Annotated in this window: 38 protein-coding genes and 1 pseudogene; 22 read left to right on the forward strand and 17 right to left on the reverse strand. The window is 68.6% G+C overall.

Features of this window, described 5'->3' with window-relative positions; translation table 11 throughout:
• Positions 1 to 607: 607 nt before the first annotated feature.
• From CEK68_RS11130 to hemH, 3 genes are all read right to left on the reverse strand, one after another.
• Positions 608 to 2,803, reverse strand: a complete 2,196-nt coding sequence (locus CEK68_RS11130) for a methyl-accepting chemotaxis protein (protein ID WP_152239403.1) — start codon at positions 2,801 to 2,803, stop codon at positions 608 to 610.
• A gap of 227 nt (positions 2,804 to 3,030) precedes the next feature.
• On the reverse strand, positions 3,031 to 3,873 hold the full coding sequence (locus tag CEK68_RS11135; protein ID WP_152239404.1) for an alpha/beta hydrolase: 843 nt from the start codon (positions 3,871 to 3,873) through the stop codon (positions 3,031 to 3,033).
• A complete protein-coding gene (hemH, locus tag CEK68_RS11140; protein ID WP_017917087.1) occupies positions 3,870 to 4,829 on the reverse strand; it encodes a ferrochelatase in 960 nt (319 codons plus the stop codon). Before hemH ends, CEK68_RS11135 begins: the two co-directional genes overlap by 4 nt.
• Before the next feature lie 167 nt (positions 4,830 to 4,996).
• Between hemH and CEK68_RS11145 the strand changes: the two genes are divergently transcribed.
• The 4 genes from CEK68_RS11145 to tatC all read left to right on the forward strand — a co-directional run bounded on the left by CEK68_RS11145 (position 4,997) and on the right by tatC (position 7,544).
• Complete coding sequence (locus tag CEK68_RS11145; RefSeq protein ID WP_148828608.1) at positions 4,997 to 5,896, forward strand: YSC84-related protein; 900 nt, start codon at positions 4,997 to 4,999, stop codon at positions 5,894 to 5,896.
• Between the two features lie 125 nt (positions 5,897 to 6,021).
• On the forward strand, positions 6,022 to 6,252 hold the full coding sequence (gene tatA / locus CEK68_RS11150; protein ID WP_010340619.1) for a Sec-independent protein translocase subunit TatA: 231 nt from the start codon (positions 6,022 to 6,024) through the stop codon (positions 6,250 to 6,252).
• A gap of 15 nt (positions 6,253 to 6,267) precedes the next feature.
• Positions 6,268 to 6,807 carry a Sec-independent protein translocase protein TatB gene (gene tatB, locus CEK68_RS11155; RefSeq protein ID WP_152239405.1) on the forward strand — a complete coding sequence of 180 codons (540 nt, stop codon included), beginning with the start codon at positions 6,268 to 6,270 and terminating at the stop codon, positions 6,805 to 6,807.
• Positions 6,804 to 7,544, forward strand: a complete 741-nt coding sequence (gene tatC, locus CEK68_RS11160; RefSeq protein ID WP_017907961.1) for a twin-arginine translocase subunit TatC — start codon at positions 6,804 to 6,806, stop codon at positions 7,542 to 7,544. Before tatB ends, tatC begins: the two co-directional genes overlap by 4 nt.
• Positions 7,545 to 7,691: 147 nt before the next feature.
• On the opposite strand, the gene CEK68_RS11165 is transcribed toward tatC, so the two are convergent.
• The 3 genes from CEK68_RS11165 to CEK68_RS11175 all read right to left on the reverse strand — a co-directional run bounded on the left by CEK68_RS11165 (position 7,692) and on the right by CEK68_RS11175 (position 11,334).
• A complete protein-coding gene (locus tag CEK68_RS11165) occupies positions 7,692 to 8,591 on the reverse strand; it encodes a BPSS1780 family membrane protein (RefSeq protein WP_152239406.1) in 900 nt (299 codons plus the stop codon).
• A gap of 48 nt (positions 8,592 to 8,639) precedes the next feature.
• Positions 8,640 to 9,410 (reverse strand): glutamine amidotransferase, encoded by a 771-nt coding sequence (locus CEK68_RS11170; RefSeq protein WP_152239407.1) that lies wholly within the window; start codon positions 9,408 to 9,410, stop codon positions 8,640 to 8,642.
• 103 nt (positions 9,411 to 9,513) lie between these two features.
• Complete coding sequence (locus tag CEK68_RS11175; RefSeq protein WP_152239408.1) at positions 9,514 to 11,334, reverse strand: GspE/PulE family protein; 1,821 nt, start codon at positions 11,332 to 11,334, stop codon at positions 9,514 to 9,516.
• A 75-nt stretch (positions 11,335 to 11,409) separates the two neighbouring features.
• On the opposite strand from CEK68_RS11175, the gene glyQ reads away from it, so the two are divergent.
• The 3 genes from glyQ to glyS are packed head-to-tail and all read left to right on the forward strand — an operon-like array spanning position 11,410 to position 14,799.
• Positions 11,410 to 12,318, forward strand: coding sequence for a glycine--tRNA ligase subunit alpha (gene glyQ, locus CEK68_RS11180; protein ID WP_150409983.1), 909 nt, complete (start codon positions 11,410 to 11,412; stop codon positions 12,316 to 12,318).
• A gap of 10 nt (positions 12,319 to 12,328) precedes the next feature.
• Positions 12,329 to 12,589 (forward strand): hypothetical protein, encoded by a 261-nt coding sequence (locus CEK68_RS11185; protein WP_017912106.1) that lies wholly within the window; start codon positions 12,329 to 12,331, stop codon positions 12,587 to 12,589.
• The gene (gene glyS, locus CEK68_RS11190; protein WP_152239409.1) at positions 12,586 to 14,799 is read left to right on the forward strand and encodes a glycine--tRNA ligase subunit beta; all 2,214 of its coding nucleotides are present in this window, start codon (positions 12,586 to 12,588) and stop codon (positions 14,797 to 14,799) included. Before CEK68_RS11185 ends, glyS begins: the two co-directional genes overlap by 4 nt.
• A gap of 638 nt (positions 14,800 to 15,437) precedes the next feature.
• Here the strand turns inward: glyS and rep are convergent.
• On the reverse strand, positions 15,438 to 17,414 hold the full coding sequence (gene rep, locus CEK68_RS11195; protein ID WP_152239410.1) for a DNA helicase Rep: 1,977 nt from the start codon (positions 17,412 to 17,414) through the stop codon (positions 15,438 to 15,440).
• Positions 17,415 to 17,546: 132 nt separating this feature from the next.
• Between rep and CEK68_RS11200 the strand changes: the two genes are divergently transcribed.
• The 3 genes from CEK68_RS11200 to CEK68_RS21240 all read left to right on the forward strand — a co-directional run bounded on the left by CEK68_RS11200 (position 17,547) and on the right by CEK68_RS21240 (position 19,099).
• Complete coding sequence (locus CEK68_RS11200; protein WP_017907968.1) at positions 17,547 to 18,167, forward strand: thymidine kinase; 621 nt, start codon at positions 17,547 to 17,549, stop codon at positions 18,165 to 18,167.
• A gap of 164 nt (positions 18,168 to 18,331) precedes the next feature.
• Positions 18,332 to 18,565 (forward strand): hypothetical protein, encoded by a 234-nt coding sequence (locus CEK68_RS21235; RefSeq protein ID WP_226977851.1) that lies wholly within the window; start codon positions 18,332 to 18,334, stop codon positions 18,563 to 18,565.
• A 51-nt stretch (positions 18,566 to 18,616) separates the two neighbouring features.
• Positions 18,617 to 19,099, forward strand: coding sequence for a hypothetical protein (locus CEK68_RS21240; protein WP_226977852.1), 483 nt, complete (start codon positions 18,617 to 18,619; stop codon positions 19,097 to 19,099).
• Between the two features lie 204 nt (positions 19,100 to 19,303).
• Here CEK68_RS21240 and CEK68_RS11210 read toward each other — a convergent pair whose 3' ends face one another.
• Positions 19,304 to 20,908 carry a glucan biosynthesis protein D gene (locus tag CEK68_RS11210; RefSeq protein ID WP_152239411.1) on the reverse strand — a complete coding sequence of 535 codons (1,605 nt, stop codon included), beginning with the start codon at positions 20,906 to 20,908 and terminating at the stop codon, positions 19,304 to 19,306.
• Positions 20,909 to 21,311: 403 nt separating this feature from the next.
• Entirely contained in the window at positions 21,312 to 22,124 is an 813-nt protein-coding gene (gene mutM / locus CEK68_RS11215) for a bifunctional DNA-formamidopyrimidine glycosylase/DNA-(apurinic or apyrimidinic site) lyase (protein ID WP_152239412.1), read from the reverse strand.
• A gap of 173 nt (positions 22,125 to 22,297) precedes the next feature.
• Between mutM and CEK68_RS11220 the strand changes: the two genes are divergently transcribed.
• Together CEK68_RS11220 and CEK68_RS11225 are read left to right on the forward strand one after the other, a co-directional pair.
• Positions 22,298 to 23,311: a cytoplasmic protein gene (locus tag CEK68_RS11220; protein WP_193314174.1), complete on the forward strand. Its 1,014-nt coding sequence runs from the start codon at positions 22,298 to 22,300 to the stop codon at positions 23,309 to 23,311.
• 7 nt (positions 23,312 to 23,318) lie between these two features.
• Positions 23,319 to 23,621 carry a hypothetical protein gene (locus tag CEK68_RS11225; protein ID WP_152239414.1) on the forward strand — a complete coding sequence of 101 codons (303 nt, stop codon included), beginning with the start codon at positions 23,319 to 23,321 and terminating at the stop codon, positions 23,619 to 23,621.
• Here the strand turns inward: CEK68_RS11225 and CEK68_RS11230 are convergent.
• On the reverse strand, positions 23,587 to 23,883 hold the full coding sequence (locus CEK68_RS11230) for an EF-hand domain-containing protein (RefSeq protein ID WP_226977853.1): 297 nt from the start codon (positions 23,881 to 23,883) through the stop codon (positions 23,587 to 23,589). The genes CEK68_RS11225 and CEK68_RS11230 overlap by 35 nt on opposite strands.
• A gap of 107 nt (positions 23,884 to 23,990) precedes the next feature.
• Positions 23,991 to 25,187 carry a fatty acid desaturase gene (locus CEK68_RS11235; RefSeq protein ID WP_017907974.1) on the reverse strand — a complete coding sequence of 399 codons (1,197 nt, stop codon included), beginning with the start codon at positions 25,185 to 25,187 and terminating at the stop codon, positions 23,991 to 23,993.
• Between the two features lie 135 nt (positions 25,188 to 25,322).
• On the opposite strand from CEK68_RS11235, the gene CEK68_RS11240 reads away from it, so the two are divergent.
• Complete coding sequence (locus CEK68_RS11240) at positions 25,323 to 26,165, forward strand: ATP-binding cassette domain-containing protein (protein ID WP_152239416.1); 843 nt, start codon at positions 25,323 to 25,325, stop codon at positions 26,163 to 26,165.
• Positions 26,166 to 26,287: 122 nt separating this feature from the next.
• On the opposite strand, the gene CEK68_RS11245 is transcribed toward CEK68_RS11240, so the two are convergent.
• Positions 26,288 to 26,740 carry a helix-turn-helix domain-containing protein gene (locus CEK68_RS11245; RefSeq protein WP_152239417.1) on the reverse strand — a complete coding sequence of 151 codons (453 nt, stop codon included), beginning with the start codon at positions 26,738 to 26,740 and terminating at the stop codon, positions 26,288 to 26,290.
• 137 nt (positions 26,741 to 26,877) lie between these two features.
• Here CEK68_RS11245 and CEK68_RS11250 point away from each other — a divergent pair, with 137 nt between their 5' ends.
• Positions 26,878 to 27,783, forward strand: a complete 906-nt coding sequence (locus tag CEK68_RS11250) for an NAD(P)H-binding protein (protein WP_152239418.1) — start codon at positions 26,878 to 26,880, stop codon at positions 27,781 to 27,783.
• Between the two features lie 22 nt (positions 27,784 to 27,805).
• On the opposite strand, the gene mnmE is transcribed toward CEK68_RS11250, so the two are convergent.
• From mnmE to rpmH, 5 genes are all read right to left on the reverse strand, one after another.
• Complete coding sequence (gene mnmE / locus CEK68_RS11255) at positions 27,806 to 29,149, reverse strand: tRNA uridine-5-carboxymethylaminomethyl(34) synthesis GTPase MnmE (RefSeq protein ID WP_152239419.1); 1,344 nt, start codon at positions 29,147 to 29,149, stop codon at positions 27,806 to 27,808.
• A 32-nt stretch (positions 29,150 to 29,181) separates the two neighbouring features.
• The gene (locus tag CEK68_RS11260; RefSeq protein WP_152239420.1) at positions 29,182 to 31,923 is read right to left on the reverse strand and encodes a tetratricopeptide repeat protein; all 2,742 of its coding nucleotides are present in this window, start codon (positions 31,921 to 31,923) and stop codon (positions 29,182 to 29,184) included.
• Between the two features lie 101 nt (positions 31,924 to 32,024).
• Positions 32,025 to 33,755, reverse strand: coding sequence for a membrane protein insertase YidC (gene yidC / locus CEK68_RS11265; protein WP_152239421.1), 1,731 nt, complete (start codon positions 33,753 to 33,755; stop codon positions 32,025 to 32,027).
• 18 nt (positions 33,756 to 33,773) lie between these two features.
• A complete protein-coding gene (gene rnpA, locus CEK68_RS11270) occupies positions 33,774 to 34,211 on the reverse strand; it encodes a ribonuclease P protein component (protein ID WP_026143608.1) in 438 nt (145 codons plus the stop codon).
• Positions 34,212 to 34,249: 38 nt separating this feature from the next.
• The gene (rpmH, locus tag CEK68_RS11275) at positions 34,250 to 34,390 is read right to left on the reverse strand and encodes a 50S ribosomal protein L34 (protein WP_003469983.1); all 141 of its coding nucleotides are present in this window, start codon (positions 34,388 to 34,390) and stop codon (positions 34,250 to 34,252) included.
• A gap of 261 nt (positions 34,391 to 34,651) precedes the next feature.
• Here rpmH and dnaA point away from each other — a divergent pair, with 261 nt between their 5' ends.
• From dnaA to CEK68_RS11315, 8 genes and pseudogenes are all read left to right on the forward strand, one after another.
• A complete protein-coding gene (dnaA, locus tag CEK68_RS11280; protein ID WP_026144198.1) occupies positions 34,652 to 35,992 on the forward strand; it encodes a chromosomal replication initiator protein DnaA in 1,341 nt (446 codons plus the stop codon).
• A gap of 276 nt (positions 35,993 to 36,268) precedes the next feature.
• Positions 36,269 to 37,369 (forward strand): DNA polymerase III subunit beta, encoded by a 1,101-nt coding sequence (dnaN, locus tag CEK68_RS11285; protein ID WP_010340416.1) that lies wholly within the window; start codon positions 36,269 to 36,271, stop codon positions 37,367 to 37,369.
• A gap of 479 nt (positions 37,370 to 37,848) precedes the next feature.
• Positions 37,849 to 38,949: a DNA replication/repair protein RecF gene (gene recF / locus CEK68_RS11290; RefSeq protein WP_152239422.1), complete on the forward strand. Its 1,101-nt coding sequence runs from the start codon at positions 37,849 to 37,851 to the stop codon at positions 38,947 to 38,949.
• A 112-nt stretch (positions 38,950 to 39,061) separates the two neighbouring features.
• Positions 39,062 to 41,524, forward strand: coding sequence for a DNA topoisomerase (ATP-hydrolyzing) subunit B (gene gyrB / locus CEK68_RS11295; protein ID WP_017915838.1), 2,463 nt, complete (start codon positions 39,062 to 39,064; stop codon positions 41,522 to 41,524).
• Between the two features lie 78 nt (positions 41,525 to 41,602).
• A complete protein-coding gene (locus tag CEK68_RS11300) occupies positions 41,603 to 42,448 on the forward strand; it encodes a type II CAAX endopeptidase family protein (RefSeq protein WP_152239423.1) in 846 nt (281 codons plus the stop codon).
• A gap of 68 nt (positions 42,449 to 42,516) precedes the next feature.
• On the forward strand, positions 42,517 to 43,323 hold the full coding sequence (locus CEK68_RS11305) for a M48 family metallopeptidase (RefSeq protein ID WP_152239424.1): 807 nt from the start codon (positions 42,517 to 42,519) through the stop codon (positions 43,321 to 43,323).
• Positions 43,324 to 43,482: 159 nt separating this feature from the next.
• A complete protein-coding gene (locus CEK68_RS11310; RefSeq protein WP_017907988.1) occupies positions 43,483 to 44,676 on the forward strand; it encodes a tetratricopeptide repeat protein in 1,194 nt (397 codons plus the stop codon).
• A 152-nt stretch (positions 44,677 to 44,828) separates the two neighbouring features.
• A pseudogene (locus CEK68_RS11315) lies at positions 44,829 to 45,082 on the forward strand (energy transducer TonB); the annotation flags it as partial.

Raw genomic sequence — 45,082 nt, forward strand, 5'->3', positions numbered from 1 at the left:
CATGACAGTTGACTCCTACGGGACACGCTGCGCCCGATCGGATCCGGCGAAGGCACGTTCTTCGAAGGTCAAGGAAGCCGCTGCAGGCATGGCAACAGCCACCATGGCGTCGGACGGGAACGAGCGAGAGAGAATGCTGCGGCGCCGCACGTCATCGCGCAGGCGAGGCTGCAGAGGCATGAAGGGAAGATGGGTTCGGGGCGTGCCGCTGCGGGCGCATTGCGGTGGGTTGGCCCAGCGCTGCGGAAGCAGAACTCCATGCAGCGCCCGGTAGGCCCCCTCTCCTCCCGCCTACCGCAGATCAGGCGCGACCTCCGGCGCCAGCGAGGCGGTACGGTCCGAGCGGCGCTACGCCGGCATGTCAGGACGCCGGGATCGAGCCGCGAACACAGGACGTATCGCGTCTACGCCTGTTGACGGCAGGCGCGGGCGCAACTTAAGCGAAAATTCTTTTACACACAAGCTTCACGTTCAGTGTGTGGGGCGCACCCCGACAGCGCTGTCCGCAGGGCCCCGACGCCCGCGGATTTGGCGTGGCGATGGAACACCACCGGTCACTGCCCGCGCTGCGTACGCAGTGCCCGATCCTGCCGCTGACGCCTTCGCATCAAGCACTGCGCGCGTAATCGAAGCCAACCGGCGCAGGCTGGATTGCCAGTTCTGGCGGCTCGTCCTCCGTACGCAGCGCCAGCGGTGCCGTACCGGCCAGCCGGAACACCGCCACCGCCTCGCTCAGGCTGCCGGCCTGCTGCTCCAACGCGCGCGACGCGGCCGTGGCCTGCTCCACCAACGCCAGGTTCTGCTGGGTGCTGCGGTCCATCTGCGCCATCGCCTGTCCGACTTCGTCGATGCCGGCGGCCTGCTCCTGCGAGGCCGCCGCAATGCCCGCCATGAGTGCATTGACCTCGTCCACCGAGGCCAGCACGCGCCCCATGGTGCGGCCGGCGTCGTGCACCTGTGCCGAGGCCACCGCAACCTGGTCCACCGAGGCCTCGATCAGGCGCTTGATCTCCTTGGCCGCATCGGCCGAGCGCTGCGCCAGCGCGCGCACCTCGCTGGCGACCACCGCGAAGCCGCGGCCCTGCTCGCCGGCACGCGCGGCCTCCACCGCGGCATTGAGCGCCAGGATATTGGTCTGGAAGGCGATGCCGTCGATCACCGCGATGATCTCGCCGATCTTGCGCGAGGCCGCTTCCACGCCCTGCATCGCACCGACCGCCGCGTCGATCGAAGCGCCACCCTGGCCGGCCACGGTCGCCGCGGCGTCGGCCAGCTGGTTGGCATGGTGCGCATGGGTGGCGTTCTGGCGCACGGTGTCGGTCAGGCGCGCCGCCGCACGGGCGGTGCGCTCCAGCGTGCCGGCCTGTTCGGCGCTGCGCTGCGACAGGTCCTGGTGGCCGCCGGCGATGGCGCCGGCTTCGGCATCGATCGCTGCGGCCGCGTGCTGGATGCCGGCCACGATCGCTGCGAGCTGGTCGGCACTGGCGTTGGCGTCGTCGCGCATGTCGGCGAACACGCCATGGAAGTCTCCATGCATGCGCACGCCGAGGTCGCCGCTGGCGATGGCGCGCAACAGCCCGGACAACTCGCCCAGGTTGCCGTCCACCGTCGCCATCAGTTGGTTGAGGCTCTCGAGCATGATGCGGAAATCGTGCTGGTGCGCGCCGAGATCGGCACGCGCGCTGAAGTCGCCGGCCGCGGCGGCCTCGGCCAGATGCCAGATGTCGCGGCTGAGCGTGCCGAGGTTGGCCTTGATCGCATCCATCGCCTCGGAGATCGCGGCCTGCTCGCCGGGCAGGCGCGGCATGTCCTCGCTGAGATCACCGATGGCGTAACGCCGCATCAGCGCCACCATCGACTGCGCGGTGCCCACATGCAGGTCGACCAGCGCATTGGCGTCGCGCAGCAATTGGCCGTAGTCGCCCGGGAAGGCGGCCGCATCGCCGCGGCAGGCGATGGCGCCGTCGGCATGCCGTTGCGCCATCCGCCGCTGCTCGGCCAGCACCGCGCGCAGTTGGGTCTGCATGGTCTGCATGCTGCGCAGCAGCTCGGCGGCCTCGTCGTTGCCCTGTGCCGGCAACACCGCGTCGAGTTGGCCGGCGGCGATCGCCGCGGCCACGCGGGTGCCTTCGCGCAGCGGCCGCACCAGGCTCTGGGTGATGCACCAGCCCAGCCACGCACTGACCGCCAGCAGCAGGCCGCCGCCGAGCAGCAGCAGCCAGCGCGCGCGGGCCATGGTGGTCACCGCCTGCGCATAGGAGCCGTCGCTGAGCGTGCGCAGGTGCGCGGCGTTGCGCTGGATCGCCTGCTGCCACTGCGCCAGCAGCGGCTGCAAGGTGTACAGGTGCAAGGTCTGCGCATCCAGGTTCTGGTTGTCGGCAGCCATCGCCAGCACCTGCGACTGGAACGGCTGCACCTGCACATAGGCCTTGTCGATCGCCGCGCGCAGCTGCGCGCCGGTGCGGTCGGCCGGGTCCAGGCGCAGCGCGAACAGCTTGCGACGTGCCTGCGCGTAGTCGTGCTGGGCCTGGCCGATCGCGCGCACCACCGCCTGCTTCTCGTCGGGGTTGGTCAGGATGACGTCGTTGAGCAGGCCGATCTCCAGCCGCGCCTGCGCCGCGACCATGGCGTTGGACAGGCGGATCTTCTCCATCTTGTCCAGGGCGATGTCGTCGAGCTGCTGCCGCGCCAGCGCCATCGACGCGAGGCTGGCCACGATCAGGGCGCCGCAGATCAACAGCAGGGCAGCGAAGGCGAAGGTCAGGCGTGGGCCGACCCGGTAGCGGCGAAGGAGGCGGATCATGGAGGCGCGGCGTCAGAGCGAAAGGTGCGCGCTACGCTGTGCGCCGAAGTTTTCCGAACCGCGACGGCACGGCGACAACATGTCGAACTGTGACGCCGCGAAAGGAACAATTGCGGCGGCCTGCGCAGCACCGGCGCCCACTGCGTCGCAGTGTGCGTGCGCGATGCCCGGATGCGATGGTCGCGGCGGCGCAGACGCATGGCGACGCGGTCAGCGCCGCGTCTGCGTCAGAGGAAGCCGTGCAGCAACGCGGCCACCGCCGCCGGTTGTTCCATGTGCAGGTGGTGGGTGCCGGGCAGCGTGTGCACGCGGCCGTCACGCAGGCACGCCGCGCGCGTCAGGCGCAGCGACTCGGGCAGGATGTCCTGCGCCGGATCGGCGAACACCACCGCGGTCGGGCACTCGATGCCGGCCAGCAGCGCCTGCATCTGCGGCTCGGTCGGGCGGAGCGCGGTGGGCAGGGTCAGCCGGCGGTCGCTGCGCCACACGTAGCCGCCGTCCACCGCCCGCACGCCGCGTTCCACCAGCAGCCGCGCCGCCGGCTCGCTGAGCTGGTTGGCCAGCATGCGCGCCCGCACCGGCGCGGCCAGATCGGGAAACACGCGCAACGGCGTGGCGGTGGCACGGCGGGTACTGGCGACGCTGTTGCGCAGCCGTTCCACCGCGCCCGCCTCGCTCTCGGCCAGGCCGCCCAGCATCTCGATCGCCACGAACTTCTCGATGCGTTGCGGCGCCGCGGCGGCCAGCAGGCTGGCGATGGCCGCGCCCATCGAATGGCCGATCAGCACGAAGCGCTCCCAGCCCAGCGCATCGGCCGCGTCCAGCACCGGGTGCAGGGCGCTGGCCAGCAGGTATTCGGCACCATCGGGCAGGTCGCTGCTGTGGCCATGGCCGGGCAGGTCCAGCATCACCAGGTCCAGCTGCGGCAGGTGCCGGCTCAGCGGCACGAAGCTGGCGGCGTTGTCGAGCCAGCCGTGCAAGGCCAGCGCCTTGGGGCCCTGCGGGTCGCCGCTGCGCAGTCCGGCCAGCGCGCCCACCCGCGACGGGCAGGCAAAAGCACGCAAACTCATGCCGCGCGGGCCGCCAGCTGCGCCAGCGCGCGCGCGTGCGCCGGGGCGTCGTTGAGACAGGGGATGTAGCGCACCTGCATGCCGCGTTCGGCGCAGGTCTCGACGAAGCCCATCGCCACTTCTTCCAGGGTTTCCAGGCAGTCGGTGGCGAAGCCGGGACAGAGTACGTCCACCTGCTTGACCCCCTGCCCGGCAAGCTCCCACAGCCGCGGCTCGGCATACGGGCGCAGCCAGCGCTCGGCGCCGAAGCGCGACTGGTAGCCGAGCTCCCACTGCCCGGCCTCCAGGCCCAGCGCAGCGGCGATCGCCTGCGCACTGGCTTCGCAGCGCTGCGGGTAGGGATCGCCGTTGTTGGCCACGCGCTGCGGCAGGCCATGGAAGGAGAAGAACAGGCGCTCGCCGCGGCCATGCTGCGCCCAGTGCGCACGCACGCTGTCGGCCACCGCCGCGACCCAGGCCGGGTCGGTCGGGTAGTCCTCGATCAGGTGCACCGGCAGCTGCGGATGGCGCGCCTGCCAGGCCTGCACCACATCCTCGATCGAGGCGGTGGTGGTGGTCGAATACTGCGGGTACAGCGGCAGCACCACGATCCGGCGCACGCCGGCATCGCGCAGCGCGTCCAGGGCCGGCGCCAGCGCCGGCGCGCCGTAGCGCATCGCCCAGGCCACGCGATGCCCGGGCAGTTCGCGCTGCATGCCCTCGGCCAGGCGGCGGGTATACACCGCCAGCGGCGAGCCGTCCGCCAGCCACACCTGGGCGTACTTCTCCGCCGACTTGGGCGAACGCCGCGGCAGGATCACCCAGTGCAGCAGCGGCCACCAGAACAGCCGCGGGATCGCGACCACGCGCTTGTCGCCAAGGAACTCGGCCAGATAACGGGCGACCGCAGGCGCGGTGGGCGCCTCGGGCGTGCCTAGATTCACCACCAGGATGGCGGTCTCGGGTGCGTCGGACATGCGCGCATTGTGGCAGAGCGCGCGCGTTGCGGCGTGTCGATCTGTTCGATCGCGGCGATCGACGGCGCCTGCATGCGGTGCCGGCACCACTCATTGCCGATTCATTGCCCTGTGACTAAGTTCAAGGACTTGCAGTATCTTGCTGCGGACCTATTTCGGAGCCCGCCATGCCCCTCCTGCCGCGCCTCGCCCTGTTGTTGAGCACCCTGTTGTTCGTCGGCCACGCCGTGGCCGGACCGGAAGAGGACGAGCGCGCCCGCAACGCGCTGCGCGTGCTGACCGACATCCAGAAGATTCCCGAGCAGGCCATCCCCGACAAGCTGCTCGACGAGGGTCGCGCCATCGTGGTGATCCCGGATACGCTCAAGGCCGGCCTGGTGATCGGCGGGCGTCGCGGCCACGGCCTGATGTCGGTCAAGCGCCCCGACGGCACCTGGTCCAACCCGGTGTTCGTCAAGCTCACCGGCGGCAGCATCGGCTTCCAGGTCGGTGTGCAGTCCTCCGACGTGGTGCTGGTGTTCCGCAACGACCGCAGCCTGGACAACATCGTCAACGGCAAGTTCACCCTCGGCGCCGATGCCGGCGTCGCCGCCGGCCCGGTCGGGCGCAACGCCGCTGCCGCCACCGACGGCCAGCTCAAGGCCGAGATCTGGTCGTGGTCGCGCGCGCGCGGCCTGTTCGCCGGCGTCGCCCTGGATGGCGCCGCGCTGCAGATCGACGATGCCGCCGACCTCAACGCCTACGGCAGCAACACCACCCCGCGGATGATCTTCGAAGGCCGCACCACCAACCGGCCGTCCAACGACATCGTCGCCTTCCGCGACAAGCTCGAGGAAGCCACCTACGCCGCGCGGCAGAGCCGTGGCACCGACAGCAACGGCAGCCCGGGCGCCGCCCCGGCACCGGCGGCCATGCCGGCGCCGCAGGCCACGCCGGAACCGACCGCCGCGCCCGACGCTGCTGCCAGCACCGTGCCCCTGCAGGGCCAGGCGCAACCGGCGCAGCAGGGCTTCCAGCCGGTGTCCGACGGCGAGATCCGCACCGAGAAGCTCGACGGCGATCGCTGAGCGCCGTTCCCAACGCCACCTGTCCATCGCGCCGTGCAGCCCTCCCTGCACGGCCGGGAAAGGTAACGCGGCGCGGCGCGGTGCGTTATCCTGCGGGTTCCTTACGACTTTTCTGCGAGCGGATCATGGGCAGTCTTAGCATCTGGCACTGGCTGGTGGTGCTGGTGATCGTGCTGCTGGTGTTCGGCACCAAGCGGCTGACGAGCGGCGCCAAGGATCTGGGCAACGCGGTCAAGGAATTCAAGAAAGGCATGCGCGACGACGACAAGCCCGCCGGCCAGCTCGGCGACGAGACGCGCAGCAGCAGCGAGCCGTCCCGCCAGACCCAGGCCGAACGCGACCGCGACGCGCACTGACGGGACCCCGCCGGCGTGTTCGATATCGGATTCAGCGAACTGCTGGTGATCGCGGTGGTGGCCCTGGTGGTGCTCGGTCCCGAGCGCCTGCCCAAGGCGGCGCGCTTCGCCGGATTGTGGGTGCGCCGCGCCCGCGCGCAGTGGGACTCGGTGAAGCAGGAACTGGAACGCGAACTGGAAGCCGAGGAACTCAAGCGCAGCCTGCACGACGTGCAGCGCTCGCTGCGCCAGGCCGAGACCCAGTTTCGCGATGGCAGCGAGGAACTGCAGCGGCAGACCGAGGCGCTGCGCCGCGACATCGATCCGAACCCACCGGTGCCGCCTGCCGACAGCGCGCCGTCGACCGTGCCGCCAGCGACAGCCGCCGCAATCGACGCCCCGACTGCGCACACTCCCGAGACGGCCACGCCCCTGCCCACGCACTCTGCCGCGACGGTGCCCGCCGCTTCCGTGGTGCCGGCCGCCGCGCGCGGTGCCGCCGCACCGCATCCGGCGTCCACCGCCACGGCGCATACCGGCCAGCCGCCCTCCATTGATCCGGAGGCGCCGCGATGAACGTGGAAGCCGAGAGCAGCCTGATCGAACACCTGATCGAACTGCGCGCGCGGCTGATGCGCGCGCTGATCGGCCTGGGCGTGGTGGTGGTAGCGCTGCTGCCCTTCTCCAAGCGCCTGTACTCCTGGCTGGCCGAGCCGATGCTGGCGCAGTTGCCGGTGGGCCAGAGCGTCATTGCCACGCACCCGGCCGGCGCGGTCATCGCGCCGCTGAAGCTGGCGTTCTTCCTGGCCCTGTTCGTGTCCGCCCCCTGGCTGCTGTACCAGGCCTGGGCCTTCGTCGCCCCCGGCCTGTACCAGCGCGAGAAGCGCCTGGCGCTGCCGCTGCTGGCCTCGGCAGTGCTGCTGTTCTACCTCGGCTGCGGCTTCGCCTACTTCCTGGTCCTGCCGGCGGTGTTCCACTTCCTCACCACGTTCAAGCCGGACGTGATCCAGCTCACCCCCGATGCCGGCGCCTACCTGGACTTCGTGCTGGCGATCTTCTTCGCCTTCGGCGCCAGCTTCGAACTGCCGGTGGCGCTGGTGATCCTGGCCCTGCTCGGCTGGGTGACCCCGCAGCAACTGCGCGAGGGCCGCGGCTACGCGGTGGTCGGCATCTTCGTGCTGGCCGCCGTGCTGACCCCGCCGGACGTGGTCTCGCAACTGATGCTGGCGATCCCGATGTGCCTGCTGTACGAGCTGGGCATCATTGCGGCAGCGGCGGTGACCAAGAAGCCGGGAATCGAGGCACGGGAATAGGGAATCGGAACAGCGGTTCGCTGCATACCCACCATTACCACGCGGCTTGACGACAATCTGCCGCACACAGCAAAACGGCCCCGAGGGGCCGTTTTGCTGTTGCTGTGGCTCTTACGATTCCCGACTCCCGATTCCCCAATCCCGGCGCTACGCCACAAAGACGTTGGAGGGCGGCGGCGGCACCGCCGGCGCCGCATCGCCGGCGTGCACGAACATCTGCTTCCAGGCCGCGTACACGATCCCGGCCAGGACCGGCATCAGCAGCGCCATCAGCAGCAACTGCGCGACCAGCGCGGCCGCGGCGGTGCCGACGAGGAGCTGCAGCACCAGCATCACCACGGTCAGCGCGAAATAGAACGCGAACATGGCCAGGAAGGCGAGGACGAAGAACACCAGCATCGCCGGCAGGTTGTGCAGGCAGGCGCGCAGGCCGTGCCCGATGGCGGCGATACCGTTGCGGCCGTCGAACATCACCTGCGGCGCGAACAGGAACAGGGTCAGCGCCACCGCCACGAACCCGACCGCCACCAGCATCAGCCACAGCAGGATGCGCAGCGCCGGCAGGGTCGCGACCAGTTGCTCCACCTGCAGCGGATCCGGCTGCGCGCCGGACTGGCCCAGCTCGTTGAGCTTGTTCATCACCGTGGTCAGCTGCATCCACCCGTCCGGACCGATCACCACCACCGCCAGCAGCGCCAGCGCCAGCCCGACCACCACCTGCGGCAGCAACGCCACCAGCAGGTTCGGCGTGCGACCGCCGTGCAGGCCCTGCAGCAGGTGCGCCGGCTCGGCGCTGCGGCCCTGGTCGACCTCGCGCACGGCCCACACCAGCCCGCCGAACAGCAATGGCCCGGCCAGCCCCATCAGCAGTTGCGCCAGCATGCCCAGGGTCGGGTTGAGCACGCCCAGGAACAGGGCGATCAGCGCCGCCAGGCCCCAGATCAGTCCGAGCCGGCCCAACGCCCACGGCGCCCGCCGCAGCAGGGACATGCCGGCCAACAGCCATTCCGCGCCGGCCGAGGCCGGCAGCTTGCGAATCTCGATCATTGCCAATCCGAAGTGGGGGACGCCGTACAGCGGCGGCGACTGCACAGATTATCGCGGTTTTGCCTGGCCGCTGCTGTGCTGCCCGCGTGCGTGCTGAACGAAGCGCCGCAACAGTTTGCGTGCCAGCGGTGCGGCGCTGACCTCGCGGGCGATGGTACGGGCGCAGCGTCCGGCGCTGCGTAGACAGTCCGCGCGCGCCTGCACGTAGCCGCGCATGTGGTGGGTGGCGAACTCCGGATGGAACTGCAGGCCCCAGGTCGCCTCGCCCCAGCGGAACGCGTGGCACTGGTCCTGCGCCGAGTGCGCCAGCACCGTGGCGCCGGACGGCGCGCGCAGCACCGTCTGCAGATGCGTGGCATGCGCGGGGAAGCGAGGCGGCAGGCCGGCGAACAGCGGATCCTCGGCGGCGGGCGGGTGCAGTTCGATGTCCACCGTGCCCGATTCGCGCCCGGCCGGGTTGTAGGCGACCTCCCCGCCCAGCGCGTGCGCCAGCAACTGGTGGCCGTAGCAGATGCCCAGCAGCGGCGTGCCGTCCTCGGCGGCTTCGCGCAACCAGGCCGCCGAGCGTTCGCTCCACTCGGCCCGATCGGTGACGAACGCCGCCGAGCCGGTGACGATCACTCCGGCGAAGTCGCCCCGCACCGGCAACGCCTCGCCGGCGACGACGTTCGTCACCACCGTCTCGCGCTCGGCCAGGCCGGCGGCGACGCGGATCCAGTGCGGGAAGCGTCCGTAGCGCCGCATCGTCGCCACCGGTTCACCGGTTTCGAGGATCAGAAAGGGCGCAGCACGGCGACGGACGGGAGAAGCGAACGGCATGGTGGGATTCTAGACGCCGTCGCCGTGGATTGTTCAAGGCCGCGCGGCGGTGGCGGCATAGCCATATAACTGGCGATCATGAGGCGGGGAAGCGCCCCGCGCTTCACTCCCGCGGCGGCAGCACCGACAGCACTTCTTCGATGGTGGTCAGGCCGGCGGCCACCTTTTCCAGGCCGGCGCGGCGCAGCGTGCGCACACCCTCGTCCTGGGCGGCGCGGCTGAAGCCGGCCAGGTCCATGTCGGCGCGGATCAGGGTGCGCAGGCGCGGGGTCACCGGCAAAAGTTCGTACAGGCCCATGCGGCCCAGGTAGCCGGTGCGACGGCATTCCAGGCAGCCGACCGGGGCGTAGGGTTGCAGCGCCTCGGGCAAGGCCTCGCCCGGTTCGCGCAGCGCGTCCCATTCGTGCGCTTCCAGGGTGTGCGGGCGCTTGCAGTGGCCGCACAGGGTGCGCACCAGGCGCTGCGCCAGCACGCCGTTGAGGGTGGAGGCGACCAGGTAATGCGGCACGCCCAGATCGAGCAGGCGGGTGATCGCCGAAGGCGCATCGTTGGTGTGCAGGGTCGACAGCACCAGGTGGCCGGTCAGCGAGGCCTGCACCGCCATCTGCGCGGTTTCCAGGTCGCGGATTTCGCCGATCATGATGATGTCCGGGTCCTGCCGCAGCAGGGTGCGCACGCCGCTGGCGAAGTCCAGGTCGATGTTGGCCTGCACCTGCATCTGGTTGAACTCGGTGGCGATCATTTCGATCGGGTCCTCCACGCTGCACACGTTCACGTCCGGCGTGGCCAGGCGCTTGAGCGTGGAGTACAGCGTGGTGGTCTTGCCCGAGCCGGTGGGGCCGGTGACCAGCACGATGCCGTGCGGGCGCTCCACCAGCGCGTTCCAGCCGGCCGCTTCCTGCGGGCTGAAACCGAGCTGGTCCACGCTCTTGAACGCGGCATCCGGGTCGAAGATGCGCATGACGCACTTCTCGCCGAAGGCGGTGGGCATGGTCGACAGGCGCATCTCGGTCTCGCGCCCGCCCGGCGAGCGGGTCTTGATGCGCCCGTCCTGCGGACGCCGCCGCTCGGCCAGGTCCATGCGCCCGAGCACCTTGATGCGGCTGACGATGGCGGTCATCACCGCCGGCGGCACTTCCAGCACCTTGTGCAGCACGCCGTCGATGCGGAAGCGCATGCGTCCGGCCTCGCGCCGCGGCTCCAGGTGGATGTCGCTGGCGCGCTGCTCGTAGGCGTACTGCAGCAGCCAGTCGACGATGTGCACGATGTGGTGGTCGTCGGCGTTGACGTCGCCGCCGCGGCCCAGTTCCACCAGTTGCTCGAAGCTGGGCAGGCCGCTGCTCTGTTCGGTGCGCCCGTCCTTGGCGCCGCGCACCGAGCGGGTCACGCCGAAGAACTCCATCGTGTAGCGATGCAGGTCCAGCGGGTTGACCACCACCACCTCGATGCGGCGCCGCGCCAGGTGCTGCACGTCGCCGAGCCAGTCCAGCGCCAGCGGTTCGCTGGTCGCCACCAGCAGACGCTCGGGCTGCAGGGCAAGCGGCAGGATCCGGTGGCGGCGCGCATAGGCGTGCGAGACCACGCCGGTGACCGCGGCCACGTCGACCCGGGTCGGATCGATGCGCAGGTAACGCAGGCCGCAGCGCTGCGCCAGCCACTCGGTCAGCCGTTCCAGGCTCAGTTCGCTGCCGGGCGGGCGGGTGGCGGCCAGTTTCAGGTTGGACAGCAGCACCAGCGGATGCACGTCGCTGACGGTGCGTGCGGTCTGTGCCGAGAACTGCACGCGGCCGCGTTCGGCCGGTGCGACCAGGCCGTCGGCGAGCAGCGCCGCAGCCACGCGTTCGAAGCTCAGCCGGCCCGGCGGCAACGCCACGGTGGGCTCGGCGGGCGACGACGCGGGCGGCGCGGCAGGGCGCGAATCCATGGTCCAGGTCCGGTACGCGGAAGTCCCCGCGAGTCGGTCGCTATACTAGCGCACCCCTCAACCGGCCCCTGCGAGATGTCCGTTTCCCGGTCCGTTCCGATCACGTTCCAGGGTCTGATCCAGACCCTCAACCAGTTCTGGGCGCAGCACGGCTGCGTGCTGATCCAACCGTTGGACCTGGAAGTGGGCGCCGGCACCTTCCATCCGGCCACCTTCCTGCGCGCGCTCGGGCCGGAGCCGTGGAACGCGGCCTACGTGCAACCGAGCCGGCGCCCCACCGACGGCCGCTACGGCGAGAACCCGAACCGCCTGCAGCGCTACTACCAGTACCAGGTGGCGATGAAGCCGAACCCGGACAACATCCAGCAGCTGTACCTGGATTCGCTCAAGGCACTGGGCATCGATCCGCTGGTGCACGACCTGCGCTTCGTCGAGGACAACTGGGAATCGCCGACGCTCGGCGCCTGGGGCCTGGGCTGGGAGGTGTGGCTCAATGGCATGGAAGTCACCCAGTTCACCTACTTCCAGCAGGCCGGCGGCCTGGAGTGCAAGCCGGTGCTGGGCGAGATCACCTACGGTCTCGAGCGGCTGTGCATGTACCTGCAGAACTGCGACAACGTCTACGACCTGGTGTGGACCTACGGCCCCGATGGCAGCCCGGTCACCTACGGCGACGTCTACCACCAGAACGAGGTGGAGCAGAGCGCGTACAACTTCGAGCACGCCAATGTGGCCGAACTGTTCCACCGTTTCGACGCGTGCGAGCAGGAAGCGCAGGCGCTGGTCGAGGTCGGCCTGCCACTGCCGGCGTACGAGCAGGTGACCAAGGCCAGCCACGCCTTCAACCTGCTCGATGCGCGTCGCGCGATCTCGGTGACCGAGCGCCAGCGCTACATCCTGCGCGTGCGCGCGCTGGCGCAGGCGGTGGCCAAGGCCTACTACGCGCAGCGCGAGAAGCTGGGCTTCCCAGGCGTGAAGCGCTGAGGCGCGGCCGATGCGACCTGATCGGGAACTGTTCGTGCTGCTCGGCCTGCTGTGGTCGGCGCCGGTGGCGTTCGGCTACTTCTGCGCGTGGTGGGCGCAGCAGCGCGGACGCAGCGCCTTCGGCTGGTTCCTGTTCGGCTGCTTCCTGCTGCCGGTGGCCGGATTGTGGCTGCTGGCGATCAACGGCGACGACCGCGATAGCCGCGGCAAGCCTAAAGACAAATCGATTGGGCGCGGCGACCTGCTGGCGACCCGGAAGGACGTGATATGAGCATGCACCCCCTGCTGATCGAACTGGGCACCGAGGAACTGCCGGTCAAGGCATTGCCGGGCCTGGCCCAGGCGCTGTTCGACGGCGTGATCGCCGGGCTGGAGAAGCGCGGCATCGCGGTCGAGCGCGGCGACGCCAAGCCGCTGTCCACGCCGCGCCGGCTGGCGGTGCTGCTGCCGGGCGTGGCGGTCGAGCAACCGGAGCAGCGCGCGGAAGTGCTCGGCCCCTACCTCAACATCGCGCTGGACGCGGACGGCCAGCCGACCAAGGCGCTGCAGGGGTTCGCCGCCAAGGCCGGGATCGACTGGACCGCGCTGGAGCGCACCAGCGACGCCAAGGGCGAGCGCTTCGTGCACCGCGCGGTGAACCCGGGCGCGCGCACCGCCACGCTGCTGCCGGAGATCCTGCGCGAGGCGATCGCGGCGATGCCGATCCCCAAGCCGATGCGCTGGGGCGATCACGACTACGGTTTCGCCCGGCCGGTGCAGTGGCTGGTGCTGCTGTTCGGCAGCGAGGTGGTGCCGATGCCGCTGTTCGGCGTGGAGGCCGGCCGCGACAGCCGCGGCCACCGCTTCCTGCACGACGCGCCTGTGCCGCTGGCGCAGCCGGGCGACTACGTGGCCGCACTGCAGGCCGCGCAGGTGCTGGTGGACCCGGACGTGCGCCGCGCGCGCATCGTTGCCGAGGTTGAACAGGCCGCGCGCGAAGCCGGCGGCAGCGCGCGCATCGCCGCCGACAACCTGGAGCAGGTGGTGAACCTGGTCGAATGGCCGTCGGCGGTGCTGTGCAGGTTCGAGCCGGCGTTCCTGGCGGTGCCGCAGGAAGCGCTGATCGAGACCATGGAGAGCAACCAGAAGTTCTTCCCGGTGCTGGACGACGGCGGCAAGCTCACCGAGCACTTCATCGGCATCGCCAACATCGTCTCGCGCGACGTCGCGGAAGTGGCCAAGGGCTACGAGCGGGTGATCCGCCCGCGCTTCGCCGATGCCAAGTTCTTCTTCGACGAAGACCTCAAGCAGGGCCTGGAGGCGATGGGCGCCGGCCTGGCCAGCGTCACCTACCAGGCCAAACTGGGCAGCATCGCCGACAAGGTACAGCGCGTGGCCGCGCTGGCCGAGGCGATCGCCGCGCAGGTCGGCGTGGACCCGGCGCAGGCGCGCCGCGCCGCCGAACTGAGCAAGAACGACCTGCAGTCGCGCATGGTCAACGAATTCCCGGAACTGCAGGGCATCGCGGGGCGCCACTACGCCGTCGCCGCCGGCGAGCCGAGCGAGATCGCCCTGGCCATCGACGAGGCCTACCAGCCGCGCTTCGCCGGCGACGACATCGCCCTGTCGCCGCTGGGCAAGGTGCTGGCGATCGCCGAACGCCTGGACACGCTGGCCGGCGGGTTCGCGGCCGGGCTGAAGCCCACCGGCAACAAGGATCCGTTCGCGCTGCGGCGCAATGCGCTGGGGTTGGCGCGGACGGTGATTGAGAGTGGGTTTGATTTCAGTCTAGTGATGCTACTGATTCGTGCGGTAGGAGCTGCTTACTCAACAATTGGCTTAGAAAACATCAAGCCTGCCGCGAATAAGTTCGTTTCGTCCGTACAAGAGCTGCATCAACAAGGATTTTCGATCGCATTACAAGACGAGATCGTTCGGACAGTCGCGGGTATTGAACCCAACGATAAAAACGAGGAAATGCATCAGACAATCTCTGACCTATACCTTTTCATCCTTGATCGTCTAAAGGGGTATTACAGCGATAAGGGTGTTCCTACGTCTCATTTTAATGCTGTAGCCGAGCTACAGCCTCGATCGCTGTACGACTTCGACCGCCGCATCGACGCGATCGGCACCTTCGCCGCGTTGCCGGAGGCCGAGGCGCTGGCCGCGGCCAACAAGCGCATCCGCAACATCCTGCGCAAGGCCGAGGGCGAGATTCCGGCGCAGGTCGACGCGGGCCTGCTGCGCGAGCCGGCCGAGCGCGCGCTGGCCGAGGCGGTGGAAGCGGCGATCGCCGAGACCGACGGCGCGCTGCGCCAGCACGACTACGTCACCGTGCTGAACTTCCTGGCACGGCTACGCCCGCAGGTGGACGCGTTCTTCGACGGGGTGATGGTCAACGCCGACGACCCGGCGCTGCGTCGCAACCGCCTGGCCCTGCTCAAGCGCCTGGGCGACCGCCTCGGCAGCGTCGCGGCGATCGAGCACCTGTCGGCGTAAGCAGCAGAAGCGTCGAACCAGAGACGGGCCGCCTTGCGCGGCCCGTTCTAGTTTTGCGGGTGGAACTCCTGCGGCAATGCGCGGCGCCAATGGCTTCGGCACACCGCAATGCGTCGGGACTGAAGTCCCTCCCACAGTGCAAGCTCCCTGCTGCCCGCACGCCCTGAAGGCGCGTTCGCTTGCGTCCTTCACAACAAGCGTGTGCAAGCGTCCGCGCTAAGCCCCTCTCCCGTCGGGAGAGGGGTTGGGGTGAGGGTGCGGCGCGAAGCGACCTGCGGAGTGTCAGTGCACGAGGCTGCGCCTGACCCTCATCCGCCCCTGCGGAGCACCTTCCCCCAAAAAGGGGGCCGTGGTCCCGAAGGGAGAAGGAACAGCTGACTAGCCCCTCTCCCTCCGGGAGAGGGGTTGGGGTGAGGGTACGGCGCGAAGCGACTCGCGGAGTGTGAGTGCACGAGGCTTCGCCCGGACCCTCATCCGCCCCTACGGGGCACCTTCCCCCAAAAGGGGGCCGTGGTCCCGGCGGGAGAAGGAATAGCCGACTAGCCCCTGCGCACATCCGCACGCCCCCTCCCAGCCACAGCGCTCACAACGTACCCCGCCATTACGAATCCCCAATCCCGACTCCCCAATCCCGGCCTTCAATCAAACAACGCCTGGATCGCCGCCAACCCTGCATTCGCGCGTTCCTTCTTGCGCGCTGCGTCGGCCACCGGGTCGGCGCCGTCGCGCTGCATTTCCTCGGCCGGGATCTCGTCGAAGAAGCGGCTGGGCTTGAGCCGGATATGCTCGCCGAACTTGCGGGTGAGCTTGCTGTAGCTCATCCACAGCTGCTCCTTGGCGCGGGTGATGCCGACGTACAGCAGGCGCCGCTCTTCCTGCAGGTTGCCCTCTTCCAGGCTGACCTCGTGCGGCAGCACGCCGTCCTCGCAGCCGACGATGAACACGTAGCGGAACTCCAGGCCCTTGGACGCGTGCATGGTCATCATCCGCACCTGGTTGCCGCCGTCGTCCTTGTCGTTGCGCGACAGCAGCGCCAGCTGCGCGGCCAGGTCGCCGACGGTGGCGCCGCGCGGTCCGCCCTCGAACCACTTGGCCAGTTCCTCCAGGTTGCCGCGGCGACGCTGGAAACTCGCTTCGTCCTTGCACTGGCTGCGCAACTCGCGGATCAGCCCCGACTGCTCGGCGAGCTGGCGCACCACGTCGGCCGAGGACAGCGTGGTCGAGGCCGTGCGCAGTTCGTGCAGGATGTCGACGAAGTCGCTCAGGCCGTTGGCCGCGCGCGGCGGCAACTGCTGCAGCGCGCCCACCGACTCGGCCGCGCGCGACATCGGCAGGTGCTTGGCCGAAGCCAGTTCGGCCAGCTTGGCCAGCGAGGTCGCGCCGACCTCGCGCTTGGGCGCCTGCACCGCACGCAGGAACGCCGCGTCGTCGTCGGGATTGACCAGCAGGCGCAGCCAGGACAGCACGTCCTTGACCTCCTGCCGCTCCAGGAACGCGGTGCCGCCGGTGATGTGGTACGGCACGCTGGCCATCTGCAGCGCCTTTTCCAGCGGCCGCGACTGGAAGTTGCCGCGGAACAGGATGCAGAAGTCGCTCCACGGCACCTGCTTGGCGGTGCCCAGGTAGGCGATCTCGGCGGCGACCTTCTCCGCCTCGTGCTCGCTGTCGCGACACTCCCACACGCGGATGCGCTCGCCGTCGGCCTGGTCGCTCCACAACGTCTTCAGGTGCTCGTGCGGATTGTGCGCGATCAACGCATTGGCCGCGCGCAGCACGCGGTTGGAGCAGCGGTAGTTCTGCTCCAGCTTGATGATCTGCAGGGCCGGATAGTCGCGGCCCATCTGCAACAGGTTCTCAGGATTGGCGCCGCGCCAGGCGTAGATGCTCTGGTCGTCGTCGCCCACGCAGGTGAAGTTGCCGCGCGGGCCGGCCAGCATCTTCAGCAACCGGTACTGCGCATCGTTGGTGTCCTGGCTCTCGTCCACCAGCAGATAGCCGATGCGCTCGCGCCAGGCCATCACGATGTCTTCGTTCTCCTCCAGCACCTGCACCGGCAGGCGGATCAGGTCGTCGAAGTCCACCGCGTTGAAGGTGCTCAGCCGCGCCTGATAGCGCTCGTACAGGCTGGCCGCCTCCTGCTCGCGGTTGCTGCGCGCCGCCGCCATCGCCTGCTCCGGCGACAGCCCGGCGTTCTTGGCGCGCGAGATCAGGTTCTTGGCGTCCTCGATGGCATCGGGCTTGGCGCCGGGCATCAGATCCTTGATCTGCGCGGCGGCATCGTCGGCGTCGAAGATCGAGAAGCCGCGCTTCAGGCCCACCGCCGCGTGTTCGATCTGCAGGAACTTCAGCCCCAGGGCGTGGAAGGTGCAGATGGTCAGGCCGTCGGCGGCCTCGCTGCGGATGCGCTTGGCCACGCGCTCGCGCATTTCCTTGGCCGACTTGTTGGTGAAGGTGATCGCGGCGATGCGCTTGGCCGGGTAACGGCCGCTGGCGATCAGGTGCGCGATCTTTTCCACGATCACGCGGGTCTTGCCGCTGCCGGCGCCGGCCAGCACCAGCAACGGACCCTCGCAATGCAGGACCGCGGCGCGTTGGGGAGGATTGAGACCGTGCATGAAGACTTCCCTTGGCCGCGCATTGTAACGGGCGCCGGCCGGCGCCGACGCCCCACCGCCGCGCCGGCGCTGAACCGGTTCGCGAACCGCCCGGCGGCCGGGGCGCGCGGCCGCCGCGCTAGAATCGGCGGCATGGCGAAACTGTATTTCTACTATTCGGCGATGAACGCCGGCAAGACCACCACGCTGCTGCAGTCGGCGCACAACTACCGCGAGCGCGGCATGCGCACGGCGATCCTGACGCCGCGGCTGGACCATCGCGCCGGCAGCGGCGTGGTCGCCTCGCGCATCGGCCTGCGCGCCGACGGCATGCCCTTCGTCGCCGACACCGATCTGCTGGCCACCCTCGAGGCCGACATCGCCAGCCACGGGCCACTGCATTGCGTGCTGGTGGACGAAGCGCAGTTCCTCAGCCGCGCGCAGGTCTGGCAACTCAGCGAAGTGGTCGACCGGCTGCGCATCCCGGTGCTGTGCTACGGCCTGCGCACCGATTTCCGCGGCGAGCTGTTCGAAGGCAGTCAGTACCTGCTGGCCTGGGCCGACGAACTGCAGGAGATCAAGACCATCTGCCACACCGGCAGCAAGGCGACAATGACCGTGCGCGTCGACGAGAACGGCCACGCGGTGCAGGACGGCCCGCAGGTGGAGATCGGCGGCAACGAGCGCTACGTGTCGGTCAGCCGCCCCGAGTTCAAGAAGATCATGCGCGGCGAAGGCCGCATCGATCCGCTGCAGATTGCGCTGCCGCTGTAACCCGGATGCAACGCGCGACGCACCGCGCTGGTGCGTCGCGCCACGATGCGATGAACCGTGGCTGACGTGTGCCGTACACGCGTCTGTTCCTATGCCATCAGTCTATGGAGCGCACCCAGCGGCATGCCTAGAATCGCGCCGATCGCACTCATGGGATGAGGAACATGCTTTCGTTGAAAGGATTTTTCGCCGGCAGCGGCACCGTCCTGGCCTGTACCCTGCTGCTCGCCCTGCCCGGCCCCGCCGCTGCGGCCCCGGGCGACCACACCTTCCAGGACATCCCGGCGCAGGTGCTCACCGACGGCTTCCTCGAGGCGCACCTGGACCTGTTCTATCGCCGCGCCGGCATCCGCGCCGACAAGAAGAAGGGCGAGTACGCCGAGGCCAGGAAGCAGTAACAGCTGGCCGCGCGCTACGCCGACAAGCCGTCGCAGGCGCGGTTGGGCGAGATGTACTGGGAAGGCCAGGGCGGCGCCGCCGACCATACGATGGGCTTCCTGTGGATGGCGCTGGCCGCCGAGCGCGGCTACGACCAGTTCGGCGCGCGCAAGATGGAGTACTGGAACCAGCTGACTCCGGACGAGCGCAAGCGCGCGGCCAAGCTCGACAAGTCGATGCTCGCCGACTACGGCGATCAGGTCGCCAAGCCGCGCCAGGAAGCGGTGCTGCGGCGCGAAGCGATGCGCAGCACCGGCGGCCTGCTCGGCCACTCCGGCGCGGCCGGCCCGCTGTCGATCAACGGCCCGCGCGGCGGCAGCATCGATCCGGAAGTGTTCTACGCCAAGCAGTTCTGGGAACCGAGCGCGTACTGGAAGCTGCAGGATCAGGTGTGGGACGGGCGCACCCCGGGCCGGGTCGACATCGGCGATGTCGAGGACATCAGCACTGAAGGTACGCCGACGCCGCCGCCGCAGGAGCCCGACAAGCACTGAACGCGGCGCCATTTCCGCGTCGGGACTGAAGTCGCTCCCACAACAGCCCAGTGCCGGGCCTGTGCGCTCCTGTGGGAGCGACTTCAGCCGCGACGCGCGATGCGCACCAAGCTCGCACACCCGGCTGCGTCGGGACTGAAACACCAGCGCAACCGCTCCATCCAACGAGCGCCCGATGCCGGCCGGCGCCGAGCGCTTCGCGGCTCAGTACAGCTTGCGCTCGGCCGCCGGCGGCGGCGTCCACTGGTACAGCCAGGTCTCGGTGAGCGGGCGCTCGCCGCTGCGCAGGTACAGGCGGATATCGATCTGCTCGGTGCCGTCGTCCGGCGGCACCACGTCGAACATCGCGCGGTAGCCGGAGATCTCGTGCAACGGCCGCGCCGAGACGATCTCGGTGCGGCCGCGGTTGAGCTGCAGCACCGCCTCGACCTTGGCGTCCTTCTCCTTGCCCAGCTTGGCCAGTTCGCCGCCGACGAAATCCACCGCGAAGCGCCACGAGAAGTAATGCCGCTTCTGCCCGACCACGCCGCCCAGGCCGGTGCGGGTGGCCACGCAGTGCGCCAGCGGCGAGGACGCCGGCGCCTGTGCGCCCCAGTACAGGCGGTAGCCGAACAGCAGCTCCTGTCCGGGCTGCGGCTTGTCCTGCGGATTCCAGAACGCGACGATGTTGTCGAAGGTCTCGTCGACGGTGGGGATCTCCACCAGTTGCACCGAGCCCTTGCCCCAGCCCTGCTTCGGCTCCACCCACAGGCACGGGCGCTTCTCGTAGAACACGCCGTCGTCCTGGTAATGATCGAAGTTGCGGTCGCGCTGCAGCAGGCCGAAACCGCGCGGGTTCTCGTCGACAAACATGTTGAAGCGCAGGTGCGGCGGATTGCACAGCGGCCGCCAGATCCACTCGCCGCCGCCGGTCCACATCGCCAGGCCGTCGGTGTCGTGGATCTCCGGGCGCCAGTCCCAATCCATGCGGCGGTCGTTCTCGCCCATCTGGTACATGCTGGTGCACGGCCCCAGGCCCAGGCGCTCGATGGTCTTGCGCGGATACAGCGCGCTGTCGATGTCCATCAGCAGCACGTCGCCATTGGTGATCGCGAAGCGGTAGGCACCGGCCACGCTGGGCGAATCCAGCAGCGCGTACACCACCACCGTGTCCGAGCCGGCCTTGGGCTGCTCCAGCCAGTAGGCGATGAAGTCCGGGAATTCCTCCGGGCCGCCGGTGCCGGTATCGATCGCCAACCCGCGCGCCGACTGGCCGTACTGGCCCTCCTTGCCGACCGCACGGAAGTAGCTGGCGCCGAGGAAGGCGGCGAAGTCGCGCTCGGTGTCCTGCTTGGTGTTGAGGCGGAAACCGGCAAAGCCCAGTTCCTTCGGCAGCGGCTTGCCCTTCAGCCCGCTGCTGCCGTAATCGAACGCCGCGCTGTCGTAGGCCAGTTCCTGCGCCTGCCCGTCGACCAGGTCGAACATGTGCACCGGCGTCTTGAAGTACAGGCCCAGGTGGAAGAACTTGGCCTGGAACTTCGGGCCCTGCTCGGCCGCCCACAACGCGTGATCCTGGCGGTAGCGGATCGACTGGTACTGGTCCCAGGTCAAGCCCTCCACCGGCGCCGGCAGCGCCCGCTTGTGGCTCTGGTACGGCGCGCTGGCCATGGCCCGCGCGTGGCCCTTGAGCCAGGCGTAGTCGAACGGCTGCGGCTTGCCCAGGCGGCGCAAGCCCACCGCAGGGGCCGCCTGGCCGAGCATCGGCATCGCCGGCAAGCCCATGGCGGCAAAGGCGGCGGCGGCGTTCTTGAGGAAATCGCGTCGTTGCATGGCCGGATCGAAACGGAAAAGGACGCCCATCATAGACAAGCGGCGCCGAAGGTGGCGGTGATGGATGGTGCCCGTGGGTGCGAGCCCCGAACGCAGACGTGCTGGAGGTGGGCGGGCGGGCCCCGGCCGAGACAGTTGCCGACCCGACCACATCGGCGTCGCTATGCCCGAGTGGGCAAGGCCTCTTCTGGAGCCGCTAACGGCGCGACAAGGCCCACCGAGAAGCCCAGTGACATGTGCGCTTGAGCAGGCCCGTTACCGGCAAGGCCCGTCGCGGCTGAATCGCGCTCGCGGTCGCGACGGCCCATCGTGCCGAGACGCTGCAAGAAGCGCGGTGCTGCCGGTGTCCCTGCGGACGCCGGACCGCCTTCGTCGGTGCATGCAGCGCGATCGCGTTCGTTGCTCAGCGCTGGCAATGGCCGCACCAGACGCTGGCGCGCTGGCCGATGCTGGCGTGGCGCAGCGTGCGTCCGCAACGCTTGCAGGCCTCGCCCTCGCGGCCGTAGACCGACAGCTCCTGCTCGAAGTAGCCCGGCGCCCCATCCGGGCTGATGAAATCGCGCAAGGTCGTGCCGCCGCGCTGGATCGCATAGCCCAGGATCGCCTTGGCTGCCTCGGCCAGGCGTGCGTAACGGGCACGCGAGACGTCGCCGGCCTCGCGCAGCGGACTGATGCCCGCCTGGAACAGGCTCTCGGCCGCGTAGATGTTGCCCACCCCGACCACGATGCGCTGATCCATCAGGAAGGTCTTGACCGGCGCAGTGCGGCCGCGGCTGAGCCGGAACAGATGATCGCCGTCGAACGCATCCGACAGCGGCTCCGGCCCCAACTCGGCGAGCAGCGGATGGGTCTCGCCCGGCGCCTGCCACAGCAGGCAGCCGAACCGGCGCGGGTCGTTGAAGCGCAGCACGCGCCCGTCTTCCAGGCTGATGTCGACGTGGTCGTGCGCCCGCGGCGGCGTGTCGCCCGGCAGCACGCGCAAGCTACCGGACATGCCCAGATGCAGCAGCGCACTGCCGACCGCGGTATCCAGCAACAAGTACTTCGCGCGCCGGCGAATGCCGTCGATGCGCTGCCCCGGCAGCCGCTCCGCCACGTCAGGCGGAATCGGCCAGCGCAAATCCGGCCGCCGCAGGATCACCCCATGGATGCGCCGCCCCGACAGATGCGGCTCCAGGCCGCGCCGGGTGGTTTCGACTTCGGGGAGTTCGGGCATGATGGTACGGTCGCGGAGAGTCGATAGCGGGATTCGGAAACTGTAACACCAGGGTGATGTCGCTCTCGTCTGTAAGCAGGGACGCGCTGATCTCGGTGCAGGTAGCCGGCAGCTCCATCGGACGTGAGCCACGCGCCCGTCAAGGAAGCGCAATTTTCAAGGAGATGAATCCAATGTCCCAGATGACGTATCGCCTGTTGTCGGCGCTGCTGTTTTTCGCTGCAGCGACGGTTTCTGCGCTCGCCTGTGCTGAAGAGATGGAGGAACGCACCGCAATTTTCGAAGGTGCAAGATCCGCCATGAAGAGTGGCGACATCGCGGCGCTCGAACGGCAAGCGGCGGTCTATCGAACGAAGCAGTCCAGGACCTCCAGTGGCGTCTGGAAATTGAGCCTGTTGCATAGCGGCGTCGGTCGCTATTTACGCACTGGGTCATACAGCGAGGCGGCGTGGGCGGAAAAGGAGAGCGTCGCCAAGCGTTGGATCGCGGCATATCCAAAGTCTCCCAGCGCACGAATCGCCTATGCAGCATGGCTCTCAAGTCGCGCCTGGAGCCATCGCGGCAATGGTTACGCCAATACGGTCCGTCCGCAGGACTGGGCGCCGTTCAAGGCCGGCATCGAAGCAACCCGGCATTATCTTGAAGACAACAAGCAGATCGCGTCGCTGGATCCTGAGTGGTACGTCGAGATGGAAGGCGTCGCCAAGGTACAGCAGTGGGACGATGACAGGTTCCAGGCGCTGATCGACGAGGCGATGGCGCGGTACCCCGCGTATTACGAGATCTATTTCCAGGCGATCGAGTTCTATTCGCCCAAATGGGGAGGCAACGCCACCGACATCGAACGCTTCGCCGCAATGGCGATGGAACGCACGCGGGCACGTGAGGGCAAGGGACTGTACGCACGCATCTATTGGTACGCCTCGCAATCGATCTATGACGAACGCTTGTTCACCGAATCGCTGGCGCGCTGGTCGACCATGCGCGCTGGCATCGACGACGTGCTCAAAGTCTATGCGGACGAATGGAATTTGCAGAATTTTGCCCGCTTCGCCTGCCTGGCGCGCGATCGGGAGAAAGCCCTGGAACTGATCGAACGCGTGCGCGGACCCACCTATACCGAGGTCTGGAAAGGGGAAGAGAATTTCCAGCGCTGCAAGGCCTGGGTCTTGGAGGGCGTCACCTGATGCGCGAATGTCTTTGGATCCCGGATCGCGAGGCGACGTCGCGCTGATGCGGATAAAAGCCATCACCATGCTGCCGTCCATGCACCGCAAGCTTGCGGCGATGTATTGCTTGCTCGCCTGGGTGATGGTCAGCCTTCAGATGCATGCGACCGCCATTGCCTTTCTTTCCGTCGCGCTGCTGCACCTGGTTTCTGCTCGCAGACTCGCCTCGGCGCCGGACACCGCAGCGCCAGCCCCGGAATCGGCGAGCACAGCGCCCGCCGGATCGGCGTCCCCTACTGCGGCGGCGCCGCCAGCTCCCGGGCGCTGAGGTAGCCGTCGCCGTTGGTGTCCTGCTTGCGGAAGCGGGCGGTCAGGGTGGCCAGGTGCTGTGCGCGGGTGATCGGCGGGCCGCGGCCGCCGGGCAGTTCGGCGGGGCTGAGCACGCCGTCGTGGTCGCGGTCGCGCGCGTCGAAGGCGTAGCTCATCCAGGCCAGGTATTCGTCCAGGCTGACGCGGCCGTCGCCGTCGCGGTCCATGCGCTGCAGGTAGCTGGTGGTGCTGTCGATCGCCTGCGCATGGGCACTGACCATGCCGCCGGCGAAGAGGACGCAGGCGATGCGCAGTGTCAGTCCGGCCATCGACGACGAACGCCGCGCGAGGCGGCGTTCGTGCGATTGGGTGCGCGGTGCGCCGCGGCTCATGCCAGGGCGTAGCCCTTCAGTCGTGCGGCGTAGGCCTGCAGCGCGGCGATGCCGCTGGCTTCGGCGTCATGGCACCAGGCCTGCAGGTGCTTGAGGCGTTCGCTGGCGTCATGGGTGCGCGCTTCCAGCAGGGCCGCCAGGCGGGCGCGATGCTCGACCAGCGTGCGCATGCGCGGGCGCTGCGCCACCCAGTGCTGCAGCTGTTCGCGCGCGTCGGGCTTAAGCCAGCGGCCATCGTCGACCAGGCCCTTGCGCAGGCGCCGCGGCAGCAGCTTGCGCAGCTTGGCGCCGGCCTGCGCGGCTTCTTCCTTGAGCGCGGGCTTGAACACGTTGCGCTGGTAATCGGTCATCGCCTGGAAGCGATGCGACAGCAGCGCGCGCAGGGTGTCGGCGTCGGGCACGGCGATGTTCGGGCGCACGTCCAGGGTCGGCGCCACGCGCAGGATCTTGGCCAGACGCAGGGCGGCCAGCGCGCGGATCGCGATCCAGCCGATGTCCAGTTCCCAACGGCGCATCGAGAAGCGCGCCGAGCTCGGGAAGGCATGGTGGTTGTTGTGCAGTTCTTCGCCACCGATCCACAGCGCCCACGGCGTCAGATTGGTCGAGGTGTCGGCGGACTCGAAGTTACGGTAGCCCCACCAGTGGCCCAGGCCGTTGATCACGCCGGCGGCCCAGAACGGGATCCAGGCCATCTGCAGCGCCCACAGCGCGATGCCAGGCAGGCCGAACAGCGCGAAGTTGACCGCGAACAGGGCCACCGGCCCCAGGTTCGCGTACGGGGTGTACAGGTGCCGCTCGATCCAGTCGTCCGGTGCGCCCTTGCCGTACTGCTCGATGTCGCCGCGCTGGGTGCGCGCTTCGCGGTAAAGCTCCACGCCGCGCCAGAACACGCGGGCGATGCCCTTGGTCTGCGGGCTGTGGGGGTCTTCCTCGGTCTCCACCTTGGCGTGGTGCTTGCGATGGATCGCCACCCACTCCTTGGTGATCATCGAGGTGGTGAACCAGGTCCAGAAGCGAAAGAAGTGCGACAGCAGCGGATGGAAGTCCACGCCGCGATGCGCCTGGCTGCGGTGCAGGTACAGCGTCACCGCGAAGATGGTGAGCTGGGTGAACAGCAGCAGCACGGCCAGCATGCCCCACCAGCCGACGCCGAGCAGGCCGTTGCCGAGGAAGTCGAGGATCGCGTCGAACATTGCCAGAAGCTCCAGAGCGTAAGACGGCGTGAGGGGATGACGACATGATGGGGGTTGCGGGCGCAAACTTCACCCGGCGCTCGCGTATGGTATTCAGCCGCCAAGCGCTTCCGATCACAGAACGGTTTCGGTTCCATGTCAGCCGCCTCTTCCCAAGCAACCCCCGTGCCAGCGGCCGCGCCGTTGATCGAACTCGACCGTGCCAGCGTCGTCCGCGGCCAGGTCCGCGTGCTGCATGCGCTGAGCCTGCGCATCGCGCTCGGCCAGCACACCGCGATCCTCGGCCCGAACGGCTGCGGCAAATCCTCGTTCATCAAGCTCATCACCCGCGAGCTGTATCCGCTGGCGCGCGCCGGCGAGGAGCCGGCGGTGCGGGTGCTCGGCCAGAGCCGCTGGCAGGTGGATCGGCTGCGCAGCCAGTTGGGCATCGTCACCAGCGACCTCAGCGTCAATCTCGCCGACATGCCCGGGCTGGACGTGGAAAGCGCGGTGCTGTCCGGATTCTTCGCCAGCTATGTGGTGCCGCCGCACCGCGAGGTGACCGACGCGATGCGCGACCGCGCGCGCGAGGCGCTGCAGGCGGCGCACGCGTTGCCGCTGTTGCGGCGGCCCTACGCCGAACTGTCGGCCGGCGAGACCCGACGCGTGCTGATCGCGCGCGCCCTGGTTAATCGGCCGCAGGCGCTGCTGCTGGACGAACCCAGTACCGGTCTGGACCTGGTCGCGCGCGAGCACTTGCTGGCGACGATGCGGGACCTCGCCCGCCAGGGCATCACCCTGGTTCTGGTCACCCACCACATCGAAGAGATCGTGCCGGAAATCGCACGGGTGATCCTGTTGCGCGAGGGCCAGGTGTACGCCGATGGCGCGCGCGAGGAACTGCTGGCCGATGCGCCGTTGTCGGCGGTGTTCGGCGGACCGGTAAGGGTGCAGCGCGACGGCGACAGCTACAGCGCGCGGGTGGTTGCGGAGAGCTGATCCGCGGTTGCCGAATTCGGGCGTTTGCGGCCGTCGGGGTGGCGGGTAATGCGGGAATGTCCGTAAGGAGCGGCTTCCGCCGCGACCGGGCGTTCTCGGTAAAGCCGCTCGTACGGGACGCGTCAACTGTACGCGGCGCCCGCCGCCCGCGCCGGTGCATCGGCCTCGAACGCAGCACGTGCGCTGCAGATCTGCGCGTGATGGTCGGCGGCCCAGCGCACCAGCGGTGCCAGCACCACGCTCAACGATTGGCCCAGCGGAGTGAGCCGGTACTCCACGCCGGGCGGCACGGTCGGCAGCACCTCGCGTGCTACCAGGCCTTCGCGCTGCAGATCGCGCAGGGTCTGGGTCAGCATGCGCTGGGAGACGTCGGGCACCGCGCGGCGCAGTTCGCCGAAGCGGTGCGGGCGCTCGGCCAGCAGCATCACGAACAAGGTGCTCCACTTGTCGCCGATCTGCGCCAAGACGTCGCGCACCGGGCACTGGTCGATGGCCATGCCGGCACGCTGGTAGTCCTGCAGTTGCTGGCTCAACAGCGGGTCGCAGGCAGCGACCGGCGGTACGACGGTGTCCATGGTGGTTACCTCGGGGTAATCAGGGGCGGGAAAAGTGCCGTCTTTACAGGTCGGCCAAGGTCTCTAGGATAGACCAGGTTCCTTTTCCAGACCATGGCGTCCTGCGACGCCGCCCTTCCTCAGTCAGGAGACCTGTCATGTCCGCATCTTCCGATTCCCTGCTCGTCACCGGCGCCGGCGGCCAGTTCGGCCAGCGCGTGCTCGCGCATCTGCTCGATACCCTCAAGGTGGCGCCGTCGCGGGTGGTGGCGATGACCCGCCAGCCCGACCGCCTGGCCGCCTGGGCCGCACGTGGCGTGGACGTGCGCCACGGCGATTTCGACGACGCCACCTCGCTCGACACCGCGTTCCGTGGCGCCGGCCGCGTGCTGCTGATCAGCACCGACGCACTGGACCGCCCCGGCCACCGCCTGCAGCAGCACCAGGCCGCGATCGCCGCCGCCGAACGCGCCGGCGTCGGCCACCTGGTCTACACCTCCTGCCCGGAACCACACGACTCGCCGCTGCTGCTGGCCACGGATCACGCCGGCACCGAAGACAGCCTGGCCGCCAGCGCCCTGCCCGCCTGGACCGTGCTGCGCAACCACTGGTACTTCGAAAATCTGTTCATGAGCCTGCCGTCGGTGCTGGCCTCGGGCCACTGGTACAGCGCGGCCGGTGACGGCGGGATCGCCCATATCGCGCGCGACGACCTGGCCCGCGCCGCCGCGGTCGCCCTGGCCGGCGGCGACGGCAAGCGCACGCTCACCCTCAGCGGCGCGCGCGCCTACACCACCGCCGAGATCGCCGCGCTGGTCGCGCAGGTGCTGGACGTGCAGATCCAGGTGGTGCCGGTACCGGTCGAAGGCCTGGTGCAGGGCATGGTCGGCGCCGGCCTGCCCGAGCCGGTCGCGCGCATCTATGCGTCGTTCGACACCAACACCGCCGCCGGCCGCGTCGCCACCGTCACCGGCGACTACCAGGCGCTGACCGGGCAGGCGCCGCTGCCGTTCGAACAGTGGCTGCAGGACAACCGCGCGCAACTGGCAGGGCTGAAGCCGTAAGCGCACTTGGCGGCGCGACGCGCTACTTGCCGATGCAGAAACTGGAGAAGATCCGCCCGAGCAGATCGTCGGCACTGAGCGTGCCGACGATCTCGCCGAGCGCGGCATGGGCCAGGCGCAGCTCTTCGGCGGCCAGTTCCAGGCGTTCGTGCTGCAGTTCGACCGCCGCCGCGTCGGCATGCGTCGCGGCGCGCTGCAGCGCGTCGACGTGGCGGGCGCGCGCGGAGAACTCGCCGTCGCTACCCTCGCCGGCCGCGGCACCGGCGATCGCGCGCAACTGCGCGTGCAACTGCTCCAGCCCGCTGCCGGTGGCGGCGGAAACGTAGACGCGCTCGGCGCTGGCCGCGGGCACGGCGGCGAGCAGGTCGCTCTTGTTGTGTATCCACAGGCGCTGCGGCACATCCGCGATGGCATCGGCGATCGCGGCCTGGCCGGCCTCGGCGTCGCGCGCATCCAGCACGATCAGCGCCAGGTCGGCGCGCTGCAGTTCCTGGCGCGCGCGGCGCATGCCCTCGCGCTCGATCGCATCGCCGCCCTCGCGCAGGCCGGCGGTGTCGACCAGGGTCAGTTCCACGCCGTCCAGGCGCACGGTCTCGTGCAAGGTGTCGCGGGTGGTGCCGGCGATGTCGGTGACGATGGCGCGGTCGCTGCCGGCCAGCGCATTGAGCAGCGAACTCTTGCCGGCATTGGGCGGGCCGACCAGCACCGCGTGCAGGCCATCGCGCAGGCGCCGGCCGCGTTCGGCGTCGGCACGCAACTGCGTCAGATCCGTGCGCGCCTGCGCCAGGCCGGCACGGACCTGCTCGCCGCCCAGCGTGTCCAGCGCCTCGTCGGCGAAATCGATCGCCGCTTCGATGTGGATGCGCAGGCGGATCAGCTGTTCGGCCAGGTCGTCGACGCGACGCGAAAACACCCCGTCCAGCGAGCGCCGTGCCGCGCGTGCCGCGCGCAGGTCGCCGGCGGCGATCAGGTCGGCGATCGCCTCTGCCTGGGCCAGGTCGAGCTTGCGGTTGAGGAAGGCGCGCTCGCTGAACTCGCCCGGACGTGCCGGACGCGCGCCGAGTTCGCAGCAGCGCGCCACCAGGTGCCGCAGCAGCACCGGGCTGCCGTGCGCCTGCAGTTCCAGCACGTCCTCGCCGGTGAAGCTGCGCGGTGCCGGAAACCACAGCGCTATACCGTCGTCCACGATCTCGCCATGCGCGTCGCGAAAACGCGCGTAGCGGGCGCTGCGCGGCACCAGCGCGCCCAGGCCCAGTCCCTCGGCGATGGCCGCCGCCGCCGGACCGGACACGCGGACCACGCCGACACCGCCCGCGCCGGGAGCGGTGGCGATGGCGGCGATGGTCTCGGTGGCGGAAGACGGCATGGCGAAGGCGACAGGTTCGGCGGCGCGGTTGATCACAGCGTCTGCAACTGGCCGCGGACGTAGGCGGCCGACGCGCCGTTGGGTTGCAGCTCCAGGTAGGTCTGGAAGGCGCGCTTGGCCTTGGCCGCATCGCCGAGCTGGCGGTAGGCGTCGCCCAGGTTGACGTAGGCCACCGCGCGCGAGGGATCGATCTTCAGCGTGTTCTCCAGCCAGCGCACGGCCTGCGCGTACTTGCCCTGACGATAGTAGATGAAGCCCAGGTTGTTGGCCGCCAGCGCGAAGTCCGGGCGCAGCTTCAGCGCCTCGGTGAACTGCGCCTCGGCCTCGTCGTAGCGCTTCTCCTTGTACAACTGCAGGCCGCGGTCGTTGGCGCGCTGCGCACGCTGGCGGTCGGACACCGGACCGGCCGCGGCCGGCACCGCCAGCGGTCGCTCGCCGCCCTGCAGGTCCTTGACCACCACCGCCGGCTTGGACGCAGCGGGCGGTGCGTCGGCGCTGCTGGCGCCGGCGTTCGGGGTCGCGGTCGATGCGGGCGCGGCCGCATCGACGCGGTCGTTCATCGCGATCGCCGCCGAGGACAGTTGCTGGGTGCTGGCGGTGAGGAATTCTTCGCCCTCCGGTACCTGCAGCACGAACTCGCCGCCCTGCGAACCGGGCAGGCTGCCGAACGCGGGCGTCTGCTGCGAGATGCTCGACACCGCCGGCGCCACGTAGGCGGCCAGCTCGGTGCCGGTGATCAGACCATCGCCATTGAGGTCGGCCTTGCCCGACAGCGCCTGCAACAGCACCCAGGTGAATACCGAATGGCCATTGGGGCCGCTGTCGGCGACCTGCTGGTCGGCGCCGCCGGCGGTGAGCATCTGCCGGGCGATGCGCCGCGCGTTCTCGCGCAGGTAGGCGCTGGTACCGCCGCCGCGGGTCAGACCCAGGCCGCTGTAGCACGCGTCCATCACGAACAGCACGTGCTTGGCTTCCAGGCTTTCGGCAATGTCCTGGATCTCGGTCATCGGAATCGCGTCGGTGGCGAACTGCGCCGGGTCCGAGTCGGCCGGGATGATGTAGCCCAGGTCGCGCCCGGAGGCCAGCTTGCTGGTCGCGCCGTGGCCGGCGAAGAACACGAACACGCGGTCGTTCTTGCCGACGCCGCCGTGTGCGAGGCGATCGTGGAAAGCGGCCAGGATGTTGTTGCGGGTCGCCTCCTGGTTCTTCAGCACGATCACCTGCGACGACGGGAAACCGAAGCTGCCGGTCAGCGTCTGCGCGATGGCCTGCGCATCGTTGGCCGCGTACTGCAGCTTGGGCCAGTGCGCGTAGTCGTCGATGCCGATGACGATGGCCCACGACTTGTCGTAGCCGCTGGTCACCGCCGGTGCGGCGGCATTGCTGGCCGCGCGCGCCACGCTGAAGTCGCGCCCGTTCCAGGCGGCGAACTGGTAGCCGTCGGCGCTGAGCCGGTCCAGGATCTGCGGCAGCGCCTTGACCGTGCGTTCGTGGATGTCGTGGAACAGCAGGATGCCGCGCTGCTCGCGGCCGACCTGCTCGAGCACGCGCTGCACGATCGACTCCGGCACCGGGTCGGCCCAGTCCAGCGAATCCACGTTCCACATCACCGACTTCAGTCCGGCCTCGCCCAGGATCTGCATGCCCTCGGCGTTGCGCGCGCCGTAGGGAAAGCGGAACAGCGGCGCACGCTTGGCATCGACCGCGCGCAGCATGCGGTCGGTGTCGAGGATCTGGCTGCGCAGCGCGGCGCCGGTTTCCTTGGACAGTTGCGCATGGGTCAGGCTGTGGTTGCCGACGGTGTAGCCCTGCTCCATCAGGCTGCGGCTGACGCTGGCCAGCGGCGACAGGTCGACCTTGCCATCCGGCTCCAGCTTGCCCAGGTTGCGGCCGACTTCGAAGAACGTGGCCGGCACGTCGTAGCGCTTGAGGATGGCCACGATCTCGTCGGTGTATTCGCGATGCGGGCCGTCGTCGAAACTCAGCACCACGGTCTTCGGCGGCAGGTCGCGGCCGAACACCTCGCGGTCGCTGTCCTTCATCGACATCGGGTACGGGGTGATCACGCCGTAGTCGCGCAGGATCGCCTCGCGCGTGTACAGCGTGCCCAGGTGGGCGACGTAGTCCTCCCACTTCTCGCGCTTCTGCACGATCGCGCGGGTGCGATCGAAGCGGCTGAAGATCGCGGTGATCTCGCGGTTGTAGGTGCGTTCGATCTCGTCGAGCGCTTCCAGGTCTTCGCCGATGCGCTGGTGCAGCTTGATCGCCGGCAGCGAGGAATCCTTGCCGATGCGCAGCTGCCAGTCGGCGAGAATCTCGCGGAACGCCAGGCGGTCGGCGTCGTACAGGTCCGGTGCCGATTCGACGTAGTCGAGCAGGCTGCCGACCGCGGCGAAGCGCTGCGCGTCCGGCAGCGCGAGCAGCGCATCGAACTGCTTGGCCAATGCCTCGCGGCGCTCCAGGCCCTCGTGGAACAGTTGCTGGCCGACGCTGCTGGAGGTCTGCCGGTCGGCCGGCGATTGCTTGGCCTCGTCGGCCAGCAACACGATGATCTTGCGCTGCGCCGCCAGCTGCGCCTGCAGGCCCTGCAGCAGCGTCGTCGCCTGGGCCTGCAATGCGGCAGAGCCTGGAATGGCGATCGCCGGCGCCGATGTCGCGGGCTTGGATGGCGTCGCCGCGCTGTCGGCAGGCGTGCGCTGGCACGCGGCCAGGGCCAAGGCGAGCAGGCCGATCACGACAACGGACGACGACAACGGACGACGACGCTTGTGCATGACCACGGACTCGCGAGCAAGGCGCTACGGGAAGAACGCAGACGCCGGCGCCTTCCCCGGCCGCATGCGCAACGCCCGCCGGAGGGCGGGCGTTGTCGGGTTTACTTCTTGGCCTTGGCCGGCGGCTTGCCGCTGCCGCCGCCGCCAGCGGTGGCCGCCTCGCCGTGGCGCTTGAGCATCCACCACTGCTGCAGCAGGCCCAGCGAACCATTGGTGACCCAGTACAACACCAGGCCCGACGGCACGAAGGCCATCATCACGCCGAACACCAGTGGCATGAACTGCATCATCTTGGCCTGCACCGGATCCATGCCCGGGGCCGGGGTCAGCTTCTGCGTGAACCACATCACCGCCACGTTGATCACCGGCAGGATGAAGTACGGATCGCGCGCGGTCAGGTCCTGGATCCAGGCGAACCACGGCGCCTGCCGCAGTTCCACCGACTCCACCAGCACCCAGTACAGCGCGAAGAAGATCGGCATCTGGATCAGCACCGGCAGGCAGCCGCCCATCGGGTTGATCTTCTCCTTCTTGTACAGCTCCATCATCGCGGTTTGGAACTTCTGCTTGTCGTCGCCGTAGCGCTCCTTGAGCTGCTGGATGCGCGGCTGGAACTTGCGCATCTTGGCCGCGCTCTTGTACTGCGCGGCCGACAGCGGGTACAGCACCAGCTTCAGCAGCACCACCAGGCCGACGATCGACCAGCCCCAGTTGCCGAGCAGGCTGTGCAGGTGGCTGAGGATCCAGAACAGACCCTGGCCGAGCAGCGCCATCACGGAGAAACGGCTGTAGTCGACCACACGGTCGAGGCCGCGCACGTTCTCCTTGGCGATCTGGCTGACCAGCTTCGGCCCGACCCACAGTCGCGCTTCGGTGCTGGCGCTGGCGCCCGGCGCCACGGTGAAACCCGGGCCGCGCGCTTCGATCACATGCCGCGGGCCGTCATTGGACAGCACGTACAGGGAATCCTGGTCGGCCTGCGGGATCCAACTGGTGAAGAAGTGGTGCTGCAGCACCGCGATCCAGCCGCCCTCGACGATCTGCCTCAGCGGGCCGTCGTCCAGATAGTCCTTGAACGCGCGGCGCTGGTAGCCGTCAGCCGGGCTGAACCAGGTGGCGCCGTTGAAACTGAAGGAATCCGGGTTGGTCATGCCGCGGCTGACGATGGTCGGCACCCGGCTCAGCTTGCGGAACACATAGCCTTGCCACGGCTTGCTGCCGTGGTTGATGACCTCGTCGTGCACCTGCACGGCGTAATGGCCGCGCTGCAGGGTGTAGACGCGGCGGATGGTCACGCCGTCCGGACCGTTCCACACGAACGGCACCTGCAGGCTGTCCTGGCCCTTGGCCAGCACGTACTCCTGGCCCGGGTGTTCGGGGCGGAAGCCAGCCGGGCCCGGCGACGGCGAGTTGTGCTCGCCGACCCAGCCGCTGGTGGCGGTGTACGGATGCGCCGCGTCCTCGGTCAGCAGTTGCACCGGCGGGCTGCCGGGCTGCTTGGTCTGCGGGAACAGCAACAGGTCAGCGTCGAACACGCTGCGGCCGTCCAGGGTCAGGCGCAGCACGTCGGTGGTGACGGTGACCCGCGGCGCGGCGCTAGCCGCAGCCGTTTCGGGCGTGGTGCTGGCCGGCGCGGTGCCGGGCACCGTGGCCTGCGGAACGGCCGGCGCATGCGTGGCGCCGGCATCGGCGTCCTGCGCCGGCGGCACCGTGGTCGCCGCCGCGACCGTCGCCGCGGTGGCGTTCGGCGCGTGTTCCTTGTTCCACTCCATCCACAACAGCGCCGCGACCATCAGCCAGGCGAAAATCAGGAAAAGGCGGGTCTGGTTCATCGGACAGGCAAGCTCGGCTCAGCCAGAAGCAGGTTCTGACGTGGATGTGGGGGAAGAAGGACGATCAGGCGGCGGCATTGTGCCGTCCGCGGCCGGGGCCGGCAATGCGCCGGCGCGACGCAGCAGGCGCAGATAGGCCTGGCGCAGTTGCTCGCCGCTGGCCTGGGCGGCGGCGCTGCGCGCCACCACCACGTAATCGCCGGGCGCCAGCCACGGCAACAACTGCCGCGTGGCCTCGCGCAGCACGCGCTTGATGCGATTGCGCACGACCGCACGCTTGTCGACCTTGCGCGACACCGCCAAACCCAGCCGCGCCGGGTGCGGCGCACTGCGCCAGTGCAGGCTCATCAGCGGCTCGGAACAGCGGCGCGCGGCATCGAACACGACGCGGTATTCCGCAGACGTGCGAACCCGCGCAGAGCGAGGAAATCGCCTACGCGGGTCGGGATGATTCACGGTCCGGATTGCAGGCGCCGCCTGGGGCGGCGAAGCAATCAAGCGCTCAGGCGCTTGCGGCCCTTGGCGCGGCGACGGGCCAGGATCTTGCGGCCGTCGGCGGTGGCCATACGGGCACGGAAGCCGTGGTCGCGCTTGCGCTTGAGGTTGCTGGGCTGGAAGGTGCGCTTGGTGGCCATCGGGGCGCTCTGATCTGAATGGGGCGGAAAGAACCGGAAATTCTATAGGATCACTCACGCCGCGGTCAACTCCCTGTATTGACGACGACAAGGGCCAGGCACGCCGGGCCTGTGGATGGATCTGTGAATAGCCGTGGGAAAACCATTCCCGACCCTGCGCGCCGGTGGTAGTCTGATCCATCCGCTTTCCTCTCCCACCGGCCGAATGCGCCGCGCCCGAGCGCGCCCTTCATGCCCGGTCTATCGACGAATTTAGATCTGATGGATGCTTGGCCCCGTTGCCTGGAACGTCTGGAAGCCGAATTTCCAGCCGAGGACGTTCACACTTGGTTGAAACCGCTGCAAGCCGAACAGCGCCATGACAACAGCATGGTGCTGTACGCCCCGAACGCCTTCATCGTCGAGCAGGTGCGCGAGCGCTACCTGCCGCGCATCCGCGAACTGCTGACCTACTTCGCCGGCAGCGGCGAGGTGCTGCTGCAGGTCGGCTCGCGCCCGCGTGCGCCGGAACCGGCGGCCGCCCCGCCCAGCGAGACCGCGGCCGCACGCACGCCGGCGCCGCCGTTGCTGGAGCCGTTCGCCGGCAACCTCGATTCGCACTACACCTTCGCCAACTTCGTCGAAGGCCGCAGCAACCAGCTCGGCCTGGCCGCGGCGGTGCAGGCCGCGCAGAAGCCCGGCGACCGCGCACACAACCCGCTGCTGCTGTACGGCGGCACCGGCCTGGGCAAGACCCATCTGATGTTCGCCGCCGGCAACGCCATGCGCGAGCAGAATCCGAACGCGCGGGTGATGTACCTGCGCTCGGAACAGTTCTTCAGCGCGATGATCCGGGCGCTGCAGGACAAGACCATGGACCAGTTCAAGCGCCAGTTCCAGCAGGTGGACGCGCTGCTGATCGACGACATCCAGTTCTTCGCCGGCAAGGACCGCACCCAGGAAGAGTTCTTCCACACCTTCAACGCGCTGTTCGACGGCCGCCAGCAGATCATCCTGACCTGCGACCGCTACCCGCGCGAGGTCGAGGGACTGGAGCCGCGGCTGAAGTCGCGCCTGGCCTGGGGCCTGTCGGTGGCGATCGATCCGCCCGATTTCGAGACCCGCGCGGCGATCGTGCTGGCCAAGGCGCGCGAGCGCGGCGCGGAGATCCCCGACGACGTGGCGTTCCTGATCGCCAAGAAGATGCGCTCGAACGTGCGCGACCTGGAAGGCGCGCTCAACACGCTGGCCGCGCGCGCCAACTTCACCGGCCGCGCGATCACCACCGAGTTCGCCCAGGAAACCCTGCGCGACCTGCTCCGTGCGCAGCAGCAGGCGATCGGCATCCCCAACATCCAGAAGACCGTGGCCGACTACTACGGCCTGCAGATCAAGGATCTGCTGTCCAAGCGGCGCACGCGCTCGCTGGCGCGGCCGCGGCAGGTGGCGATGGCGCTGACCAAGGAACTGACCGAACACAGCCTGCCGGAGATCGGCGACGCGTTCGCCGGGCGCGACCACACCACCGTGTTGCACGCCTGCCGGCAGATCAAGCACCTGATGGAAACCGACGGCAAGCTCCGCGAAGACTGGGACAAGCTGATCCGCAAGCTCAGCGAGTGAGTCCAGGCGGGACCGTCAGGAGCCGCTTGATAAATCGGTGCATGACTTCGCGACAAATCCGGGAGAAACTGTGGATAAAGCGCGACGCGGCGGCGACGGCAAAACTATCCACAGGTTTCCCCACCAGTTCCGGGACAGTAGTACACGGGATTGAGGGCGCAAAAAATCTTTTGTTTTCAGTGGTTTGAGCTACATTTACACCGAATTTCGCTCTACCATCACCACCAAGCTTTTGATTTATTCCACATCTTTTAAAGCATAGGGGCACGGAACCACATGCGTTTCACACTGCAGCGCGAAGCCTTCCTCAAGCCATTGGCGCAAGTCGTCAATGTGGTCGAACGCCGCCAGACCTTGCCGGTTCTGGCCAACTTTCTGGTGCAGGTGCAAGGTGGCCAGCTGTCGCTGACCGGTACCGATCTGGAAGTGGAAATGGTCTCGCGCATTGCGGTCGACGATGCCCAGGACGGCGAAACCACGATCCCGGCGCGCAAGCTGTTCGAGATCGTGCGTGCGCTGCCCGACGGCAGCAAGGTCACCGTGTCCCAGTCCGGCGACAAGATCACCGTGCAGGCCGGGCGCAGCCGCTTCACCCTGGCCACGCTGCCCGCCAACGACTTCCCCTCGGTCGACGAAGTGGAAGCCACCGAACGCGTGGTGGTGCCGGAAGCGGCGTTGAAGGAACTGATCGAGCGCACCGCGTTCGCGATGGCGCAACAGGACGTGCGTTATTACCTCAACGGCCTGCTGTTCGACCTGCGCGACCAGACCCTGCGCTGCGTGGCCACCGACGGCCATCGCCTGGCGCTGTGCGAGACCGAACTGGAGAATGCCGGCGGCGCCAAGCGTCAGATCATCGTGCCGCGCAAGGGCGTGACCGAGTTGCAGCGTCTGCTGGAAGGCGGCGAGCGCGAAGTCGAGCTGGAAGTCGGTCGCGCGCATGTGCGGGTCAAGCGCGACGATGTCACCTTCACCTCCAAGCTGATCGACGGCCGCTTCCCCGATTACGAAGCGGTGATCCCGATCGGTGCGGACCGTGAAGTCAAGTTGGATCGAGAAACCCTGCGCGCGGCGTTGCAGCGTGCGGCGATCCTGTCCAACGAGAAGTACCGCGGCGTGCGCGTGGAAGTCTCGCCGGGCCAGCTGAAGATCAGCGCGCACAACCCGGAACAGGAAGAAGCGCAGGAAGAAGTGGAAGCGGACACCAAGGTCAGCGACCTGGCGATCGGCTTCAACGTGAACTACCTGCTCGACGCGCTGTCTGCGCTGCGCGAGGAGTTCGTGGTGATCCAGCTGCGCGACGCTAACTCGTCGGCGCTGGTCCGGGAAGCCAGCAGCGCCCGCTCGCGTCACGTGGTGATGCCGTTGCGTCTCTGACGGTTCCCGTTCGTGTTCCACGTGGAACACGTGCGAAAGCGACCCGGCCTTCGTGCCGGGTTTTCTTTTTGTTGGGCTCCAAGATCAACGCTCCTGCACTGAGAGGGATCCGTTGCCACGGGAGGCCTGCGCAGCTTGCACCTTTGCATTACCCGGCCAAAACGCATCGGCCGTGACTGTGTCTGCAAAGAGAAGGGCTCCGGCATCTCGGCGGGATCACACCATTATCGAAGCGCCAGGAGACCGTGCGGCAAGACAACGTGCCTGTGATCGCCTGTCCGACCCTCTTACCCACGCCTCCACCGTCCCGCGGGAGTCCGTCCTCCCAATGATGCGGAGGTTGCTGGCACGCAGCGCTGTCAATTTCCCGAGCGCGGCCGTCCTGACAGCGCCCATCAGCCGTTTTGGGTATGCTGCCGCCCTACCCCAAGCCCCGATCTGCGTGCGCCCGGTGCGAGCGCCTTCGCCTCTATCCCCGCATGCACGTCTCCCGCCTCGACTTCCACCACCTGCGCCGGTTCGCGGCGCTCGAGCTGGCGCCCGCGCCTGGACTGAACCTGATCACCGGCGACAACGGCGCCGGCAAGACCACGGTGCTCGAGGCGATGCACCTGATGGCGTATGGCCGCAGCTTCCGTGGTCGCGTGCGCGATGGGCTGGTCAGCCAGGGCCAGGACGCACTGGACGTGTTCGTCGAATGGCAGGAGCAGTCGGCTGAAGCCGGCGCGACACGCCGGCGCCGCGCCGGACTGCGCCACAGCGGTCAGGAATGGCGTGGCCGCCTCGACGGCGAGGACGTCGCCCATCTCGGCACCCTGTGTGCGGCGCTGGCGGTGGTGACCTTCGAGCCGGGCAGCCACCTGCTGGTCAGCGGCGGCGGCGAGCCACGGCGTCGCTTCGTCGATTGGGGCTTGTTCCACGTGGAACCTGACTTCCTGTCCCTGTGGCGACGCTATGCTCGCGCGCTCAAGCAGCGCAATGCGTTGCTCAAGAGCGGCGGCAGCGGCGCGGCGCTCGATGCCTGGGATCACGAGCTCTCCGAGTCTGGCGAGCCGTTGACCTCGCGCCGCCAGGACTACCTGGACAGGTTGCTCCAGCGCCTGCTTGCCCTCGCCCCGGATCTGGCGCCGGCGCTGGGTATCTCACATCTGCAGTTCGCGCCCGGCTGGCGCCGCCAGGAGGTGTCGCTGGCCGATGCACTGTTGCTCAACCGCGAACGCGACCGGCAGCTCGGCTATACCTCGGCCGGCCCCCACCGAGCCGACTGGAGCCTCAGCTTCGCCGAGATTCCCGGCCGCGACGCGCTCTCCCGCGGCCAGGCCAAGCTCACCGCCCTCGCCTGCCTGCTGGCGCAGGCCGAGGACTACGCCGAGCAGCGCGGCGAATGGCCGGTGATCGCCCTCGACGATCTGGGCTCGGAGCTGGACCGCCACCACCAGGCCCGGGTGCTGGAGCGCCTGCGTGCCGGGCCGGCGCAGGTCTTCGTCACTGCCACCGAAACCCCGAAGGCGCTGGCCGACGCCAGCCTGCCGATCGCCCGGTTCCACGTGGAACATGGCCAGATCCTGGCCGTTTCCTAGGCCGCCGCGGGTCCGGCGGCCCGGGCTGCTATAATTTCCGCCAATCCCCTATCCAGCGGCGCGAACCGGCCCCGGCCTGTCTTCGCAGCCTCGTGGAGCCTACGGCACCCGCATGACCGACGAACAGAACACCCCGCCCAGCAACGGCAACTACGACGCCAACAGCATCACCGCCCTGGAAGGCCTGGAGGCGGTCCGCAAGCGGCCCGGCATGTACATCGGCGACGTCCATGACGGCACCGGTCTGCATCACATGGTGTTCGAGGTCGTCGACAACTCGATCGACGAAGCCCTGGCCGGGCATGCCGACCACGTCGCGGTGACGATCCACGCCGATGGTTCGGTCTCGGTGTCGGACAACGGCCGCGGCATCCCGGTCGGCAAGCACGCGCAGATGAGCGCCAAGCTCGGCCGTGAGGTCTCCGCCGCCGAAGTGGTGATGACCGTCCTGCACGCCGGCGGCAAGTTCGACGACAACAGCTACAAGGTGTCCGGCGGCCTGCACGGCGTGGGCGTCAGCGTGGTCAACGCGCTGTCGGAGAAGCTGCTGCTGGACGTGTTCCAGGGCGGCTCGCACTACCAGCAGGAATTCAGCAACGGCGCGGCCGTCGCGCCGCTGGTCAAGCTCGGCGAGACCACCCAGCGCGGCACCACCGTGCGCTTCTGGCCGTCGGTGGTGGCCTTCCACAACAACGTGGAGTTCCACTACGACATCCTGGCCCGGCGCCTGCGCGAGCTGTCCTTCCTCAATTCCGGGGTCAAGATCGTGCTCGCCGACGAGCGCGGCGAGGGGCGCCGCGACGACTTCCACTACGAGGGCGGCATCCGCAGCTTCGTCGAGCACCTCGCGCAGCTGAAGACCCCGCTGCACCCGAACGTGATCTCGGTCACCGGCGAGCACAACGGCATCACCGTGGACGTGGCGCTGCAGTGGACCGACTCCTACCAGGAGACGATGTACTGCTTCACCAACAATATCCCGCAGAAGGACGGCGGCACCCACCTGGCCGGCTTCCGCGGCGCGCTGACCCGCGTGCTCAACACCTACATCGAGCAGAACGGCATCGCCAAGCAGGCCAAGATCAACCTGACCGGCGACGACATGCGCGAAGGCATGATCGCGGTACTGTCGGTGAAGGTGCCGGACCCCAGCTTCTCCAGCCAGACCAAGGAGAAGCTGGTCAGCTCCGACGTGCGCCCGGCGGTGGAGAACGCCTTCGGCGCGCGCCTGGAGGAGTTCCTGCAGGAGAACCCCAACGAGGCCAAGGCCATCGCCGGCAAGATCGTCGATGCCGCCCGCGCCCGTGAGGCCGCGCGCAAGGCAAGAGACCTCACCCGTCGCAAGGGCGCGCTGGACATCGCCGGCCTGCCCGGCAAGCTGGCCGACTGCCAGGAAAAGGATCCGGCGCTGTCGGAGCTGTTCATCGTCGAGGGCGACTCGGCAGGCGGCTCGGCCAAGCAGGGCCGCAACCGCAAGAACCAGGCGGTGCTGCCGCTGCGCGGCAAGATCCTCAACGTCGAGCGCGCGCGCTTCGACCGCATGCTGTCCTCCGACCAGGTCGGCACGCTGATCACCGCGCTGGGCACCGGCATCGGCCGCGACGAGTACAACCCGGACAAGCTGCGCTACCACCGCATCATCATCATGACCGACGCCGACGTCGACGGCGCGCACATCCGTACCCTGCTGCTGACCTTCTTCTACCGGCAGATGCCGGAGTTGATCGAGCGCGGCTACGTCTACATCGGCCTGCCGCCGCTGTATCGGCTCAAGCAGGGCAAGCAGGAGCTGTACCTGAAGGACGACAACGCGCTCAACGCCTACCTGGCCAGCAGCGCGGTCGAAGGCGCGGCGCTGGTCCCGGCCAGCAACGAGCCACCGATCACCGGCGCGGCGCTGGAGAAGCTGCTGCTGCTGTTCGCCAGCGCCAACGAGGCGGTGGCGCGCAATGCGCACCGCTACGACCCGGCGCTGCTGAGCGCGCTGATCGACCTGCCGCCGCTGGACGTGGCCCAGCTCGAGAGCGAGGGCGAGACGCATCCGAGCCTGGACGCGCTGCAGGCGGTGCTCAACCGCGGCAGCCTGGGCTCGGCGCGCTACAGCCTGCGTTTCCAGGCGTCCAACGCGCAGCGCCCGGCCACCCTGCTGGTGGAGCGCCGGCACATGGGCGAGGAGACCACCTATGTGGTGCCGATGGCGGTGTTCGAGAGCGGCGAGCTGCGGCCGCTGCGCGAGATCGCGCGGGAGTTGCATGGGCTGGTGCGCGAGGGCGCGCAGATCGTGCGCGGCAACAAGACCCAGGCCATCACCAGCTTCGCCCAGGCCTACGCCTGGCTGTTCGAGGAGGCCAAGAAGGGCCGCCAGATCCAGCGCTTCAAGGGCCTGGGCGAAATGAACGCCGAGCAGCTGTGGGAGACCACGGTGAACCCGGATACGCGTCGCCTGCTGCAGGTGCGCATCGAGGACGCGGTCGCCGCCGACCAGATCTTCAGCACGCTGATGGGCGACGTGGTCGAACCGCGCCGCGACTTCATCGAAGAAAACGCGCTGAAGGTCGCCAACCTCGATATCTGACCCTGGCGGTCCCCGCCCTGGCGTGCGCCAGGGCGGGCGTCCCGCTGTGCCTTCCGCCCGCTTCCGCACAGGATCGCGATGACCGCACCGCCGTTGCCCGCCACCCCGCTGCCGTTGCCTTCCGCGCCGCCGGCCCGCCCGCGCCGGCCGATCCTCGGTTTCTTCCTCGACGTGCTGCTGGCGGCGGTGGTGCTGCTGGCGGTGAGCGTGCTGTGCGGCCTGGTCTGGGGCGTGATCCGCGGCTTCCAGCTGGCGATGGAACTGAAGGCGCAGGGCGTGCCTGCCGATCGCCTGGCCGCGCTGGTCGCGCAGCAGGTCGGCCAGCCGGGGGCGCTGGCGCAGTTGCTGATCGCTTTGGTCAGCACCCTGTCCGCGGCGCTGCTGCTGTACTTCCTGCGGCGTCCGGCCAGTGCCGCCGAGCGCCGCGCCTCCTGGCACGCGGCGCGCGCACCCGCGACCTGGGGCTGGGTGCTACTGGTCGCGGTCGGGGTGTTCGTCGGCAGCGCGACGATCTCCGCGCTGGCGGCGCAGATCGGCATCAAGCCGGTGCCGACCAACCTGCCGCTGATGCAGGACGCGATGGCGCAGATGCCGCTGTTCCTGTGCGTGTTCGCGATCGTGATCGCCCCGGCCTACGAGGAACTGCTGTTCCGCCGCGTGCTGTTCGGGCGGCTGTGGGACGCAGGCCGGCCGCGGTTGGGCATGCTGCTCAGCGGCGCCGCCTTCGCCCTGGTGCACGAAGTACCGGGGACCACCGGCAACAGCCTGGCCGCCACCGCGCAACTGTGGCTGGTCTACGGCGGCATGGGCGCGGCGTTCGCCTGGCTGTACAAGCGTACCGGCACCTTGTGGGCGTCGATCGCCGCGCATGGCCTCAACAACGCCATCGCGGTCGCCGGACTCTACTGGTTTGGCGCAACCTGAAGGTTTGTTTGACGAAATGTTAAGACGCGGCCCCCCACACTGCGACGCGTGTTAGGAGGGGGGACCGTATGAAGCAAGTGGTACTTGGCGCATCGCTGGCGATGCTGCTGGCAGCGTGTGCGACGACGACATCGCCAACCGGGCGCACCCAGGTCGTGGGCGGCATCTCGCAACAACAACTCGACCAGATGGGCGCGCAGGCGTTCGCCGAAGCCAAGGCCAAGGAACAGCTGGACACCGATCCCAAGCGCAACGCCTACGTGCGCTGCGTGGTCAACACGCTGGTCGCGCAGCTGCCCGAGCAATGGCGCGGCACCGGCTGGGAAACCGCGCTGTTCAACGACAAGGAACCCAACGCGTTCGCCCTGCCCGGCGGCAAGGTCGGGGTCAACAGCGGCATCTTCAGCGTGGCCAAGAACCAGGACCAGCTCGCCGCCGTGCTCGGCCACGAGATCGGCCACGTCATTTCGCGTCATCACGAAGAACGCATCACCCGCCAGCTCGGTGCACAGGCAGGCCTGAGCGTGATTGGCGCGTTGGCCGGTGCCCGCTACGGTCAGGGCGCGGCCGACACCGTCGGCCAGGTCGGCGGCATGACTGCGCAGACCCTGTTCCTGCTGCCCGGTTCGCGCCAGCAGGAAACCGAAGCGGATGTCGTCGGCCAGCGCCTGATGGCGCAGGCCGGATTCGATCCCGCGCAGGCGGTGGATCTGTGGAAGAACATGATGGCCGCCGGCGGCGCACGTCCGCCGCAATGGCTGTCCACCCACCCCGATCCCAGTGCCCGCATCGGCGAGCTGCAGCGCGACGTCGCCGCGCTGGAACCGGTGTATGCGCAGGCGCGCAGCGCCGGCAGGGCGCCCAAGTGCGGCTGAGTCGTCCGTCGTCCCTGTGTCCGTCGCCGGCACTGTCACAGAAAACGCATCCAAAAACGTTTTCACGGCGTACAGGTTTCTGATAGGTTTGCTGGCTCGGCCGAGGAATGGCCGCTCCGTCTTCCGTGCCGCTCCGGGCGGTTTCCACCGAGGTGACCCATGAAATTCCGCATTCGCAAGCAAGCGTTGTTGTCCCTGGTGATCGCCGCCGCCCTCGGTGGCGCGGTGGTGACCGATGCCGCTGCGCAGAGCGATCGCACCGACCACCGCTCCTCGCGCAATGCGAAGAACGAGAAGGCGGCGGTGCTGTTCCCCAATGCCGAGCGCAAGGAGCCGACCGGCAAGCCGTCGTCCAAGCTCGGCAGCAAGCTGCAGAAGCTCATCGACACCTACAACAAGGGCGAGGACTACGCGGCGGTGCGCGCCCAGGCCGATGAGATCCTGGCCAACAGCGGCGCCAACGAGTACGACAAGTCGCTGGCCGCGCAGCTGGCCGCGCAGGCCGCCTACAACCTCGACGACAGCAAGGCCGCGCAGGCGTACCTGAAGCAGGCGATCCAGTTCAACGGCCTGGACAACAACGGCCACTACCAGTCGATGCTGATGCTGGCGCAGCTGCAGCTGCAGGACGAGCAGACCGCCGAAGGCCTGGCCACCCTCGACAAGTTCCTCGCCGAAACCAAGTCGACCCGCCCGGAAGACCTGATCCTCAAGGGCCAGGCGCTGTACCAGGCGCAGCGCTACCAGGAAGCGATCCCGGCGCTGAAGCAGGCGATCGCCGCGTCGCCGGAGCCGAAGGACAGCTGGAATCAGCTGCTGATGGCGTCCTACGCCGAAGCCGGCCAGACCGGTGAAGCGGTCAAGGCCGCCGAGGCGCTGGCCGCCAAGTCGCCCAACGACAAGAAGGCCCAGCTGAACCTGGCCAGCATGTACATGCAGGCCGACCAGATGGACAAGGCCGCGGCGGTGATGGACAAGCTGCGTGCCGCCGGTCAGCTGACCGACGAGAAGGAATACAAGCAGCTGTACTCGATCTACGCCAACACCGATGGTCACGAAAAGGACGTCATCGCGGTCATCAACGAAGGCATGCAGAAGGGCATTCTGAAGCCGGACTACCAGACCTACCTGGCGTTGGCGCAGTCGTACTACTACACCGACCAGCTGCCGCAGGCGATCGAGAACTGGCAGAAGGCGGCGCCGCTGTCCAAGGATGGCGAAACCTATCTCAACCTGGCCAAGGTGCTGCATTCGGAAGGCCGCGTTGCCGAGGCCAAGCAGGCCGCGCAGCAGGCACTGGCCAAGGGCGTCAAAAAGCCGGAAGACGCCAAGAAGATCATCAACCTGAAGTAGCACGCAAAAAAAGCCCCCGAAGACCAGTGCTGAAAGTAGTGCAGGTAACAGGGATTGGTATAAGCTTGGAGGTTCCTGCGGTGTCATTGCCGCGTGAACTTGGGTTCCGCTCCACAGCGGAATCCGCCCCCCTTTAATTGAGTCATTGGCGCATGACGGAACAACTGGTCATCCATCGGCAGTACGACAAAGATGACGCCTCCGGCCTCAGCTGGCCGCGCATCATCGGTATTGCCTTCGTAATCGCGCTGCATCTTGCGGCGCTGATGTTGCTGCTGATTCCGGCCGTTGCGCCCAAGGCGGTGGCGGAGAAGGAACGCAACATCATGGTCACCCTGGTGGACGCACCGCCGCCGCCTTGGGCGCAACGGCCGGAATCAGCAGCAACATCAGCGCCGCAAGATGC

Origin of the sequence: Xanthomonas sp. LMG 12461 (assembly GCF_009192935.1) — a bacterium.
Classification (GTDB): domain Bacteria; phylum Pseudomonadota; class Gammaproteobacteria; order Xanthomonadales; family Xanthomonadaceae; genus Xanthomonas_A; species Xanthomonas_A sontii.

Excerpts from the sequence above, each read along its gene's own strand:
- CEK68_RS11200 (WP_017907968.1), top strand. The coding sequence starts at position 17,547 with ATGGCGAAACTGTATTTCTACTATTCGGCGATGAACGCCGGCAAGACC.
- tatC (WP_017907961.1), top strand. The coding sequence starts at position 6,804 with ATGAACGTGGAAGCCGAGAGCAGCCTGATCGAACACCTGATCGAACTG.
- gyrB (WP_017915838.1), top strand. The coding sequence starts at position 39,062 with ATGACCGACGAACAGAACACCCCGCCCAGCAACGGCAACTACGACGCC.
- CEK68_RS11235 (WP_017907974.1), bottom strand. The coding sequence starts at position 25,187 with ATGTTCGACGCGATCCTCGACTTCCTCGGCAACGGCCTGCTCGGCGTC.
- CEK68_RS11165 (WP_152239406.1), bottom strand. The coding sequence starts at position 8,591 with ATGATCGAGATTCGCAAGCTGCCGGCCTCGGCCGGCGCGGAATGGCTG.
- CEK68_RS11260 (WP_152239420.1), bottom strand. The coding sequence starts at position 31,923 with ATGCACAAGCGTCGTCGTCCGTTGTCGTCGTCCGTTGTCGTGATCGGC.
- CEK68_RS11310 (WP_017907988.1), top strand. The coding sequence starts at position 43,483 with ATGAAATTCCGCATTCGCAAGCAAGCGTTGTTGTCCCTGGTGATCGCC.
- CEK68_RS11245 (WP_152239417.1), bottom strand. The coding sequence starts at position 26,740 with ATGGACACCGTCGTACCGCCGGTCGCTGCCTGCGACCCGCTGTTGAGC.
- CEK68_RS11225 (WP_152239414.1), top strand. The coding sequence starts at position 23,319 with ATGTCTTTGGATCCCGGATCGCGAGGCGACGTCGCGCTGATGCGGATA.
- CEK68_RS11300 (WP_152239423.1), top strand. The coding sequence starts at position 41,603 with ATGACCGCACCGCCGTTGCCCGCCACCCCGCTGCCGTTGCCTTCCGCG.
- CEK68_RS11220 (WP_193314174.1), top strand. The coding sequence starts at position 22,298 with ATGTCCCAGATGACGTATCGCCTGTTGTCGGCGCTGCTGTTTTTCGCT.
- CEK68_RS11130 (WP_152239403.1), bottom strand. The coding sequence starts at position 2,803 with ATGATCCGCCTCCTTCGCCGCTACCGGGTCGGCCCACGCCTGACCTTC.
- CEK68_RS11230 (WP_226977853.1), bottom strand. The coding sequence starts at position 23,883 with ATGGTCAGTGCCCATGCGCAGGCGATCGACAGCACCACCAGCTACCTG.
- dnaN (WP_010340416.1), top strand. The coding sequence starts at position 36,269 with ATGCGTTTCACACTGCAGCGCGAAGCCTTCCTCAAGCCATTGGCGCAA.
- CEK68_RS21240 (WP_226977852.1), top strand. The coding sequence starts at position 18,617 with ATGTACTGGGAAGGCCAGGGCGGCGCCGCCGACCATACGATGGGCTTC.
- CEK68_RS11250 (WP_152239418.1), top strand. The coding sequence starts at position 26,878 with ATGTCCGCATCTTCCGATTCCCTGCTCGTCACCGGCGCCGGCGGCCAG.
- CEK68_RS11170 (WP_152239407.1), bottom strand. The coding sequence starts at position 9,410 with ATGCCGTTCGCTTCTCCCGTCCGTCGCCGTGCTGCGCCCTTTCTGATC.
- rep (WP_152239410.1), bottom strand. The coding sequence starts at position 17,414 with ATGCACGGTCTCAATCCTCCCCAACGCGCCGCGGTCCTGCATTGCGAG.
- tatA (WP_010340619.1), top strand. The coding sequence starts at position 6,022 with ATGGGCAGTCTTAGCATCTGGCACTGGCTGGTGGTGCTGGTGATCGTG.
- recF (WP_152239422.1), top strand. The coding sequence starts at position 37,849 with ATGCACGTCTCCCGCCTCGACTTCCACCACCTGCGCCGGTTCGCGGCG.
- yidC (WP_152239421.1), bottom strand. The coding sequence starts at position 33,755 with ATGAACCAGACCCGCCTTTTCCTGATTTTCGCCTGGCTGATGGTCGCG.
- CEK68_RS11240 (WP_152239416.1), top strand. The coding sequence starts at position 25,323 with ATGTCAGCCGCCTCTTCCCAAGCAACCCCCGTGCCAGCGGCCGCGCCG.
- CEK68_RS11305 (WP_152239424.1), top strand. The coding sequence starts at position 42,517 with ATGAAGCAAGTGGTACTTGGCGCATCGCTGGCGATGCTGCTGGCAGCG.
- glyS (WP_152239409.1), top strand. The coding sequence starts at position 12,586 with ATGAGCATGCACCCCCTGCTGATCGAACTGGGCACCGAGGAACTGCCG.
- CEK68_RS21235 (WP_226977851.1), top strand. The coding sequence starts at position 18,332 with ATGCTTTCGTTGAAAGGATTTTTCGCCGGCAGCGGCACCGTCCTGGCC.
- CEK68_RS11185 (WP_017912106.1), top strand. The coding sequence starts at position 12,329 with ATGCGACCTGATCGGGAACTGTTCGTGCTGCTCGGCCTGCTGTGGTCG.
- glyQ (WP_150409983.1), top strand. The coding sequence starts at position 11,410 with ATGTCCGTTTCCCGGTCCGTTCCGATCACGTTCCAGGGTCTGATCCAG.
- CEK68_RS11175 (WP_152239408.1), bottom strand. The coding sequence starts at position 11,334 with ATGGATTCGCGCCCTGCCGCGCCGCCCGCGTCGTCGCCCGCCGAGCCC.
- mutM (WP_152239412.1), bottom strand. The coding sequence starts at position 22,124 with ATGCCCGAACTCCCCGAAGTCGAAACCACCCGGCGCGGCCTGGAGCCG.
- hemH (WP_017917087.1), bottom strand. The coding sequence starts at position 4,829 with ATGTCCGACGCACCCGAGACCGCCATCCTGGTGGTGAATCTAGGCACG.
- rpmH (WP_003469983.1), bottom strand. The coding sequence starts at position 34,390 with ATGGCCACCAAGCGCACCTTCCAGCCCAGCAACCTCAAGCGCAAGCGC.
- dnaA (WP_026144198.1), top strand. The coding sequence starts at position 34,652 with ATGGATGCTTGGCCCCGTTGCCTGGAACGTCTGGAAGCCGAATTTCCA.
- CEK68_RS11135 (WP_152239404.1), bottom strand. The coding sequence starts at position 3,873 with ATGAGTTTGCGTGCTTTTGCCTGCCCGTCGCGGGTGGGCGCGCTGGCC.
- CEK68_RS11145 (WP_148828608.1), top strand. The coding sequence starts at position 4,997 with ATGCCCCTCCTGCCGCGCCTCGCCCTGTTGTTGAGCACCCTGTTGTTC.
- mnmE (WP_152239419.1), bottom strand. The coding sequence starts at position 29,149 with ATGCCGTCTTCCGCCACCGAGACCATCGCCGCCATCGCCACCGCTCCC.
- CEK68_RS11210 (WP_152239411.1), bottom strand. The coding sequence starts at position 20,908 with ATGCAACGACGCGATTTCCTCAAGAACGCCGCCGCCGCCTTTGCCGCC.